This window comes from Aeromonas sp. XH (assembly GCF_033348475.1).
Lineage (GTDB): Bacteria > Pseudomonadota > Gammaproteobacteria > Enterobacterales > Aeromonadaceae > Aeromonas > Aeromonas sanarellii.
In genome coordinates this window covers 3,294,839-3,350,232 of the sequence record NZ_CP137630.1, presented here as the reverse complement: position 1 = coordinate 3,350,232, position 55,394 = coordinate 3,294,839, and the positions used below count along the sequence as shown (strand labels likewise).

Sequence of the window (55,394 nt, the reverse complement as noted above, 5' to 3'; positions counted from 1 at the left end):
CGCTGATCTTGTCGCGAATGAGGGCGTCGCGGGTCGCCTTGTCGGGGATGCGCAGCAGCGCCTCCGCCAGGCACATCAGGGCCACCCCTTCCTGGGAGGAGAGGGAGAACTCCTGCAGCAGCCCCTGCACCAGGCCCTGACGGCCGCTGGCGCTCTTCTGGTTGCGCAGCTTCTCGGCGATGCTCATGGCGAGCTTCTGGGTGGCGTCGGCCTTCTCCTTGGGCAGGCGGGCCTGCTCCAGCAACATGGGGACGGCCTCGGTCTCGGGGCGACGATAGGCCCCCGTGATGGCGGCGCGCAGCACGGACTGGGGCAGAATGCTCTCGGCGAACTCGAGGAAGACCTGGATCCCCTGCTCGGTCAGGGCCTCGACCGGCTCGTCCCCTGCGGCGGCGGCCAGTCCGGAGTGTTCGGGCGGGGTCAGGCCGCGATCCAGCTGCTCCAGATAGGTGAAGATGGCCTGCTTGATCAGCCAGTGGGGGGTGCGATCCAGGGTCTGCGCCGCCTGCTTGAGGCGGTCGCGGGTCGCTTCATCGAGTTTGACGCCGAGGGTGGTAGTGGCCATGGGACTTCCTGTGTCTAGAAGGTAACAATATTACCGGATGGTTAAATTTTGCCGATAATGGTGCAACCAGGTGCAACCTTCAAGCAAGAAATTTTAATGTACTGGCTACATTGTTGAATTTATCCATCACGCCCATTTCCGTAAGACTCCCTTCAACATCGCTACTCGCCATTTTTTCACTGCATTATTAATGGCTTGGAGATATATCTTATGAGCGGGGAGGGAGGTGCAACCCACCTTGGGGCGGGTTGCTCTTTTTGCGGGTGAGACCGACTCTGTACCGATGAGGGAGCCGACGCCCTCTGCCCCATATAGAGGGGGACAAGCGGATCTGGGCCTGGCAATGACCGGGCTCTTCTATGCTGATAGCTGGCCAAAGGGGCCAGCTATCGGTGACAAGGAGAAACCCATGGCGCGTGTCAGTACCTATCTCAATTTTGCCCGGGAGACGGAGGCGGCCTTCCTCTTCTATCGCGAGGTGTTCGGCGGCGATTTCGCCGGTCCCATCCACCGCTTCAAGGATGCCCCCGGCTGCCCGGACCAGCCCCCTCTGTCTGAGGAAGACGGGGAGCTGGTGATGCACGTGGCGCTGCCCATCCTCGGCGGCCACGTGCTGATGGGCACCGATGCCCCGGCCAGCATGGGCTTCACCCTGGTGCAGGGCAACAACAGCTACCTCAACCTGGAGCCGGACAGCCGGGCCGAGACCGATCGCCTGTTTGCGGCCCTGGCCGAAGGGGGCAAGGTGGAGATGCCGCTGGCGGAGATGTTCTGGGGGGCCTATTTCGGATCCTTGGTGGACAAGTTCGGCACCCACTGGATGTTCAACTGCGAGAGCAAGAGCTGAATCTCTGCCGGTGAATGGGAAGGGGCGCCGCGGCGCCCCTTCTGCTTATTCGCGCTCCCGCTATCCGTGCTCTCGAATAAGCGCCTTATTTGCCCTTCCCCACCATGTCGGCGGGCACCACCCAGGCGTCGAACTGCTGGGCCGTGAGGTGGCCGGAGGCGATGGCCGCCTCCCGCAGACTCACGCCTTCGTGGTGCGCCCGCTTGGCGATCTCCGCCGCCTTGTCGTAGCCGATGTGGGGGTTGAGGGCCGTCACCAGCATCAGGGAGCGGGTCAGCAGCTCGTCGATGCGCGCCCGGTTCGCCGTGATGCCGAGGGCGCAGTGCTCGTGGAAGCTCTGCATGCCGTCCGCCAGCAGCCGCACGCTCTGCAGGAAGTTGTAAGCGATCATCGGCCTGAACACGTTGAGCTCGAAGTTGCCGCTGGCGCCGCCGAGGTTGATGGCCACGTCGTTGCCCATCACCTGGGCGCACAGCATGGTGAGCGCCTCGCACTGGGTCGGGTTGACCTTGCCGGGCATGATGGAGGAGCCGGGCTCGTTTTCCGGAATGATGAGTTCCCCCAGTCCGCTGCGGGGGCCGCTCGCGAGCCAGCGCACGTCGTTGGCGATCTTCATGAGGGAGGCCGCCAGCGTCTTGAGGGCGCCGTGGGCATGGACCTGGGCATCGCTCGCCGCCAGGGCCTCGAACTTGTTGGGAGCGCTCACCAGCGGCAGACCGGTCTGCTCGGCCAGGGTCCTGGCCACCGCGTCGGCGAAACCTGGGGGGCAGTTGAGGCCGGTACCCACCGCCGTGCCCCCCAGCGCCAGCTCGCACAGATGGGGCAGGGCGGCCCGGATATGGCGCTCCCCCTGACTGAGCTGGGCGACCCAGCCGGAGATCTCCTGCCCCAGGGTGAGGGGCGTGGCGTCCTGCAGGTGGGTGCGGCCTATCTTGACGATGTCGTCGAAGGCGGCGGCCTTGCTCGCCAGGGTCTCTTTCAGGGGGACGAGCGCCGGCAGCAGCCGGCCCGTGATGGCGGTGACGGCGGCCAGGTTCATGGCGCTCGGGAAGACGTCGTTGCTGGACTGGCTCTTGTTCACCTCGTCGTTGGGGTGCACCAGCCGCCCCTCGCCACGGGGGCCGCCGAGCAGCTCGCTGGCCCGGTTCGCCAGCACCTCGTTGAGGTTCATGTTGGTCTGGGTGCCGGAGCCGGTCTGCCACACCATCAGGGGAAACTCGGCGTCGTGCTGGCCGCACAGGATCTCGTCGGCGGCCGCCATGATGGCCTGGGCCTTGCGCGCGGGCAGCAGTCCCAGGGCGTGATTGACCCGGGCGCAGGCGGACTTGATGCGGGCCAGGGCATGAATGATCTCCCTGGGCTGGCGCTCCCCCGAGATGTTGAAGTGGTGCAGGGAGCGCTGGGTCTGGGCGCCCCAGAGCCGATCGACCGGGACGGCGATCTCCCCGAGGCTGTCGTGTTCAATCCTGGTGGTCATGGTGCCTCCCGCCGGCAGGAAAAGGGGCGAGGGAAGATCCCTTGCTCCTCACAGCATGGCAAATCCCGCAGGCGGACGCTCAGGTCGCCGCGGTCGTCATGGCCCCGGCCAGGGGGTGAAACGGTGTCAGCCCGGCCAGGGGGGCGGCCGTGATGAACTCCTGGGTGGTCTCACCGTGCTTGAAGATCTTGAAGCCCTCGCCCCGGGCGCTCCAGTATTCGATGCTCTCGCCGCCGTGCTCGCCGCTTACCTGAAGCAGGCTCCCTTCGCGCAGGGCCACCACGGACTCGCTCGGGTTGATGGCGCAGAACTCGGCGAGCCGCTCGTCCCGGGTCTCCCCCATGTGGCCGCTGATGCCGGCATCCAGGTAGTGGGGGTTGATCTGCACGGGGAACAGGCCCAGCGCCGGCAGCACGGCGGCGCTGCACACCGGCATGTCGTTGGTGGTGCGGATGCTGGGGGTAGCCACGTTGCAGCCGGCGCTCCAGCCCACATAGGGCACGCCCCGCTCGCGCACGGCACGCTGGATGGGCACCACCAGGCCGTATTCGTGCAGCAGCTGGTTCAGGCGCCAGGTGTTGCCGCCGCTGATGAAGATGGCGTCGGCCCGCTGGATGGCATCCACCGGATCGTCGAACTGGTGGATGCTGATGGCCTTCACCCCCAGGCTCTCGCTGAGTTCGAAGGCGCGGGCGTCCCAGTCGCTGCGGATCACCGCGTAGGGGATGAGCAGGATGCGCTTGACCTGTTTGCGGGCGAGCAGGGTTTGTACCCGCTCCCGGGCCCAGCCGAGCAGGCCGGGGTGTTCTGTGGTTTTGCCGTTGCTGAGCAGAAGCAGTTCCATGAAAGCTGTCCTCAAAGGGTGAAAGCGGAGGAGGGAGGATCACTTGGGCCGGTGCGGCCAAGTGGCCGTCGGGGCATGCTAGCACCCCGGGCCGGGCGGTTCTGTGATCCGGGGACCCATTCAACCACAGCGAAGGGGCGGGTCAATGCCAATGGATGAATGCGCAGCGCCAATGAAAGACCCCGCCGAGGCGGGGTCCGAGGAGGGCTGGACGGATCAGGAGGCGGTCGCCTCGGCCACCCGGAACTCGGGCTGCTGGCGCAGCTTCCACAGCTCGCTCCACTTGCGCAGGGCGGAGATCAGGATCAGCGCCCCCAGCACCAGCATGATGAGGGAGATGGCGCCGTTCATCGGGTTGTAGCCCTTGGCGGCCGAGTTGAAGTAGACGTTGCGCATCATCCAGTAACCGGCGTAGTTGACGGTCACGAACAGGTAGGCCAGCGGGATCAGGCAGGTCAGCATGTAGCGGCGCTTGTGGGCCAGTCGCAAGATGATGGTGGCGCCTATGATGAGGCCCACCGAGGCCATCAGCTGGTTCGAGACCCCGAACAGCGCCCACACAGATCCGATATCGCCGGACATCAGCAGATACCCCCACATCACGCAGGCGAGCACGCTGGCCCCGATGGCGCCCGGCATCCAGTCGATGCGCTTGAGGGGCGGGTAGAACTCGCCGAAGAAGTCCTGGATCAGGTAGCGGGAGACCCGGGTGCCGGAGTCGACGGCGGTCAGGATGAAGACCGCTTCAAACATCACCACGAACTGGAAGAAGTAGGAGGCGAGGTTACTGAACCAGGGCACCTTGGTGAAGATGTAGGACATGCCCACCGCCAGGGTGACGGCGCCGCCGGTGCGACCGTTCAGATCCATGCCGATCTCCTGGGAGAGGAAGGGCAGGTCCACCACCTGCATCCCCAGCTTGGCGAAGGCCTCCGGGGTGGCGTTGATGGCGAAGTAGTCCGCCGGGTGCAGGGCGGTGGCGGCGATCAGCGCCATCACGCCCACCACGCACTCGGCCAGCATGGCACCGAAGGCGACCGGCAGGATGTCGTTCCACTTGTCCACCAGTTTCGGGGTGGTGCCCGAGCCGATGAAGGCGTGGAAGCCGGAGATGGCGCCACAGGCGATGGTGATGGAGATGAAGGGCCAGACCGGGCCGCCCAGTACCGGGCCGCCGCCGTGGACGAACTGGGTCATGGCGGGGAACTGGATCTCGGGGTTGATGCAGATGACGCCGATCACCAGGGCGCCGAACACGCCGATCTTCATGAAGCTGGAGATGTAGCCGCGCGGGGTGAGCAGCAGCCAGACCGGCAGGGCGGTGGCGAAGAAGGCATAGATGGGCAGCGCCAGACTGATGGTCTCGGCGCGCAGGGTCAGCCAGGCACCGAAGGCGCTCTCCTGCACGTAGGGGCCGAAGAAGACGCAGGCCAGCACGGCGATGAAGCCCACCCAGGAGGCGGCTTGCAGGTTGCCGGTCAGCTTGTGCCAGATCCCCACCACCATGGAGATGGGGATGGTCATGAAGACCGCAAACACGCCCCAGGCGTTACGCTCCAGCGCGTGCACCACCACCATGGAGAGACCCGCCATGGTGATGGTGATGATGAACAGCATGGCGAGCCCCGTGCACCAGCCGGCGATGGGGCCGAGCTCGGCCTTGGCCACCTCGGAGAGGGACTTGCCCTGATGCTTCATGGAGGCGAACAGCACCACGGTGTCGTGCACCGCGCCGCCGATGACGCAGCCGATCAGCAGCCAGAGGAAGCTCGGCAGGTAGCCGTACTGGGCGGCCAGGACCGGGCCCACCAGGGGGCCGGCGGCGGCGATGGCCGCGAAGTGCTGGCCGAAGTTGACCCACTTGTTGGTTGGCACATAGTTTTTGCCATCTTCCAGTTGGTGGGAGGGGGTGACCAGCTTGTCGTCGGCCATCAGCACCTTGCGCACAAAGAACACGCCGTAGAGGCGATAGGCGATGGCGAGGATGCAGAGGGCCGCAATGACGAAGGTGATTGCGTGTTGCATGACGGAGTTTCCTTTTCCTGCGGCCAATCTGGCCGGGCTCAGGCTGCACTCTACGCAGGCGGCAGGGAAAGGGGAGCGCAGAAAGGGTCAGTGGCAGAGGGCTGCCCGCGAGCGGCAGAAAAGCGGCCCCGAGCGGTTTGAGGGATGAGCCGGCGGGCGCGGGAAGCGGGTGAGCGGTAACGGGCAGGGGACGGGGCGAGTGGCCCGCCCCTCAGGGGATCTCCAGCAGCTCCTTGAGGGGCTTGAGGTAGCGCCGGCTCACCGGCACCTTGTGACCGCCCTGGGTCACCACCTCCGCCAGGCCGCCGTCCAGCAGCAGGATTTCACGGATCTGGCCGGGGTTGAGCAGGTATTGGCGGTGACAGCGCACGAAGCCGGTCTTCTCCTCCAGGGTGCGCAGGGTCAGCTCTGTGGTGCCCTGCTGCTGGGCGCTCACCACCTTGTTGCCGGTGAGATCGCTGTGGACGAACTCCACCTCGCCAAGGGGCAATAACAGAATGCGGTTGTGGCCGCTGCAGGGGATGCTGCGCAGGGGCTGGGCGATGCGGGTCGGATCCGGCCGCGGCTGGCCCGCCAGCTCACCCTTTGGCGAAAGCAGCCGCTGGATGCGCTCCAGCGCCTTGTTCATCCGCTCTGCCGTGACCGGCTTGAGCAGGTAGTCGAGGGCATTCTCCTCGAACGCGCGCAGGGCAAAGTCGTCGTAGGCGGTGATGAAGACGATGTGGGGGCGGACATCGGGGTCCAGCATGCTCACCAGCTCCAGCCCGCTGATGCGCGGCATCTGGATGTCGAGAAACAGCAGGTCGGGTTTCAGGCGATGGATGGCGGGCAGCGCCTCCATGGCGTGGGCACACTCCCCCAACAGGCGGATGTTGCCCGCCTGCTCCAGCAGCAGCCTCAGCTCCTCGCGGGCGAGGGGTTCATCGTCGACGATCAGGGCGGTCAGCATGGGCTCTCCTGCAGGGGAAGGGTGATCCTCACCCGGGTGGATTGATGGGGCTCGCAGTGAATGGTGACCCCGTACTCGGCGCCGTAACGGGCCTTGATGCGCCGGTCCACTATGTTCATGCCAAGGCCGCTCTCCTCCCGGTTGGCCTGATAGAGGCCGGCGTTGTCACAGACCTCCAGCTCCAGTTGCTCGCCCTCCTGCCGCGCCGTCAGGGTCAGTTTGCCGGGCTCGAACATCTGGGAAATGCCGTGCTTGATGGCGTTCTCGACGATGGGCTGCAGGGAGAAGGTGGGCAGCCGGCTCTCCAGCAGCGGTTCGGGGATCTGGATCTGCACGCTCAGGTGCTCGGCGAAGCGGGCCTGCTCGATGTGCAGGTAGGCGTTCACGTGCTCCAGCTCGTCGGCCAGGGTCACCTCGTCCCCTTGCCGCTTGAGGTTCTTGCGAAAGAAGGTAGAGAGGTGGTGCACCAGGGTGCGGGCATCCTCGGGGTCGCGCCGGATCACCGCCGCCAGGGTGTTGAGGGCGTTGAACAGGAAGTGCGGGTTGATCTGCGCCTGCAACAGCTTGATCTCCGACTGGGCCAGCAGCCGCTTCTGCTCGTTGTACTTGCTGGCCAGGATCTGGCCGGAGAGCAACCGGGCAATCCCTTCCCCCAGGGTGCGGTTGATGGAGGAGAAGAACTTGCGCTTGGGCTCGTAGAGCTTGATGGTGCCCACCACCGACCCCTCTTCCCCCCGCAGCGGAATGACCAGGGAGGAGCCGAGCCGGCACTGGGGATGCAGGTTGCAGCTGTAGGGAATGAGGTTGCCGTCGGCATAGACCACCTCGTTGTGCTGGATCGCCTTGAAGGTGTGGGCCGAGTTGATGGCGGTGCCCGGCAGGTGGTGATCCTCGCCGATGCCGATAAAGGCGAGCAGCTTCTCCCGATCCGTGATGGCCACCGCGCCCACCCCGGTCTCCTCGTAGAGGATGCGCGCCATCTGCTGGCACGCCTGCTGGGTGAAGCCCTTGTCCAGCACCCGCATCGCCCGTTCGGCGATCTTGAGGGCGCGGGCGGAGAAGGCGACCGAGTACTTCTCCAGCATGGCGCGGTGATCGAGGATCATCCGCATGAACATGGCGGCCCCCAGGGTATTGGCCACCAGCATGGGGGCGATGATGTTCTCGATGAGGTGGATGGCGTCGTCATACGGACGGGCCACCAGCAAGATGATCCCCATCTGCATCAGCTCGGCGATGAGGGCTACCGAGCCCACCACCCAGGGGCTGAACAGCAGATCGAGCCGGTGGCGGGCGACGAAGTGGCGGTGCACCAGGCCGCCGAGCAGCCCCTCGGCGATGGTGGAGAAGGTGCAGGCCAGGGCGGTGAAACCCCCCAGCGAGTAGCGATGGATGCCGCCGGTGAGCCCCACCAGGAGGCCCACCACAGGGCCGCCGACGATGCCGCCGAGCACGGCGCCGATGGCGCGGGTGTTGGCGATGGAGTCCTCGACCCTGAGGCCAAAGTAGGTGCCCATGACGCAGAAGCCGGAGAAGATGAGGTAGCAGAGGATCTTGTGGGGCCAGCTCAGGGTCACCTGAGTGAGCGGCATGAAGAGCGGCGTCTTGGAGAGCAGCCAGGCGATCACCAGATAGACGCAGAGCTGCTGGAAGAGAGATATCACGAGCGCGAATTGTTCGAAAGCCACGGCACACTATCTCGAAAGGGATGCTCATCCAATGGACGCGGAGTATTAGCAAACCCCGATTTGCGCCGCAAGCCGCGGGCGCCGGAATAGCGCGCCAGCGCACAGATTTGCCGGCACCCTGAGCCAAAGGCATCCCTTCGCCCTGTCTGCCGGTCAATCGAGCGCGACGTCGACCCATACCAGGCGGTGATCCGAGCTGACTCCCTTGGCGATGCCGAGCTTGGCGTCATACACCAGGTGGTGGCCAGGCTCGAAGCTGGCCGGCCAGAACACGCCGGAGGCGACCGCGTTCAGGTTGGCGGAGGGCAGCACGTGGTCGAGCTGCAGGCCGCTGCTGCTGGTGATGCGCTCTGGGGTGGGGCGGTTGTTGTTGCGCTTGCACTGATCCGGCTGGCTGGCGAGGCACTCGGGGCCGCCCTGGCTGACCGGGATCAGGGCGCCCTTGGTGACGGCCTGATTGACCAGCACATGGTTGTGCAGATCCTGAATGGCGGTGAGATCCCCATCGCCAATCTGGGGATCGGCATTGAGATCCCCGGCGATGACGAACTTGGCGCCCGCGGGCAGGCCACCGGCCTTGCCGGCGTCATCCACCATGTAGCTTGCCCCTTCCACATAGTCCTGCCAGAAGGCGACCTCGGCGCGGTTGCGCCTGACGTTGTGGCGCGCCGCGTTGCCGAAGATGGGCGGGGTCGGGTGGGAGATGAGGAAGTGGATCACCTCCTCCCTGTCTCCCGGCCTGATGCGCACCGGCACGTCGGCGTGGTTCTTGGATGAGAGCGGGAAGGCCTGCCAGGCGGCGTCGTCATACCAGGTATCGCCACACTGGCGGCCAGCCGGGATCGGCGCCCTGGCATTGTTGCAGTCGTCGATGACGGGGTTCTTCTCGCCCGGCATATCCTTCCACTTGAATTTCTGGAAGGTGCGGATCTGCCTGGTATCGATGGGATACCGGGACATGACGGCGAAGGCGTACTGGCCGTGGTAGTTGCCAAAGCCCCAGGCGTCGTCCGGCCCGTTGTTGCGCTTTCCGTCCAGGTTGAGGTCATGGCCGCTCATCAGGCCGGTGTTGGTGGCGAAGTTCTGCAGCACCGGGTAGCCGATGGCCTTCACCTCGTCGTGCTGGGCGTGGGCCAGGTAGTTCGCGTTGAAGGCTTTGAGGTCCGTGGTGTCGCTGCCCTTGCCATCATTGTCGAATTCGCTCAGCAGCAACACGTCCGGCCGGGTGCGCTGGATGATTTCGGCGACGTTGCGGATCTGCTGCACGTCGAGGGCCCTGGTCTTCTCGGCGCCGCTCAGGGTGCCGTCGGCGAGGCGGGCCAGCAGGGCATCCTGCTCGGTGCGGCTCAGGGCCAGTTCACCGGCGAGCATGCCGGGGGCGGTGCGATCGAAGGCGAGGTTGAAGGTGGCAAAGCGGATCATGGCTGGTCTCGGCGTCATGGTGGCCGGGACAGCCTGCCATCTTTGGCAGAAAAATGGCAGCACCCTGCCGGATTTCCAGGGGAATGTGCCCCTGTTTCTCTCTTGAGGGTCAAGCGCTCCGCTCAGGCCCAGCGGGAGAGGGGGGAGGGCATGGCGTAGGCGTAGCCTTGCTGATAGTCGCAGTCGAGCCGGTTCGCCACCTGGATATGGGCCTGGGTCTCCACCCCCTCGCACACCACGGCCATGCCGAGCCGCTGCAGGTACTTCACCAGTCCGGTCAGCATGTTGAGGGCGTGGGTGCTGAGCGCAGCCTGAAGCAGCAGGGAGCGATCCAGTTTCACTATCTCGTAGGGGAGCATCATCAGACGCTGGAAGTTGCACGCCTGGGAGCCGAAGTCGTCGCAGGCGATGTGGGCGCCATGGGCCCGCAACACCTCGATCATCTCCCTGTGCTGGCGCTTGATCCTGACGTGCTCCAGCACCTCGAACCAGATGGCTATCCCCAGCTTGCGGGCCTGGAGCAGCACCAGCAACAGCAGGTTGCGGTAGGTGGGGCTGGAGAGCGCCGGATTGAGGTTGATGGAGAGCGCATAGGGGCCTTTTTGCGCGAGCACGGGCAGATCGCGCAGTATGGCCCTCAGCATGACGATATCCAGGTGCAGGGTGTCGTCCTCGCCGAGCGCGGCGAAGTCGATGCCCAGATAGCGCTGCTGCCCGACATCCCAGCGCCTAGCCAGCGCCTCATACCCCTTGACCTGACGATCCCGGCCTATGATGGGCTGATAAAAGGGGACGGCGATATCCGCCATGTTGGCCATGGCACTCACGGGATACTCTTCTTTGAACGCAAACATGGCTCTCACCTGACCGGAACATGGCTGCGCATCATACAGGGAAGACCTAAACGGGAGCTGTAGGAAGAGTCTGATAATCAGGCTGCCACCAGAACAGGGCGGGGGCGGGCCGCAAGCGAGGTGGAGAGCGCTCTGCTCAGATCAAGGCATTCGTCTGCTGGCGGCTTTCGGCCTTCTGGAGTGGCGTACCGTGCATGGCCTGGGCCAGCCACTCCCAATCCAGTGGCGGTGTACCCGCCTTGAAGCGCTGGTAGGCCTGGCCCTGATGGATGGTCAGGAACAGGGTCGTCGACAGGCCGAGGCGGTTGAGATAGCGCACCATGACGTCACCCTGATAGTTGTGCAGGCGTTGCTGCAGTTGGGGCAGGCTCAAGCCCTGCTCCTGGCCGGTTTCATCCCAGATTGCAAACATGCGAGGTGGCTCCTGACGGTGAGGAGTCCACTGTTTCGAAAAATGCGGAGCGGGACAATTGTCAGATCTGACAGCTCCATATGGAGTCTGTCCTGAAAGGCGAAAACCCGGCGCAAGGCCGGGCTTTCTGAAGGATGGTGGAGGGAGAAGGATTCGAACCTTCGAAGGCAGAGCCGTCAGATTTACAGTCTGATCCCTTTGGCCGCTCGGGAACCCCTCCACAGGGGCATTGCAGATTGTGCTCAGGAAGATGGTGGAGGGAGAAGGATTCGAACCTTCGAAGGCAGAGCCGTCAGATTTACAGTCTGATCCCTTTGGCCGCTCGGGAACCCCTCCACGGGGTATTTTCCTGATTTTTTACTTACTTGGCGCACTTGAATGGTGGAGGGAGAAGGATTCGAACCTTCGAAGGCAGAGCCGTCAGATTTACAGTCTGATCCCTTTGGCCGCTCGGGAACCCCTCCCCAAGTGCGAGGCCGCATACTACCAGATCCGGCAAGGTTGTGAACCCCTTGGCCGCATTCTGACGACAAAAAAGTGCCGAGCGGTCATTTTTTGATACGTTTCGCTCAAAATTCACGCTTTTCAATGACTTTTATGCCGGGTCAGGGGGCGCAGTCCGGCATGGGGCGGGCTTGGCACGGGCATAAACACGGGCATAAAAAGAGGAGCCGCACCGGGCTCCCCCTTCATAGACCACTTTGGCAGGGCATCAGGCGTCCGGGTTGCGGGCCCGCTGGCAGCCTTGCACCGCATGGGCGATGAGTTCCAGGGCGCTCTGCTGGCTGGGGGGCAGCTCCTCGTCGCATTGGCCGAGCGGGGTGATGCGAGGGCCCCATTTGATGAGGGCGGCGCCCCAGGTCAGACCGGCTCCGAAGGCGGCGGTCAGCAGATAGCTGTCCGGCTTGACCCGGCCCTGCTCCAGCGCCTCGCACAGGGCGATGGGCACGGTGGCGGCGGAGGTGTTGCCGTACTGCTCGATGTTGACCATCACCTTCTCCATGGGGGCGTTCATCCGCTTGGCCAGGGTCTCGATGATGCGCACGTTGGCCTGGTGCGGGACTATGAGATCGATCTGCTCGGGGGCTATGCCAGCCTGGGTCAGCACGGCGCCGGTGGCCTCGCCCATGCCGCGCACGGCGCGCTTGAAGATCTCCTGCCCCTCGAAGTTGAAGGTGAAGAGGCCGTCGATGTCGGCGAAACGCACCCGATCCGTCCCGAAGTTCGGCACGTGCAGTATCTCGCGTGCCTCGCTGTCACAGCCGAGCTTGCTGGCAATCAGGCCGCTCTTCTGCTCGTTCGCCTCTATCACCACGGCGCCGGCGCCATCGCCGAACAGCACGGCGGTGTCGCGCTTGGCCCAGTCCAGCAACTGGGTCAGCCGTTCGGCGCCGATCACCAGCACTCGCTGCATCATGCCGGTCTGCACCAGGGAGGTGGCGACGGAGAGGGCATAGACGAAACCGGTGCAGGCGGCATTGAGGTCGAACACCGCCGCCTTGTGGGCGCCGAGGGCCTGCTGCACGGCGGAGGCGCCATTGGGTACGAGCGTGCCCGGGGTGGCGGTCGCGAGTATGATGCCATCGAGGGCGTCCGCCTCGAGGCCCGCGCAGGCCAGGGCGCGGCGGGCGGCCAGGGTGGCGAGCGCCGTGGTGCTGACGTGGGAGACCCGACGGGCCTTGATGCCGGTGCGCGGGTAGATCCACTCGTCCGAGGTATCCATGATGGTGCTGAGGTCATCATTGGTCAGCGCTGCGGGGGGCAGGCATTTTCCCCAACCGGTGATATTGGCGTATTTCATCTTGTCGTCGCTTGTCGTGATGGCCGCCCGGGGGCGGAAAATTGCGCAATTATGCCGCACGGGGCCGCCACTGTCATCCTGCGGCCTGACCAGTGTAAGGGGAGTGGCGGGAGCAAGACCGTGATTTTGCTTAAATTTCCGCTTCTCCTTGTCTTAATATGAACTCCCGATCCGGCCCGCCCCACCCGAGGTGATCCCAGTGCACAAAGCGAATCTCAACCTCCTGCCCACCCTCAAGGTGCTGCTGGAGACCCGCAACATCAGCCGGGCGGCGGAGCTGCTGCACCTGAGCCAGCCCTCCATCAGCAAGCAGCTGACCCAGCTGCGCAGCGAGTTTGGCGACGAGCTGCTGGTGCGGGAGGGGCAGCGCTGGCTGCTGACCCCGAGGGCCGAGGCGCTGGCGGTCCAGCTTGCCGATTCCCTCGGTGCCCTGGAGCGGCTCTACGCGGCGCCGGAGTTTGTCCCCGAGCGCTGCGAGCGGGTGTTCCGGCTCGCTTCCTCCGACTACGTGGCCCAGCACATCCTGCCCGACATCTGCGCGGCCCTGGCGAAGGCCGCCCCCCGGGCGGCGCTGGAGTACAGCCTGTGGGACAAGCGCCTGCTGCCGCAGCTCTGGCAATCCGAGCTGGATCTGGTCTCCACCATCACGGATCTGGTGCCGGACCAGATCCGCGGCCTGCATCAGGGGGAGGACAGGCTGGTGATGCTGATGGGGCGTCAGCACCCGCTCGCGGGCACGGCGCCCAGCCTGGAGGAGTACCTCGCCTGGCCCCACCTGCAGGTGAGCGGCGGCGGCGACAAGGACAGCCCGGTGGAGCAGGTGCTGGCTCCCCTGGGGCGATCCCGTCGCTGGTTTGCCCGGGTGCCCTTCTTCCAGGCCGCGGTGGAGGTGCTGCTGCGCACCGACTGCCTGATGACCACCCCGGCCCACATCGCCTGGCAGCTCTCCCGGGAGCACGCCCTGAGTTTCTGCGATCTCCCCTTCGCCACCCGGGTCCAGCAGTATCATCTGCTGTGGCACCAGCGCCATCACCTGGATCCGGCCCACCGCTGGTTTCGCGAGCTGGCCTATCCCTTCCTGCGGGATCACCTGCAGTTCACCCTGGGGGAGAGCCACAAGCAACTGGCCCCGGGGCCGGGCAAGCGCAGCTAGTGACAGCGGTTTGTGCCACTCTATAGCCAACGGCTATGGACTCTATTCATAACTTTCACTTCTGGCATAGCCGGGCGCCCCCTACCCTGAGCACATCAACCGACACTGGATTCGAAGAGAGGAGAGGGTATGGAACTGACGAGTTGGCTGGCGCTGGCCGCCATTTGCGTGATGGGGGCCATCAGCCCGGGGCCCAGCCTGGCGCTGATCATCCGCAACACGGTGCAGGGAGGGCAAGGCCACGGGGTGGCGACGGCGCTCGGCCACGGCCTGGGGGTGGGGATCTACGCCTTGATCACGGCGCTCGGCCTCTCCCTGCTGATCACCCAGACTCCGCTGCTGTTCGACCTCATCCGTTACGGTGGTGCGGCCTTCCTCGCCTGGCTCGGGGTCAAGGCGCTGCTGGCCAGGCCCGCTGGCGGCGAGTCCGGTAGCGAGGAGGGACATCCGCCACGTGGCCGTCAGGGGGCGTTCGAGGGCTTTATGGTGGCCTTCTTGAACCCCCAGCTCGCCATCTTCTTCATCGCCCTGTTCAGCCAGTTCGTGCACGCCGACACCGGCTGGCGCGAGGGGGGCATCATGATGCTGACCGCAGGGGGCATAGACGCGCTCTGGTATGTGCTGGTGGCCCTGGTGCTGTCTCGCGGGCCCGTACTCGCCTGGCTCAAGGCCAAGTCATTCGTGATCGACAAGGTCAGCGGCCTGGTGCTGCTGGGATTGGCGCTCAAGGTGGTGATCTAGATCCGCGTCGGGTGCCAGCGTAGTCGGCACTCTCTCAGGGCCGGGGGGATAAGGGGGCAGCCAGATGACCTTGTACCGGGTCAATCCTGCATTCTGCGGTGATCTTAAGCGGGATCAAGGCGGGGGGCGCCTGGTCTCGCTAGAGTGACGGGCATTTCTCGTCCGCCTTCAGACCAGACCCATGCAGGATCACACCCAGACTCAGCGCCTTGTACAGAATCGCCTCGAACTGCTGGCCCCGGCCAGGAACCTCGCCTATGGCATCGAGGCCATCAACCACGGCGCCGATGCCGTCTACATAGGGGGCCCCGCCTTCGGTGCCCGCAGTGCGGCGGGCAACAGCATCGAGGATATCGAAGCGCTGGCGCGCCACGCCCACCGCTTCGGCGCCCAGGTGTTCGTCGCCTTCAACACCCTGCTGCACGGCCACGAGCTGGAGCAGGCCCGGCGCCTGACCCATCAGATCTACGAGGCGGGGGCCGATGCGCTGATCGTGCAGGACATGGGGCTGCTGGCGCTCGATCTGCCCCCCATAGCGCTGCACGCCAGCACCCAGACCGACAACCGCACGCCGGAAAAGGTGAAGTTCTTGCAGGACGTGGGCTTCTCCCAGGTGGTGCTGGCGCGCGAACTCTCGCTCGAGCAGATCCGTGCCATCAGCGCCCAGACCCAGGTGCAGCTGGAGTTCTTTATCCACGGCGCGCTCTGCGTCTCCTACAGCGGCCAGTGCAACATCAGTCACGCCCGCACCGGCCGCAGCGCGAACCGCGGCGAGTGCGCCCAGCTCTGCCGGCTGCCCTGCTCCCTGCAGACCCCGGGCGGGGAGGTGCTGGTGGAAAACAGCCACCTGCTCTCCTTGAAAGACATGGATCAGACCGACAACCTGGAGGCGCTGATCGCCGCGGGCATCCGCTCCTTCAAGATCGAGGGGCGCCTCAAGGGGCTCGACTACGTCAAGAACGTCACCGCCTGGTATCGCCAGAAGCTGGATGCCATTCTGGAGAGCCGCTCCGATCTGGTGGCCGCTTCCGCCGGTCGCTGTAGCTATGGTTTCACGCCGGATCCGAAGAAGAGCTTCAACCGGGGCAGCACCGACTACTTCCTCCGTGGCCGAAAGCCGGGGATCGACTCGCCGCGCAGCCCGAAATACGTGGGTGAACCGCTGGGCCGCGTCAGCAGGGTGACCCGAGACGGCATCGAGATAGACGGGCAGCCCGTCACCCTCAACAACGGCGATGGCCTCGGCTTCTTCAAGCCGGGGGGCGAGCTGGTGGGGATGCGCCTGAACAAGGTGGACGGCAAGCAATTGCTGCTGTCAGAGCCCGTACCCGGGCTCAAGGTCGGTGCCGAAATTTACCGCAACCACGATCAGGCCTTCAGCAAGCAGCTCGAAAAGGGGAGCGCGGATCGCCGCATCCGGGTCGATATGCGGCTATCGGAGTGCGACGAGGGACTGCGGCTCGAACTTGTGGACGAGCAGGGCATTGGCGCCGCCGTCACGCTCCCCTGCGACAAGCAGCCGGCCGACAACCCGGCACGGGCGCTGCAACAGGCGAGGGATCAGCTTGGCAAACTCGGCAACACCCTGTTTGTGGCTCGCCAGATTGAGCTGGCATTCACCACTCCCCTGTTTATTGCCGCCTCACAACTCAACGGCCTGCGCCGGGACGCCATCGCCGCCCTGGAGGCGGCGCGTCTTGCCGCCTACCGGCGACCCGAGCGACGCATCCCCCTGCGTGACGTCCCCTATCCCCAACACCGCCTCTCCTACCTTGGCAACGTGCTGAACAAGGCCGCCGAGCAGTTCTTCCGCGAACACGGGGTGGAACGCATCGCCCCCGCCTATGAGGCGAACCAGGAACAGGGGGAGGTGGTGCTGATGACAACGAAACACTGCATCCGCTACAGCCAGAATCTCTGCCCCAAGGAAGTGCCAGGCCTGAAGCCAGAGCCGCTGGAGCTCAAGATGGGCAAGGAGAGTTTCCGCCTGCGCTTTGACTGCCGCCGCTGCGAGATGCAGGTGATGGGGAGCCTCAAGCGCTGACAGCTGCCCGTGTGGGGATAGGGCGGCAGCGGATTAGATGGCAGTATGGGGCGGCGCTGCCCAAGGGGCTTGTCTCTCTAAGCAGCCCCATACCGTCAGCTGACAAAGGAACCGTCATGAAGATCGATGCATTGCCGTTTTGCACGACCCGCTGGGCCGATATAACGCCGACCGAGCACAAGGGGGAACGCGGCGTCGCCCGCTGGTACAGCCAGCAGTTCGGGGATCTGCGGGTGCGGATGGTGGAGTACTCACCCGGGTATCTGGCGGATCACTGGTGCCGCAAGGGCCATGTGCTGCTCTGCCTCGAGGGGGAGCTGCACACCGAGCTGCAGGATGGCCGCGTCTTCACCCTGACGCCGGGTATGAGCTATCAGGTGGCCGATGACGCCGAGCCCCATCGCTCCTACACCGAACCGGGCGCCCGCCTCTTTATCGTCGACTGAGCCGCCCCCTTTCCCGCTTCCCCTTTTGCTTCAGGATCTTGCCCATGCTTGAACTCAGACCCAACTGTGAGTGCTGTGACCGGGATCTGCCCGCCGACACGGCGACGGCCTATATCTGCTCCTTCGAGTGCACCTTCTGCGCCGAGTGCAACGATCAGTATCTGCACCTGACCTGCCCCAACTGCGGCGGCGAGCTGGTCAGGCGCCCGCGTCGCCCGGCGGCCAAGCTGGTGAACCATCCCGCCTCCCTCCAGCGCATCTTCAATCCGGACCTCAAGGCGACCCTGGGCAAGGGGCGCTAGGGCCGCCGTCCCCATGGAGGAATACCTGCCGGCAAGGGGCGCCACTATCCTGCCCGTGTCTCCAGCCATCAGGGGAAGCGGTACGGCAGTGGAACCATGACGGGGTGGACAAGACCGGGCTGCTGGGGGGCTGTGCCGGTGGGCGAGCGCCCACCGGAAGGTTCGCGCGCAACCCTGGCGGGTTGCCGACGACACACTATGGCTTGGCGAACTGATCGGCGCTCAGCACCTCGATGCCAACGAAGGGCTGATCCCCCTCGACCCAGGCATCGTGCCCCGGCGGTATGGTGTAGGACTCGCCGGCGTTGATGGTCTTGAGGGTGCCATCTGCCAGGCGCACCGTGAGCGACCCCGAGACGGCGTAACCCAGGTGCGAGAGCTGGCATTGCTCCGTCTTGACGACAGGTTTTATGCAGTCAGACCAGCGCCAGCCGGGGGCGAAGTTGAACCGCCCTATGGTGTAGCCATCGAGTTTGACGACCTCGACCCGGGTCTTGTCGGGGGTGCGCACCTCGTCGGGGGCGCCGTGGGATCGCACCTGAAATTGAGTGACGGTGACTGGAGTTAACATGTTGCCTCCTCATTTCAAACGGATCGCAGCCCAGGGCCGCGACCGGATCGCCAGGAACACGCCGTGATCTCTCTGGTCAACACGTTGGCAAGGCACAGCGTCATCCCGGTAGGTGAAGTATTCGCCCAAACGGGCGCAGGCGCAGGGGAGGGAGGACCGTCACGGGCAAGTATTCGAGCCAGGGGCGGCGTCCCGGTTTTTTCCAGGTTGACGCCGTCGGTATAAACGCTGTTTTTTCAATCCCTTGTCTTGATAGTGCCAGGCGACGTGCCCCTGACAGTGCAGACCGGATGGATTGGGTGCCTGGGACCGAATGGCCCCTGGCCGGGGAGAGGATGCGGCGGATCAGCGCGGGATCCCCTCGAGGTGCAGCAGCGCCTGCTTGATGGGCAGGCCTCCCGCATAGCCGGTGAGGCTGCCGCTTTGGCCGATCACGCGATGGCAGGGGATGATGATGGAGAGCGGATTGCGGCCGTTCGCGGCCCCCACGGCGCGGCTCGCACTCGGCTTGCCGATGGCGCGGGCGATGTCGCCATAGCTGCGGGTCTCCCCGTAGGGGATGTCGCACAGCGCCTGCCACACCGCTTGCTGAAACGCCGTGCCCCGCGCCGCGAGCGGCAGCGTGAAGCGCTGCAGCCGGCCCGCGAAGTAGGCGTCAAACTCGGCGAGGCAGGGGGCGAGCGCCTCGCCGTCCTGCCGCCAGCCGCTCATGTCGGGCAAGGGGCGCAGCCCTGCCACAAAGTCCACGTGCACCAGGCCGCGATCGTCGATGGCGATCAGCAGCCGACCGCACAGGGTCTCCAGAAAGTCGTAACGGATCATGATGTCGTCTCCTCGTCCTGTTCAGGTCCGGGCTGCGTGAGCAGCGCCGGTTGTTCACTCATGGCGTGCCACAGCCAGCTCGCGGCATAGGCGCGCCACGGCTGCCAGGGGGCGCTGCGCACTGTCATCTGTTTAACCGGCAGCTTGTCACCGCCCCCGAGCGCCTTTTGCAGCACGAGATCCGAGGCGGGGAAGGCATCCGTGTCCAGCCCGCAGCGCAGCCGCCAGTAGGCGACCGTCCAGGGGCCTATGCCCGGCAGCGCGAGCAGTTGCTCGTCGCTCGCGCTGCCCAGGATGAGCGCGCCGCTCGCGAGCGCCGAGGCCAGCCCCTGCAGTGTGCGGATGCGGCTGCCCGGCATGCCGATGCCGTCGAGATCCAGCTCGCACAGCTGCGCCGGGGTGGGCAGCTGTGCTACCCCAAACTGCGCCAGGGTACGCGCCACCAGGCGCCCCATGATGGTGATGGCGCCCTTGACCGACACCTGCTGGCCGACGATGGCGCGCAGCATCACCTCGTATTCATCCCAGCCGCCCGGCAGCCGTACCCCTGGCCAGCGTGCCTGTATCCGCGCCAGCAGCGGATCTTGCCCGAGCAGCTCGCCGATGCGGCCCATGTCCGCGTCGAGATCCCACATGCGGCGCACGCGGTACAGGATGTCCGGCAGCGCGCCCGGCGGCAGATCCTGCACCGTCAGCCTGAGCTTCTCCCCCTCGACGGGTTCGATGCGGATGAGCCCCTCCTGATCGCCGACCCGGTGACGCCGCTCGTAACCGTGCTCATCCACCCGCTCCAGCCCCGGAATGGCGCGCAGCCGGTAGAACGCGAGCATGGCCCGGGCGTCGAACGGCGGGCGATACAAGAGATGCAGTTGCAGGCTCGATTGCGGCGCCGCCTCGCCAGTCCCCCCTTCCTGCTTGCGCAGGGCGCTCGGTGCGAGGCCATACGCCTGGTGCCAGGCGTCGTTGAAGCGACGAATGCTCGCAAAGCCAGATGCGAACGCCACGTCCGTGATCGGCAGCCTAGTCTCCGTCAGCAGCCGCTTCGCGAGCAGCAGGCGGCGCGTCTGCTCCACCTGTTTCGGCGACGCACCGAGGTGCTGCTCGAACTGGCGCCGCAGCGTGCGCTCCGTGAGCCCGGCCTGCGCCGCGAGCGTGCCCAGGCTGTGATCCGCGAGCTCGCCGCGCTCGATGCGTGCCAGCACCTGGGCGACGAGTGGCGGCAGATCCCCGCTCTGCGCCGGCGCGAGCTCGGGGCGACAGCGCAGACAGGGTCGCAACCCGTGCTGCTCCGCCGCCGCCGCGAAGCGAAAATACTGCACGTTGTGCTCGTGCGGTGCGCGCGCCGGGCACACGGGGCGGCAATAGATGCCGGTGGACAGCACCCCGGTGAAGAAGCGGCCGTCGAACCGCGCGTCTCGCGCGAGCCGCGCGGCGTGGCATTGCTCCCGGGTGAGGCCCGGGATGATCTCGTCCCTTTGGGATGAATGCGGGGGCACTGTGGTCATGACATGACTCGGATTGCTGTGGGCATGTCCCAGAGACTAAGCGGGTGCGAGGGGGGTGACTAGCCAGAAACGGACAGGGATAGCAAAAATAGTCGGGCAGGGGGAAAGCGGGCGCGAGATGAGTCGCGCCCGGGAGCGGTTATTTCAGGTAGCGCTGTTCGAGGTGCTTGCGCAGCCACTGCGGATTGAGCGCCTCGCCGGTCGCGCGGCGAATCAGCTCGTCCGTGCCGTGCAGGCTGCCCTGGGACCAGATGTGGCGGCCGAGCCAGTCGAAGATCTCCGGCAGGCGGCCGGACTCTACGAGCGTGCCCATGTCGCCGAGTTCACGCTCCAGCGCGAAGCGCAGCTGCGCCGCGTACATGGCGCCGAGCGTGTAGCTCGGGAAGTAGCCAAACGAGCCGTCCGTCCAGTGGATGTCCTGCATGCAGCCGTCCCGGTAGTTGCCGTTCGTGGACAGGCCGAGCCACTGCTGCATCTTCGCATCCCACAGCTCGGGGATGTCCGCGACCTCGATGCGCCCTTCCATCAAGTCCCGCTCCAGCTCGTAGCGCAGGATGACGTGCGCCGGGTACGTCACCTCGTCCGCATCGACGCGGATGAAGCCGGGCTCGACCCTGTTGTACAGCTTATCGAGGTTCGCCGGCGCGAGCGCGGCCTGCTCGCCGAAGTGCGCGCGGATGCGCGGCGCTATCAGCGAAAGGAACGCGGGGTGATGGCCGAGCTGCATCTCGCAGAACAGGCTCTGGCTCTCGTGAATGCCCATGGAACGCGCCTCGGCCACCGGCTGGCCGAGCAGTGTGCGCGGCAGGCCCTGCTCGTAGCGCGCGTGGCCCGTCTCGTGCACTATGCCCATCAGGCTGGAGACGAATTCGTCCTCGTTGTAGCGCGTGGTGATGCGCACGTCCGTCGGCACGCCGCCGCAGAACGGGTGGCTGCTCACGTCGAGCCGGCCGTGCGCGAAATCAAAGCCGAGCAGCCCCATCACCTCCTGGCCGAGCGCCTGCTGCGTCGCGACCGGGAACGGGCCTTGTGGCGTCAGGATCACGTCGCGCTTCTGCCGCTCGCTCACGGTCTGGATGAGGCCGGGCAGCCAGCTCGTGAGATCGCCGAAGATCTGGTCCAGCCTCGCGCTCGTCATGCCGGGTTCGTACAGCGCCAGCATGGCGTCATAGGGGCGCACCCCGAGCGCCTCGGCGCGCAGGCGTGCCACCTCCCGCGACAGGCGCACCACCTCTTTCAGGTTCGGGGCGAAGCCTGCCCAGTCGTTCTCCTTGCGCTGGCGGCGCCAGGCGTGCTCGCACTTGCTGCCGGTCAGGGAGAGCGCCTCCACCAGATCGCTTGGCAGCAGGCTCGCATCCTGCCAGTGGCGCTTGATCTCCGCGAGGTTCGCACGCTGGGTCGCATCCAGTGGTTCTTCTTCGGCCGCCGCTATCCAGTCGCCGAGTTCCGGGGCGGTGCGCTTGCCGTGGATCAGCACGCCGAGCTCCGCCATCGCCTCGGCGCGGGCCTCGTTGCCCCCCTCCGGCATCATGGCGGCTTGATCCCAGCCGCAGATGGCGGACAGGTGGGAGAGGCGGTGCAGTTGTTGCTGATGTTGTTCGAGTTTCTGATATGACATGGGATTGTCCTTGTTATCGTCCCTGATGGTATGCACCCCGTACCTGGCATGATCGGGGCCGTCCGATGCTAGCACTGTGCCGCGGGCGGGGGCCACCCTCAGGCAGTCAGCCTAGGCGCTTCTGGTGCCGTTCGCGGTTTTCCGCCTTCTTGCGCTCGCTCTTGCGCAGCAATACGTAGAGCGCGCCGCTGCCGCCGTGGCGGCGCTCGGCGCTGTGCATGGCCATCACGGCAGGCAGCTGTGGCAACCAGGCGCTGACATGGCTCTTGAGCAGGGCGCGCGGCGTGCTGCGCTCCCCCTTGCCGTGCAGGATCAGCAGGCAGCGGATGTCCCGCACTTCGCACTCCGCAATGAACTGCACCAGGGCGGTTCGCGCCTCGTTGAGCGTCTTGTGGTGCAGGTCGAGGGAGCCCTGCAACTCGTACTTGCCGAGGCGCAGCTTCTTGTAGACCCCCTCCTGCACGCCGTCACGCTTGAAGCCGATGATGGCATGGGGGTCCAGCATCTCGACAGCCTCAGTGCCGAGGTGATCCAGGGTGAGTTGCTCGGCGGTGGCGGCCTCCCGGCGCGCGAGCTGCGCCTCGGTCGGCTGGCCGTTGCCCGCAACGGGGGCGATGTGGTCGCTGCGCAGCGGCCGCACGTCGGCCACTTCCTGCAGGAACAGTGAGAGTTCGTCGTCATGAGACACGGCAGGCTCCCCGCATGAGAATGAGGGAGCCATTATAGCGGGCCTGGCCTGTGCTTAGAATGGCGGGGCGGGCGAGTGGGGGCCTTGCCCGGCGGGACGCCGTCTGCATCCCCCTTGATGGCAGGCCCCTGGGGGTTATTGTCCTTCTTTCGGCGGCTCGGCGTGCATCACCTTGTAGATGAAATAGACCGCATAGGCGCTGATGAGCAGGAAGGTGCCGATAATCACCAGCATGGACATCAGCCCCACGCTGTTGCCGAACATCAGGTTCATCCAGAATTCCATCTCGTTCACTCCTGTCATTGCGCGATGACAGGCATGATAAATACCCCTTTGGGAGGGTGGAGATGATCTCGATCAACTCCCTCCCTGGTTATTTAATCGGCATCGGATTCTGTGAGCAGGCTCCCATCCGGCACCCTCGTCGGGGGCAGGGGGGCCGAAAAGGCACTATTTGGCTCTCTCTGGCGCGGGGTCGGTGAGCGGCGTGATGCGCCAGCCCTGCTGCTCCAGCAGGGCGAGCAGCCCGTGCTCGCCGTAAAGATGCAGGGCCCCTACCACGATAAAGCTCTCGTTTGGCAGGCTCGGCCACTTCTTGACCCAGTTGCGGTTGCGCTCCGCCAGCAGGGTCTGCTCCAGCCAGGCCTGCAGCTTGGGTGGTGCCATCTCTTCTTTGAGCAGGTTGATCAGGGTGGCCTGATCCCCGTTCTGCCAGGCCGCCATGACCTCGGCGAACCCCTTCTCGAGCTCAGGCAGCTCGTCCAGGGTGCTCTCCAGCATCAGGGTCTGGTTGTCGCCGACGCTCGCGAGATAGCCGAGCTGCTCCAGCAGGGTCTCCAGCCCGATGATGGGCTTGCCGCCGTCGTTCGCCCGCTTGGCGAAGTGCTGATCCACCCCGAACTCGCCGCGAAAGCCGGTACGCTCCAGGGCCGCCTGGGTCAGGGTGATGGCCGCAAACCAGGGGCGCAGCGGGGCCAGCATGCTCTCGTTCAGACCGTTCTGGCCGGCGGCGATCAGGGTGCGACGGTAGAGGTCGATGGGCAGGTGATCCTTGAGGGTCTTGCCGTCCACGAGCCGGGTGATGGCGCCCATCTCCTGCCACTGCGCCTGGCTGATGTGGGTCATGTCCACCTCCATCACCAGGGCGCGGCTCTGCTGCCAGGCGCGCTCGACGGGGTCCGGCAGGGGGTAGAGAGAGGGTTTGCCCGCGTGGATGGACCCCAGCAGCCAGTGCTGCTCGCTGCCCTTGTTGATGCGGTAGAAGGCCGGATCGGCCATGGCATGGAGCGGCAGCAGCAGGCAGAGCAGGAAGGAGAGCAGCGTGGGATGGAATCTCATGAGGCACCTTATGTGAGCGGGATGAGTGCTCTATGATAAGTCCTCATTTGTCACAGCCAAGAGGTTTCCCATGCCCCACCTTCGTTTTCGGGCAGTTTCTGTCGACACCCTGCAGCGGATAAGCGGGCCCCTGATGGCGGATCTCTGCGCCCTGACCGGCGGCAAGCCGGAGTTCGTCACCCTGGAGTGCGTGCCGAGCCAGTGGGTACGAGATGGCCAGCCCGAGGCCGGTTTCCCCTTCGTGGAACTGGTCTGGTTCGAGCGCCCGCAAGAGATGCAGGATGCCGCCGCCGCCCTCATCACCCGACACCTGAAAGCGGTGCTGGGGGAGCAGACCTATGTGGTGGTGCAGGTGCTGCCCATAGTGAAATCCCACTACTACAGCAATGGCCAGCACTACTGAAAAATGCCGCCCCGTGGCCTCAGGCAGCGGGGCGGCATTTGTCTGGCGTCAGGCGGATTTGATCAGCAGCCGGTCCAGCCAGCGGCTTGGCAGCAGACGACGCAGCACGGCAAACAATTTGGTCGGGAAGGTGACGGGGTAGCGGTGCTTCGGACGCTTGCTCCTGAGCGCGTGCAGCAGCGGGGGTACGCAGGCCTCGCTCGGCAGGGTGTAGCCCCGGGCCCCCCCTTCGCGCTCCAGCCTCGCCAGCGTCTGGGCATAGGCGGCCTGATGGCGGCTCGCACTCGGGTCTATGTGGCGCAGGAAGGCGTCGCGGGCATTGGCGCGAAACCGGGTGTCGATGGGGCCGGGTTCAATCAGGCTGACGTGCACGCCGCTGCCCGTGAGCTCGAGGCGAAGGGTGTCGGTATAGCCTTCCAGCGCGAACTTGCTGGCGTTGTAGGCGCCGCGATACTTCATGGCCACCAGGCCAAGCACGGAGCTGTTCTGCACGATGCGCCCCTCGCCCGCAGTCAGCATGGGGGGCAGGATCTGGCGAATGAGGTGGTGCCAGCCGAACAGGTTGGTCTCGAACTGCTCGCGCAGCGCCTCGGTGGGCAGATCCTCCAGGGCGCCGGGCTGGCCGTAGGCGCCGTTGTTGAACAGGCCATAGAGGCGGCCCCCGGCCAGGGCCAGCGCCTCTGCCGCCCCCCGCTCTATGCTGGCGGTATCCGCCAGATCCAGCTGCACCGCCAAGAGACCCTGTTGCTGCAACAGGGCCACGTCCCCGGCCTTGCGGGCGGAGGCGATGACGGTGAAGCCGTGGGCGCCGAGCTTTCTTGCGGCGGCGAGGCCGATGCCGCTGGAGCAGCCTGTGATCAGAACGAAGCGGGACATGGTCGCATCCTTGTGGTGACGGGGCGGGCAAAAGTGCCAGCGGCTTTGCATGTTAACCCGCTGATCAGAAAAAAGAAAACCGGGCCAATCGGCCCGGTTTGCTGAAGTTCAACCCCCTGCTTACAGGATGGTGAACGGCATGATGATGTGGAACTTGACGTCATGCTCGGAGCTGAACATGTTCGGGTAGTACCAGCTGCCCTTGTCGTCCTGTTCGTTGTTGTAGTCGGTGTAGTGCAGCTTGAACAGGGTGCCCTTCAGCTTGCCATCCTGCACCGTGTACATGACGTCGAAGTTCGCCGCCCACTCTTTGCCGCCTTCCAGGGAGCTGTCGCCGTTGTTGGCATCCCAGCCGTAGGCACCGGAGATACCGGCGGCCCAGCCAGGGGCGCCCACCAGATCGTCCAGGGAACGGGTCACGCCGAAGAACACGGCCTTCTCGTCGTTGTGGTTCCAGTCAGAGCGGGAATCCCACCAGATCTCGTTCGCGCCCTGGGAGTTGCCGTAGCCGCGGGTCAGACGGGGCAGGTAGTTGCCCTGGTCACCCTCGGCCTTGGTCCACAGCCCTTCCAGACGGAAGCCATACTGGGCGTAGTTCCAGGAGGCGGTCAGCGCTTGCTGCCAGGCCAGGCCGTCGTAATCGTTGTTGTCGGTCTCGGAGCCGTAGAACTGGTAGCTGGTGTTCAGGCCACCCAGTACGTCGAACTTGTGGGCCAGCTTGAAGTGGTAGCTGTCCATGTAGCCTTCGGACTGACCGAAAGCACCCGTGATGGCGGTGCCGTTCTCGAAGGTGTAGCGCGCGGCCAGACCGTGGATGTAGTCGATCTTGTTCTCGTCGCTGAAGGGATCGCTGGCATAGGGGCTGCTCTTGGAGAAGCCGGCGGTGTTCTTGAACCAGGGCGCCTTGTATTCGTCGGCGATGGCGTAGGTCAGGTAGAGGCCGCCGAAGGTGCCTTCGATCTGGCCGCCGCGGTAGGTACCGGGTTGATAGGACCAGTTGACCCCCAGGATGCCGGGTACGTAGAGCTGGGTATAACCCCCCTTGGCGGTGACATGCTCACCGAACTTGAATTTCAGGGCGGCGTTGGAGAGGCTGAAGCCGTTCTCGGGGACGCCGTCACCACCTGAACCCCACTGGTCGCCCCAGAAGGAGAATTCGTTCTCTTCGTTGACGCCGTTGCTCTCGTCGACGGCCAGGTCATAGGCGCCGAAGCCGCCCAGGTCGATACCCACCACGTCCCAGGCATAGCCGGAGTTGAAGTTCAGGGCCGCCTGGGTGGTGGCATGGCTCAGGTTGGAGTGGTATTTGCCATCTTGGCCGGGGCCGGCCTGCTTGCGGTCACGCTCGCGCTGGAAGTAGAAGAGACCGCCGGTGACTTTGGCATCCTCGGTGAACGCCTCGTAGGACTTGCCGTACTCGGGGCTCATCATGTCCTGGGCTGCGAGCGCCATTCCCGGGGCGACCAGCGCCGCGACCACGGCGGCACTCAAGGCGGCGCGCTTGAAGATCACTTTTTCCATTTGTTATTGCTCCTGATTTTATGGACTTAGCTTTTTTATCCGGCAGTCGGACGCAGGCCCGCCGCTCGGTATTGGCATTGCAATCAAGGCCCCGCAGGGCAAAAAAACGTCTGTCTGTGCTGTGGCCCTTTCCCGGATGCCTTGGCGCATCTGTGATGGGCGGTCTGTATCGTGACAGTCTTTATTTTGTGTGTGCCGACCCTTGGCGATCGGACAACTCAAGAGTACGTTCGCGGTGCGAAATATCAACATGAAGTTCCCGCCAAGTTTCAAAAATATGACCGAGTGCAAATAATCATGATTCTTGATGTGGGCACTCCAAGCCCACGTACATCGGCAATGATAACGCTTTCATGTGGTGTTCACCGTTATCCTGTGCGGATCTTGTCGGGAAGGCAGAACTTTCTTTGTTAACTTTGCGGCAACATATAATTTTGTGTCACAAAAAAAGATTCGGCCTGCTCCGGATGCGCATCGCCGACGCAGGCAGGGGAGCCTTGTCTGCAACCCGGGTGCCGGCATGGGGGGAAGAGTCGCGAAGGATTGTTCCGGCCTCGCCGGCCTGTGGGCCCGGACTGGAGATCCCGGGGGCGAGTATGGGAGGAAACGCAGGCCCGGCACGGTGCCGGGCCCGGGATCAGGCCTGGCTCAGGATCCGGGGGATCTGCTGGGCCTGGTGGTGGATGTGCTCGGACACCTGCACCGAGAGGCGGCTACCCTGGCGGGCGTGCTGGCTGATGCGGCCGATGAGGGCGGCGAAGCTGGCGAGCCTGTGCTCCTGGCTGCGGGCGTTGTCGGCCCCCTGCAGCGCGATGACGGCGGTGCTGCGCGCCATCTCCCGCACCGTCTGGGTGGTCTGGCGCAGCTGTTCGGCCTGCTGGCGCTGATCGGCGGCCTCCGCGGTGATGCGGGACAGCACGGTGGCGAGCTGATCCCCCGCCTGGGTGAGGCTGGCCAGGATCTCGGTGATCTGGCCGAGGGAGCGCTGGGTGTCGGCGGAGAGGTGGCGCACCTCGTCGGCCACCACCGCAAAGCCGCGTCCCTGCTCCCCGGCGCGGGCCGCTTCGATGGCGGCGTTGAGCGCCAGCAGGTTGGTCTGCTGGGAGATGTGGCCGATGACGTCGACGATGGCGGTCACGTCCTCCACCGAGCGGGTCAGCTGGGCCAGGGCCGCGCTGCTCTCGTCGATGGCGAGCCCGGTCTGGGCGGTGGCCGTCAGCATGCCACCCACCAGCTGCTCGCTCTGGGTCATGGAGTGTTCGTTGTGCTGGGCGTGCTGGGCGATTTCGGCGGCGACCTGGTGCACCTCGCTGGCGAGCTGGTTGAGCTCCTGCATCATGGTGTCGCTCTCGTCCACCGCCTGCTCCGTGGTGCGGGTACTGTGATGGATCTCCTGCACCTGGGCCACCATCTCCTGCAGGCTGGAGGAGACGCTGGAGAGCTGCCCCGCCTTCTGCTGCTGATCCTGTTGCAGCCGCTCAATGAGGCGGTTGTAGCTCGCGACTATGTCCGCCAGCTCGTTGCGCTCGTGCCCCTGGGCCAGCAGTTGTGCCTGACCCGTGGCATCGAGCTGCAGGAAGGCGGCCCGCAGCCGCAGCAGGGGCCTGACCAGCCAGCGGCGTTGCACCAGGGCGAACAGCAGGGCGATCACCACCAGGCAGAGCGCCAGCACGCCGAGCACGGTGGCCAGTTCCCGGTTCACCGTCTGGCGGGCGGCAGCGAGCCGCTCTCCCAGCTGTTCCCCGGCCTGCAGTAGCTGGCTGATGTCCTGCTGCACCATCTGACGCGCGGCCTGCTGCTGTTGCAGCGCCTTGCGGCTGTTCTCCAGCTCCTGGGGATAGCGTTTGAGCAGCGAGATCAGCTCGGCTTTGGGCTGCTCCCCGAGCTCCTTGCGCTGCGGCTCCCCCAGGGTGAACTCGTCGGCCGGGGACTCCTCGAAGAGATCCAGGCTCGGCAAGGCCGCCAGGGAGTCCGCCTGCCTTTGCAGGGCGGCGAGCTCGAACTGCAGCCCTTCGAGGCGCTTGGCGCTCGCCTGCTCCATGTAGTTCTGGCGCTGGTGGGCGAGGGCGGGGAGGGCGGCCAGTATGTCGACGGCCCCCTGACGATACTGCTCGGCGAGCGCCGGATCCCGCCCGGCGGCGGCCCCCTGCTGGCCATAGCGCAGCAGGGCGCGGGCCTGGGTGGTCAACTCGTTCTCGGCATTTTGCAGCAACCACTGGCTGTTGCCGGAGAGCTTGCCCGCCGCCAGGTAGTCGCCGTCGATACGTGCCCCCATCTGTTCGAGCCGGGCCCGCAGCGGGCCGGTCAGGGTGTCGTCCTGGCTGGATAGCAGCGCCAGCGCCTGCTGGCGTACGCCCTGGGCCTGGGCCAGCAGCAGGGGATCCCCGCTGCCGAGGTAGTCGCGAAGCGCCCCTTGCAGGGAGCCGCTCAGCTGCCGCTGCAGTTGCTCCTGCTGGCGCTGGGCCTGCTCGGCCCGGTTGAACTGCTGCCAGCCCTGATAGAGGGCGGCGGCCTGAACACCGGCCACCAGCAACAAGACGAGGGAGGAGAGGGAGGCAAAATGGGCAATTTTCACTTTTCAGTCCTGCTTGAACCACGCAATGGGCGTGAGCTTAAGCAGGCCTGATGGCGTTTTTATGACAGAGGCTCTGCAACTGGCTGAGTCTTCGGTGTTTTCACCAGCAGGCCCAGCAGGGCGCCGCCCATGATAAGGGCCCCCGCCAGCAGATGGCGCGGGGTGAGCGCCTCGCCGTTGAGCCAGACCAGCAGCAGGGTGCTCAGCAAGGGGGTGAGGTAGGCGAGTGCGCCGATGCGGCGCGGATCCCCGTCCCGGAGCGCCAGATACCAGGTGACGAAGGCCGCCCCCATGGGGCCGAGGGCGAGCCCGGCGATGAGCAGCCAGTCACCCTGGGGGATCCGGGCGAATGGCAAGGGGCCTTCCAGCATCCATGCCAGCAGCAGGGCCAGGAGCCCTGCGGGCAGGCAGGCGGCGGCCGTGATCACGGCGGGAGCGGGAGGCAGGCGGCGGGAGAGCACGGAATAGGCGCCCCAGACGATGGCGGCGCCGAGCGCCAGCAGGTAGCCGGGCAAGTGGGCCTGTTGCAGTTGCAGGTGACCATCGACCATCACCAGCACCGACCCCGCGAGACCAAGGGCCCCGGCCAGCAGGTGGTGCAGGCTCAAGGGGTGGCCCGGCAGCAGCAAGGGGGTGAACAGGATGATGCACAGCGGCCACAGGTAGTTGATGAGGTTCGCCTCCAGCACGGGGGCGTGGCGAAAGCTTGTGAACAGCAGCAGGTGATAGAGCAGCAGGGCCGTGATGGTCACCAGCCAGGTGAGGGGGCTGGCGCGCCACTGGCGCCAGAATGGCAGGGTGCCCGCCCCGCAGAACAGCAGCACCAGCCCGACCAGCACCAGCGGCGAGACGCTGGTGATCCGGGAGGTGAGCGCGGCGAGGGAGGCCCACAACAAGATGGTGAGCAGGGCAAAACCGGTGGACTTGTCCCACCAGGAAGACGCAGGCATCCAACACTCCTTTGCAAGATGAATGAACGAAAAAGAGGGCCAGTCTAGCAGACTGGCCCTCGTCACACAGCGTTGCCGTGACGGTGCGGGTCAGGACTCCCGACTCGGGACGACCCCTGCCGCCGGGGCCAGGGACTGCCCCTTGACGTACCAGACGATGAGCGCCAGCACCAGCAGCGGCAGCACGGGGTCGAACCAGGTGCCGCCGGAGCCGAACATCAGGTTCAGCAGGGCGACGCCGGTGCCGCCGATGGCCCAGGCGATGGTGGTCGGGATGGACCAGACGATCATCTGCTGCTTGACGTCGGAGATCCCCATCATGCGGTTGACCACCCAGAACAGGCTGTCGTTGAAGTAACCGAAGAAGAGCGACCCCATGGTGGCGGCCTGGGCGGCCAGCAGCATGTTGACTCCGGGGATCTGCGCCAGGATGGGGGCGGAGATGGAGGCCGCCGTCACCATGGCCACGGTGCCGGACCCCTGGATGAGGCGCACCAGGGTCGCTACTATGAAGGGGATCAGGATGGGGGAGATGGGCAGCTGGGCGATCTGCTCGGCCAGTTGCTGACCCGCACCGCTGTCGCGCAGCACGGCCCCCAGCGCCCCGCCGGCACCGGTCACCAGCAGTATGATGCCGGCGGATTGCAGCCCCTCTTCCAGGCGGGCTGCGGTGGCGTGCCTGTCCATGTGCGGGACCAGGGTATAGACCGCCAGCAGCACGCTGATGGCGAGCGCTATGATGGGGGTGCCGATGAAGTTGATGCCCTGCACCAGGGGGTTCGCCATCAGGCCGTCCATGCCCTCCAGGGTGGCCAGGGTGGTGAAGATGGCCTTGACGAAGATGAGCACTATGGGCACCAGGATCGGCAGCAGCGACAGGGTCAGGCTCGGCAGGGTCTTGCCCTCCTTCTCCTTGAGGTACTGCTCATAGGTGGCTTGCAGCTCGTCCGGGGTCTGGGCGGCCTGGGCACCGAACTCGGGGTACTTCTTGTCGAGCCACTGGGCGTAGAAGACGATGCCGAGCACGCAGGGGATGGCCAGGGCCATGCCGGTCAGCAGCATGGCGCCGATGTCCACGCCAAACAGGCCGGCAACCCCCAGCGGGCCCGGGGTCGGCGGTACGGTATGGTGGGTGACCACCAGGCCGCCCGCGAGCGCCACCCCCAGGGTGAGCAGGGAGCGCTTGCCGCTTTTCGCCAGCGCCTTGGCCACCGGATAGAGGATGACGAAGGCGGAGTCCACGAAGATGGGGATGCTGACGATGTAGCCCGTGATGGCCAGGGCCCACTCCTCGCGGCGCTTGCCGAGCCACTTGATGAAGCTGTAGGCGATCTGTTCGGCGGCGCCCGACACCTCAAGCAGGCGACCCATCATGACCCCGAGGCCAATGACGATGCCGATGCTGCCGAGGGTGGAGCCAAAGCCCTGGGTGATCACGGTGAGGGTCTTGTCGATGCTCATGCCGCCGGTGATCCCGGCGATGCAGGCCGCCGCCAGCATGGCGATCAGGGCATGCACCCGGGTACGGATGACCAGGAACACCAGCACGAAGACCGCGATGATGAGACCGATGATGGGGGTTGGGATGTCGCTCATGATGCCTCCTGCATGTCATGGGTGATGAAACTGTCGATGATGTCGGCAAACGTCCTGTCTGCCGCGAAGCCGAGGGCGCTGGCCCGCTGGTTGTCGATGCGTCCCGGCCAGCTCGCCACGATGCGCTCGATGGCCGGATCGGCGGCAAACTGCACCCGATCCCGGGCCGCCTGGCCACCGGCCCGGGCGAGGGCCTCCAGCATTTCGCCGACGGTCACGCTGATGCCGGGCAGGTTGATGCTGCGGGCGTCACCGGTGGCGGGAAGTCTGGCCGCCAGCAGGAAGTTCGCGACCACGGTGGCGGGGCTGGAGAGCCAGAGGCGCAGATCCGGGCTCACCGGGCAGATGGCGCTCTCCCCTTGCAGCGGCTCGCGGATGATGCTGCTGACAAAGGAGGAGGCGGCGCGGTTCGGCTTGCCCGGCCGCACGCAGATGGTGGGCAGGCGCAATACCAGACCGTCGACGAAGCCCTTGCGGCTGTAGTCGTTGACCAGCAGTTCCCCCATGGCCTTCTGGGCGCCGTAGGAGGAGGTGGGGGTCAGGGCGGTACCGTCGTTTACCAGCTCCGGCAGCAGGCCGCCATAGACGGCGAGCGAGCTGGTGAAGACGAAGCGGATGCCGGGCCGGGCATGGCGGCACGCCTCCAGCAGGGTGCGGGTGGTGTCCAGGTTGACCTGCCAGCCCAGATCGAAGTCCTGCTCCGCGTGGCTGCTGACGATGGCGGCCAGGTGGTAGACCACGGCGGTCCGCTCGCTGATGAGGGACTCGGCGACACCGGGTTCGGTGAGGTCGGCCCGCAGACAGCGAACCCTGGGGTCCGGCAGGGGGGATTGCGGCTGCTGGATGTCCACCAGCAGCAGCTCGGTGAAGGGGTGGGGGCCTTGCAGCAGGGCCCGGGCCAGTTTCTGGCCCAGGAAGCCACCGCCGCCGGTGATGATGATCTGCATCTTGTTATCCTCAGACTCGTTCATGTTCAGGGTCGTTATTGTTGTGTCAGCCAGCCCAGCCCTTCCCGGGTGCCGGCTCTGGGGTTGTACTCGCAGCCTATCCAGTCGTGGTAGCCCGCCTGCGCCAGCACCTTGAACAGGTGGGGGTAGGCGATCTCCCCCTCGTCCGGCTCGTGGCGATCCGGCACCGAGGCGATCTGGACGTGGCCGATGGCCGGGCCCAGCTTGCCGATGAGACGGGTGAGATCCCCGTCCATGATCTGGGCGTGATAGAGGTCGAGCTGCACTCCCACGTTGGGTCTGTCTATCTCCTGCACCAGGGCCAGGGCGTCGAGCTGGTGGGCCAGGAAGTAGCCGGGCACATCCCGATCGTTGAGTGGCTCGAGCAGTACCTTGATGCCGTCTTCGGCCAGGAAGTCGGCGGCGAAGCGGATGTTGTCGATCAGGGTCTGGCGGTGGGCCGAGAGGCTGTGTGCCGGGTCCACGATGCCGCTCATGGCGTGCACCTTGGTGCAGCCGAGCGCCAGGGCATAGTCACGCACGTTTGGCAGGTGGCCGCGAAACTCCGCTTCCCGCCCCGGGATGGCGGCCATGCCGCGCTCCCCCGCGCCCCAGTTGCCCGGCGGCATGTTGAACAGGGCCTGGGAGAGTCCCTGCTCGCGCAAGCGGCGGCCCAGCTCTGCGGCCGGCCACTCGTAGGGGAAGAGGAACTCCACCGCCTCGAAGCCTGCGTCGCGGGCGGCGGCGAAGCGCTCCAGGAAAGGCAGCTCGGTAAACAGCATGGTGAGATTGGCGGCAAACTTGCTCATGGTTTCATCCTCCTCAATTCATCAATTTCGGGTTCGCTCAGGTAGCGGATGGAGTGGCCATGAAGCATCAGTGCCAGGCGCGCCGTCTCCTCCAGCTCTTCCATGTTGTTGACCGCATCCACCAGATCCTTGCCCGTCACCACGGGGCCGTGGTTGGCAAGCAGGAAGGCGTTGCCTTCGGGGGCGCGGCGCCCCAGCTCCTCGGCGATGCGGGCATCCCCCGGTTTGTAGTAGGGGATGAGCGGCAACTGGCCGACCCGCATCACGTAGTAAGGGGTGAAGGGGCGGATGACGTTGGCCGGATCCAGCCCCTCCAGACAGGAGAGGGCGGTCAGGTGGGTGCAGTGCAGGTGCACCACGGCCCGGCAGTCCGGATTGTTGTGGTAGATGGCGAGGTGGAAGGCCACCTCCTTGGAGGGGCGATCTCCCCCCAGGTGTTCCCCCTGCAGGTTGACGTGAGAGAGCCTGTCGGCGCTGAGCCGTCCCAGGCAGGAGCCGGTCGGGGTGGCGATCAGGGTGCCGTCCGGCAGCAGGGCGGAGAGGTTGCCGGCGCCCCCGGTGGCATAACCGCGCTGGAAGAGGGAAGCCCCCAGCATCACCATGGTGTCGCGCAGTGCCTGTTCAGTCATGGAAGTACTCCTGAGCCTTGTCGAAGAAGTCGTCGCGCCCGAAATTGCCGGATTTGAGGGCCAGCGACAGGGGGGCGTCGATGGCCCGCACCCAGGGCACACCGGGGGCGATCTGCGGTCCTATGTGGAACGCCTTGACGCCGAGGGCCTGGGTGACCCGGCTCGAGGTCTCGCCACCGGCGATGATGAAGCGGTCCACGCCGGCGCCTTGCAGCAGTTGGGCGAGGCGGGCAAAGCAGTGTTCCACCGCGTCGCTGGCCGCCTGCTGGCCGTGGGTTTCCTGAATGCGGGCCAGCTCCACCGGGCTGGTGGTGGCGTAGACCAGCGGCGCCGGGGTCCGGGGCTGGTCCAGTACCCAGTGCGCCAGCTCGGCCGGGTAGTCGGCATCCTCGAGGCAGCGCACCACATCCAGCGCCAGGGCAGGGGCGTGCTGGCGATAGCGGGCCACCTGACGGTTGGTCATCTCGGAGCAGGAGCCCGACAGCACCGCGGCGCGGGTGCCTCTGGGCCAGCCCGCTTCGCGGGCACCCTGCAGATCGCCGCTGCCAAGCTGACGGGCCAGGCCGATGGCGAGACCGGAGCCGCCGGTCACCAGGGGTATGTCGAGGGCGGCGGTGGCGATGTCCAGCAGGTGCTGCTCGGTCAGGGTGTCGACCACGGCGTAGCGCACACCAGCTTGCGTTAGCTGCTCAAAGGCGTCGGCAATGGCGCCGGGACCTTGTGCGATGGTATTGAACGGTACCAGACCGGCGCGGCCCTGGGCTTGCCCCTCCATCAGCCGCAGCAGGTTGCTGTCGGTCATGGGGGTGATGGGGTGGTGGCGCATGCCGGACTCGGCCAGCGGCTGGTTCCCCACGAAGAGGTTGCCCTGATAGACGGTGCGACCATTCACCGGCAGGGCCGGACAGATCAGGGTGAACTTGCTCTCCAGCGCCGCCAGCAGGGCGTCGGTGACGGGGCCGATGTTGCCCGCTGCCGTGCTGTCGAAGGTGGAGCAGTACTTCTGGTAGATGCGCGGGCAGCCGCGGGCCTTGAGCCAGTCGAGGGCCGCCAGGGAGTCGCGCACCGCTTCGCCCGCGGGGCAGGAACGGCTCTTGAGGCTGATCACCACGGCATCGACCGGGGGCAGATCCCCATCATGCTCCGGCACGCCGGCGAGTTGCAGGGTGGAGAGGCCGTTCTCCACCAGGAAACCGGCGATGTCGGTGGCGCCGGTGAAGTCGTCTGCGATGACACCGAGTTTCATAGCAGTTCCTCCTGACCCGGCAGCTGGATGCCGGAGAAGATCTTGATGACGGCGCTGTCATCTTCCTGGCCGTGCCCTGCGTTGCTGGCGCCGAGGAACATGTTCAGCGCCGTGCTCGCGAGCGGCAGCGGGAAGCGCAGCGCCTTGGCGGTGTCCGCTACCAGGGTGAGATCCTTGACGAAGATGTCCACTGCGGAGCGGGCCTGGTAGTCACCGGCCAGCACCCGGGGCATGCGGTTTTCAAACATCCAGGAGTTGCCGGCGGCATGGGTCACCACGTCATACATGAGATCCAGGGATACGCCTGCCCGGCTGGCCAACGCCATGGCCTCGGCGGCCACCGCGATGTGCACCCCGGCCAGCAGCTGGTGGATGATCTTGACCGTGCTGCCCTGGCCCGGCTCGCTGCCGACCCGGTAGACCTTGCCGGCCACCGCATCCAGCACCGGGGCCAGCTTGTCGAAGGCGGCGTCTGAGCCTGCGGCCATCACCGTCATCTCGCCGGCATCGGCCTTGATGGCACCACCGGAAACCGGCGCATCCAGCATCGGCAATCCCATCAGCGCCAGCTCGGCGGCCAGGGCGCTCGCCTCCTCGGCGGCTATGGTGGAAGAGACCATGATGGCGGTGCCCGGTTTGAGGTGGTGGGCCAGCCCCTCGTTGCCGAGCAGGATGCGGCGCACCTGGGTGGCGTTGACCACCAGCAGCAGCACCGCATCGAGCGTCTCCGCCAGGGGGCGGGCATCGGCCATGACGGCGGTGGCACCGGCCTGTTGCAGCTGGTTGCGCGCCTCTTCATTGAGATCGATGCCGTAGGTGGTGAGCCCGGCCCGCAGGCAGGAGCGGGCGGCGCCCATGCCCATGGCGCCCAGGCCGATGACCGCAACATGATAGGGAGTGCTCATCTCGTGATTCCTCGATTACGACTGATGAGCCGATAGTAGAGGCTTGCGGCGATGAAATATCAGGCAGTCGTCACAAAAAATAACTTATTTTGTGTTAATTTTTGTTATTCATGAGGGTTGAGATTCTTTTGAATCAATAAATGGCGCTATTTGTGTGAATAAATGTGATTTGTGAGCCCGTTTCAGGTTATTTATCATTTTTTCCCAGGTCGCTGGGGTAGAATGGCGCCTTCCCTTCCCCGAGGTGCGAGGCAAGATGATTCCCGTAGAGCGACAGCAACGTATCCTGCAACTGCTGGCAGAGCGCGGCGTGGTCAGCATAGTGGAGCTGACCGACTGGCTGCAGGTCTCCCACATGACCATCAGGCGCGACATCCAGAAGCTGGAGGAGCAGGGGCGGGTACTCTCCGTCTCCGGCGGGGTCAGCCTCTCCCAGCGGATCAAGAGCGAGCCCTCCCACGCCGCCAAGCGCAGCCTGATGCAGGGGGCCAAGCTGGCCATTGCGCGGCTCGCCGCTGCCCAGGTGAGCGAGGGGAGCACCGTCTATCTGGATGCCGGTACCACCTCCCTGGAGTTGGCCCGGGAGTTGGCGCTGCGGGAAGACCTGATGATAGTGACCAACGACTTCATGGTGTGCGCCTACCTCATCGAGCACGGCCGCTGCCGCCTCTATCACACCGGGGGCCAGGTCATTCGCGAGAACCAGTCCTGCGCCGGGGAGGCCACCGCCCACTTCCTGCGCAACCTCCATCTGGACGTTGCCTTCCTGTCAGCCTCCTCCTGGGACAGTCAGGGGATCTCCACCCCGAGCGAACAGAAGGTGCCGGTGAAGCGGGCCGTGGTGGAGTCGGCGGCGACCCGCATCCTCATCTGCGACTCGTCCAAATATGGCAAGGTGGGGACCTTCAACGTGGTGAGCTGGGATGCGATCGATCAGGTGATCACCGACGAGCAACTGCCCCAGAGCGCCCGCGAGGCGCTGGCCCAGCACGGGGTCAGGGTGACCATGGCACCGCTGGCCAGTCTGGCGGTCAGCGGCGAGTGAGGGGGCATCGTCCCTGAGACTGGTCAGGGACGGGCCCTGGGTCAGCGGCTGCCTGCCGCCGGCTCCTCCGCCAGGTTGGCTGAGCCCTGGATCACCTCCCCCGCCTTCTCGATGTCCCGCCCCATCCCGTGAATGGTGTTGCAACCCAGCAACCAGAGGCTGGCGCAGAGCACCAGCAGCATGCGATTCGCGTTCATCCTTCCTCCTTGCATCCTATGGGGTCAGCTTGAGCAGGCGCCCCTGACCCGAGTCCGTCAGCAGATAGAGCGCGCCGTCGGGGCTCTCCTTGACGGTACGGATCCGCTCCCCCAGATCGGTCAGCAACCGCTCCTGTGACACTATGGTGTCCCCGTCCAGGCGCAGGCGCAACAGGGCCTGGCCTCGCAGGGCGCCGACCAGCAGATCTCCCCGCCACTCCTTGAACAGGGCGCCCTGATAGAACGCCATGCCCGAGGGGGCGATGGAGGGCACCCAGATCCAGCGCGGCGCCGTCAGGCCCGGCGCGCTCTGGCCCACGCCAATCTTGCCGCCACCGTACTCCTCGCCGAAGGTCACTCTGGGCCAGCCGTAGTTGTGGCCTGGCAGGATGAGGTTGACCTCGTCGCCACCCTGGGGGCCGTGCTCGTGGGCCCAGAATTGCCGGCTGCCGGGGCGCAGCGCCGCCCCCTGCATGTTGCGATGGCCCAGGCTCCAGATCTCCGGCAGGGCCCCCGGCGTCGTCACGAAGGGGTTGTCGGCGGGCACCCGGCCATCCTTGTGCAGGCGTACCGTCTTGCCGAGATGGTTGTCGAGCGTCTGGGCCCGCCCCCGCTCGGTGTAACGGTCGCCGAGGGTGATAAAGAGATAGCCATCCTCCGTCAGCACCAGACGGGAGCCGAAGTGGGCGCCGCCGGCCACCTTGGGCTGCTGGCGAAACAGCAGTTGCCAGTCGACCAACGCATCTTTTTGCAGCCGGGCCCGGGCCACGGCGGTGCCGGCGCCGCCGTCCCCCGGCTCGCTGTAGCTGAGATACACCCAGCCCTCGCCGTCCAGGGCGAGATCGAGCAGCCCCCCCTGACCCGCGGCGGCGAGGGGGGGCAGGCCCGAGATAAGGTGGCGCTCGCCACCGGCGTCGATGCGCAGCAGGCGGCCCGGCCGCTCGCTGACGAGGTAGCCGCCATCGGGGAGAAACGCGAGCCCCCAGGGATGGCGCAGCTCCCCCGCCACTTGGGTCAGGGTCAGCGCCCGCACCGGGAGCGCCAGGCAGACAAGCAGCAGGGCAAGCAGTCGCAACATGGGGGATATCCTCTCTCTGGCCAGGCCTGAACGTCGCTGAAGTATAGGGGAAGGGAGCGGGAAAACGTGAGACACAACAAGCTATTGCATCACTTCGCCGCCTACACTTCACACTGTCATCAAGGCGAATAGTGCGCCAGCCCGGGCCCGGGATAATGGAGGATTCAGATGTCATCACTTGCGTCGGCGCCTGGGCGCCTCCTGTCCGATCTGCTGGCCGGCGTCACCGCGGCGGCCGTGGTGCTGCCCAAGGCCATGGCCTATGCCACGGTGGCGGGGCTGCCGGTGGCGATCGGTCTCTACACCGCGTTCGTGCCCATGGTGATCTACGCCCTGCTGGGCTCCTCCCGGGTGCTCAGCGTCAGCTCCACCAGCACCCTGGCTATCCTGACAGCCACCCAGCTCGGACTGGTGGTACCGGACGGCGACCCCGGCCGGCTGCTCACGGTGACGGCTACCCTGACCCTGATGGTGGGGGCCATGCTGATGCTGGCGGCCGCGCTGCGGCTCGGCTTCATCGCCAACTTCATCTCCCTGCCGGTGCTGGTGGGGTTCAAGAGCGGCATAGGGCTGGTGATCATCCTCGACCAGCTGCCCAAGCTGTTCGGGGTGCACCTCCAGAAGGAGAACTTCTTCCTGGATCTCTACCACCTCGGCCAGGCGCTGCCCCAGACCTCCTGGCTGACCCTGGGAGTCGCCCTCGCCACCCTGGTGGTGCTGGTGTTCATGGAGTGGCGCTTTCCCCACTCCCCCGCCCCCCTGCTGGGGGTGGGGGTCGGTATCGCGCTGGTGTGGGGCCTCGGCCTGAACGAGGCGGGCGTCGCCATCGTCGGGACCATCCCCACCGGCCTGCCCGGCCTGACGATGCCGGATCCGACCCTGGTGTTGCAGCTGCTGCCGGGGGCGGCGGGCATAGCGCTGATGAGCTTCACCGAGACCATAGCCGCAGGCCGGGCCTTCGTGGGGAAGGAGGAGCCCGAGATCAATGCAAACCGGGAACTGGTGGCCACCGGGCTGGCCAACCTGGGGGGCGCCTTCTGCGGCAGCATGCCGGCGGGGGGCGGCACCTCCCAGACGGCGGTAGTGCGCTCCGTCGGGGGCCTGAGCCAGCGGGCCTCCGCGGTCACCGCCGCGATGGCGCTGGCCACCATGATCTTCCTCGCCCCGCTGCTCTCCTGGCTGCCGAGCGCCACCCTGGCGATGGTGGTCATCGTCTACTCGGTGGGGCTCATCCAGCCGGGGGAGTTTCGCAAGATAGGGCAGATCCGCATGATGGAGTTTCGCTGGGCCGTCATCGCCTGCCTGGGGGTGCTGCTGTTCGGCACCCTGGAGGGCATAGTGGTCGCCATCCTCGCCTCCCTGCTGGGGCTGGCGAGCCAGACGGCGCACCCCAGGGTCTATGTGATCGGCCGCAAGCCCGGGGAGGATGTGCTGCGCCCGCTCAGCGAGCAGCATCCCGATGACGAGACTATCCCGGGCCTGCTGATCCTGCGCCCGGAGGGGCGCCTCTTCTTCATCAACGCGCAACACGTGGCGGCCCAGGTCCGGCAGCTGACCGAGACGCACAGGCCCGAGGTGGTGGTGCTCGACATGAGCCGGGTGCAGGACGTGGAATACTCGGCCCTGATGATGCTGATGGAGGGGGAGCGGCAGGTGCGTGACAAGGGGGTCACGCTCTGGCTGGCCGGGCTCAACCCTGGGGTGCTCGAGAACGTGCGCCGCAGCGGGCTGGCCAGCCAGCTGGGGGAGGGTCGCATGCTGTTCAATGCCCGGGCGGCCATCCGCCAGTATCGGCAGGGCAGGGGTGAGCCCGGGCTCACCCCGCTTGCCTAGAAACGCTCCGGAATGATGCGCAGGGGGTGTTCCGAGGGGGTGACCTTGCCTATCTTGCGCCTGGGCAGCTTGACCGGCTCGGCCGGCAGCGCCTCGTAGGGGATGTGCGACAGCAGGTGGGAGATGATGTTGAGGCGCACCCGCTTCTTGTCCTCGGAGCGGGCCACGAACCAGGGGGCCCAGGCGGTGTCGGTGGCGATGAACATGGCATCCCGCGCCCGGGTGTAGTCATCCCAGCGGTTGAAGGACTTGATGTCCATGGGGGAGAGCTTCCAGATCTTGCGACCGTCGTCGATGCGATCCCGCAGCCGCCGCTCCTGCTCCTCTGGGGTCACCTCCAGCCAGTACTTCAGCAGTATGATGCCCGAATCGACCATGGCCTTCTCCACCATGGGGGTGCCTGCCAGGAATTTGTCGCTCGCCTCCTCGCTGCAAAAGCCCATGATGCGTTCCACGCCGGCCCTGTTGTACCAGCTGCGATCGAAGATGACGATCTCGCCCGCCGCCGGCAGGTGGGGGATATAGCGCTGGAAGTAGAGCTGGCTCTTCTCCCGCTCCGTGGGGGCGGGCAGAGCGACGACGCGAAAGACCCGGGGGCTGACCCGCTCGGTGATCGCCTTGATGGTGCCCCCCTTGCCGGCCCCGTCGCGCCCCTCGAACACGATGCAGACCTTGAGCCCCTTGTGCACCACCCACTGCTGCAGCTTCACCAGCTCCACGTGCAGGCGGCGCAGCTCCTTCTCGTACTCCTTGTTGCCGAGGGGCTTCTGCTCCTCGACCACGACCGGCTGTTCAGCCCTGGATTTTTTTTTGCTGCCCATGATGTCCTTCTTGTGTCTCAAACGGATGGAGAGTGGCCGTCATCCCGGACGGCGCCCTTCAAGCGTAGATGACGGCGCCGGCTCGCCGTTGGCGGCGAGGGCAGAGGGTGATCGGGATCATGGGTGGGCAGGTGGACGGCGAGCCCTTGCCCCGGTTGTCGCCATCCCCACGGGGCTGGGGCCGCACTGCGCACAGCGCTGGCGGGGGATGATGAAGGGGCCAAGAACGACCAAGGGGTTGGCATCTTGCGATGCCAACCCCTTGTTTTGTATGGCGTTCCCGACTGGAGTCGAACCAGTGGCCTGTCCCTTAGGAGGGGACCGCTCTATCCTGCTGAGCTACGGGAACCTTGTGGCGAGCATTATACAAGAAGCATTGTGCTTTTAAACCCTTGATTCCTATTCCAATACGGCCAAATCACCGATTTGGACATTGAATGGCGAATATTTGTTCTGACTGCTGATGACGGCACCGTCCTCGAACACCTGCACCACCTCGAACAGGCCGTCGGCGGGATTGCGCATCACCCTGGACTTGCCGTAGGGGTCGACGAAGTCGGCGCTGTGCTGGACGCGGAACTGATCCCCGAGCTTGACGCCGTTGCGACGGCCCAGATTGATGTGGGGACCGCGCTCGTGCTGGGCCACGATCCGGGCGGTGACGGGGGCGCAGGCAAGCTCGGCGACGATGTCCTGGGCCGCCTCCTTCAACTGGTAGCCCACCTCCTGGCCATAACTCGACTGCCAGAACCGGCCGCCGCTGCTGCCGACCTGTTCCCGCTTGGAGAAGGTCCAGTTGGCGCGCCCCTGGTACTCCTTGCGACCGAGCAGGGTGCCGTTGATGCCGTCAAACAGGTAGAGCTGCATACGGAAATTGCGCACGGGATCCTCATACCAGCTGGTCAGGGCGTTGCCCTGAGGCTCGAGGGAGAGATCGTCGATGCTGCCGAGCACCAGGTACTGGCTGTCGGTGCGCAGGCTCAGGGCCTTGATCTCCTCGAGGGCGCTGCGATCCCCCTGCTGCAGGTGGAGCGGATCGATGCGCAGGTTCTCATCGAGCCACTGGCGGGCGACCACCCCCTGGGGGGCTGCCGCCAAGGTCTCGAACAGGCGGCGGGAGAGATCGGCGGGCATGTCGTCCAGGGCGCCGGTGCTCGCCTGATCCGGGTAGCGCATGCGCAGGCGTACCAGCGTCAAATCCTTGGCGTAGTGCTGGGTCTGGCAGATCTGGCGCTCGGCCTGGATGTCGGCTACCAGCGTGATGTACATGCGGCCGTTGCGCACCTCTTCGCGCTTGAGACGGTACTGACGGATGTCGCCGCCGGAACGGATCTGGATCTGCTCCGAGCGCAGGCTGCCATTTTCCAGGCGCTGGATGCTGGAGACGGACGCCCCGCTGGCCAGCAGGGCCTGGCGCAGCGCATCCCGGGTTGCCTGCTCGCGGGCATAGACCTCGTCACCCCCCAGGATGGCGGCACTGCCCTGGGCCTCGATGAGCTCGGCCCGGGCCGACAGGCTGGCCAGCAGCAGGGTTAACAGCAGCGAAACTTTCATGACGGACACCTTGAATGGGTGACCCCGTGGCCGCCGGCAAGGCGGGCCAGGGGCCTGGACACTGACCCGATCCACACCGGGCAGCCAAATAAAAGCAAGATCCATGCCTTGTCCCCGGGGCCGGGGATCCTCGTTGCGCCGGCTGGTACCGTCCGGCGCGGCCGGCCCCTGTGCGGATCGTCGGGGGATCCTGGGTGCATTCCCGGCTCAAGTGTTGGCGTTTGCGACCGATAACAGGTCAGGTGCAGATGCAGGAAAAGTATCCATGAAGAGAGTTATCACGGTGCTGGCGGTGGCGCTGGCATTGGCCGGTTGCGGGTCGACCGACCCCATCAACCGGGATCAGGGGGATCCTCGCCAGGCGGCGAAGGGGATGGAGCTGAACTGGCTGGTGGCCCGCATGACGGATCAGCTGATGGAGCGCAAGTCCCTCACCACCCTGAGCGAGCCCATCGCGGTCGCGTCCTTCGTCGATCTCGACACCCTGAAGGACACCAACTGGATGGGGCAGCAGATCGAGGAGAGCTTCATCTACGAGTTGAACCGGCGCGGCGAGGTGGTGGTGGACTTCAAGACCACGGGCAGCATCCAGGTGACCCCGCAGGGGGACTTCGTGATGAGCCGCAACTACAAGGATCTCTCGTCCCGTCTGCCCATCTCCCGCATCCTGACCGGCACCTTCAGCCGCAACCAGCAGGGGATCCTGGTCAACGCCCGCATCATCGATCTGCGGACCAAGATGGTGGAGACCACGGCCCAGAGCCTGATCCCGAAACAGTATCTGTCCGGCGCCAGCAACTCCTTTGGCCGGGCCTCCATCAACCGCGGTTACCTGATGCGGGGCGGCCAGAGCCCGTCCGGCCATCTGGTCAACCTGACCCCCTGAGGAGTAAACGGCGATGAAAATCTTGTTGGGTTGCCTGATGGCCATGTTGCTGACGGCGTGCAGCGGAAAATCTGGTGTGGTGAACTGCGAGACGGGGAAACTGCGATGAAAATCTTGTTGGGTTGCCTGATGGCAATGTTGCTGACGGCGTGCAGCGGCAACCGGGTGGTGAACTACGACGTGGGCGAGAAGCCCGATGATTTCCCGGTGCTCAAGGCGGTGGGCTATGCGGTGATCGACATCCAGCCCGGCCCCTCCCAGTCCGAGAAGATGTTGCAGGCGATCCGGGCCTCCAAGATGGATGCCTACCGGGAGCTGGCCGAGCAGCTCAACGGCCAGCAGGTGCGCGGCCAGAGCAGCTACAAGGACCTGACCCAGACCTCCAACTCCCTGGACGTGTCGGTGGCCGGCATGGTGCGCGGTGCCCGCGTGGTGGCGACCTACCCCCGCGGCAACACCTATGCCACCGAACTGGAGCTCGATACCCGCAACCTCTACCACCTGAACCAGCTGATGGCGGGCCAGTTCTGAGGCGCCTGACAGTCAGGTGGGCACAAGCGGCGCCAGGCACAGAAGGCGAACCCCAGGGTTCGCCTTCTGCTTATCTTGCTTGTCTCGGGGCGGTAGCCCCAGGGCTCACTGGTTGCCCATCAGCACCGGCGGCACGGCGGTCGGCTTGACGTCTTCGCTCGGGTAGCAGCCCAGCACCTTGATGTAGCGGGTGATCTTGGTCAGCTCCAGCAGGGCGGCCTGCATCTCGGGATTTTGCAGGTTGGCGGAGACATCCAGATAGAACATCTCTTCCCAGGGGTTGCCCTGCACCGGGCGTGATTCGAGCTTGGTCATGTTGATCTCGTGGCTGCGCAGCACCAGCAGCGCCTCCACCAGGGAGCCCGGCTTCTGGGAGGTGGACATGATGAGGGTGGTCTTGGCCGGGATCTGGGGCGCCACGTCGATGGGCTTGCGCGCCACAACTATGAAGCGGCTGTAGTTCTCCTTCTGGTTCGCGAGCTGCTCGGCCAGCACGTCCAGGCCATAGAGCTCGCCGCCGGCGGCGCTGCCGATGGCCGCCGCCTCCGGGCTCGCCAGCTCCTTCACCTTCATCATGGCGCTGGAGGAGGAGTCGCAGATCTCGTGGCGCGCCCCTTCCAGCTTGCTCAGATAGTGGGAGCACTGCTGGAACACCTGGGGGTGGGCGTAGAAGGTCTTGATGCGAGAGAGCTCGGTGGGCACGGCGGTGAGGATGCAGTGCTCTATGGGGTAGGTGAGCTCACCGACGATGGAGAGGGTGGTGTGCTGCATCACGTCATACACCTCGTTGATGGAGCCCGAGCTGGTGTTCTCGATGGGCAGCACCCCGAAGGCGGCGCGGCCCGACTCCACGGTGTCCAGCACCTCGCGGAAGTTCTGGCAGTTCACCTCGATCACCTGATCCTTGTAGCGGGCCAGGTATTTGCGGGCCGCCAGGCTGGAGTAAGAGCCGCGCGGGCCCAGGTAGGCGACGCTGGTCATGGGCTCCTGCTGCTGGGGGTTCAGCAGGCTCTGCAGGTAGGCCTGCTGGGAGAGCACGGAGTCCTCGATGATGGTGTGATAGATGCGGGTGATGTACTGGGCGTCCAGCCCGAGCGCGCGCCCCTTCTGGATCAGGGCGACCAGCAGATCCTGCTCGCGCTGGTGGTCACGGATGGGACGGGGGTTGGCCTGCTTGGCGCGGGCAACCTCGATGCTGAGGGTCTTGCGCTTGGCCAGCAGGGCGAGCAGCTCCTGATCCAACTGGGTGATGTCGTGTCTGATCTCGTCGAGCGTAGCCATGGTGGTTCCCTATCCAAATCTTCTGTGGTGGTTGGTGCAAAAAAAAGCCTCCGCTGGGGAGGCTCGATTCGTCTTTGGTTTCTGTTTACGCGAATGGTTCACGTGACGACGGGCCTTCCCTCATGTGGGCCGGGTAAACGAGAAAACAAAGAAGAATGCTGTGTGCATGGGCGTGTCCTGAATGTAACGCCATAACCATTAAGGGATTTGGCGGTGCGATGCAAGTAAAACTTGCCCGGGGGCGTTGAACGGGGCAGGGTAGTGGCTCGGGCTGCCAGGGGGAGTGAGCGCCGTTTTGGCCCGATCTGTGACAACGAAAAAGAGGAGGCGAGGCGATGGCGATTATCTTCGATCTGGGTCGGGTGGTGGTGAGCTGGGATCCGGTCGGCATAGTGAGTGCGGTGCGAGGACCCCAGGGGGCGGCGGAGCTGGCGGAGCGGCTGTTCAACCACCCGGACTGGCTGGAGGTGGACAGGGGCACCCTCTCCCTTCACACCATGGCCCGCCAGGCGCAGGCGCGCACCGGCCTGAGCGCGGCGGACAACCTCGCCATCCTGCAGGCGGTTCCCGCCTCCCTGCTGCCGGATCCCGCCATGGTGGCCCTCATCGAGGAGCTTCATGGCGCCGGCCACGCCCTCTACGCCCTCTCCAACATGGGCCACGCCAGCATCGACTGGCTGGAGCGGCAGGATTTCTGGCGCTTCTTCAGCGGCAAGGTGGTGTCGGCCCGGGTGCGGATGATGAAGCCGGAGCCCGACATCTACCGCTACCTGCTGGTGTCGTTTGACTTGCAGGCCGAGGAGTGCCTCTTTATCGACGACAGCCCGGCCAACGTGGCGGCGGCCGAGGCGCTCGGCCTGCGGGGGCTGGTCTTCACCGATGCGCCCCGGTGCCGCCAGCACCTGGTGGAGCAGGGCCTGCTGCCCGCCTGAGGGGGTGGAGAACCCAGGATGGGTGGCGAAGAAAGCGAGTCAAGCGTTGCCATAGAGCAAATAACGTTCAGATTTAACCATGTCATTTAAGGGTATATTCAGCTTGGTACGCGCAAAATGGTATCCAATTCATCATCCGGAGTTGTTGTTATGGATGCCAATGTAGTCGCGCTGAATCGGGGATACGATCAGACCTTCCAAGCCAGGGAACAGAGGCTCATCAATACCCTGGCCGGTTACGGCGAACTGCTTGTCTCCTTCTCCGGTCGACTGGAATCCTGCTACAGCATGGATCTTTGCCGGGCCAGCGGGGTCCGCTTTCGCGCCATCACCCTGGACAACCCCACCCTCAGCCGTCAGTCGGTGGCCAGGGCCAGGCGCTATTGCCGGCACTACGGCATCCCCCACCAGGTGCTCAAGACGGACGAGATGATCTTCAGCGTGCACCTCGGCCACCTCGACGAGGTGACGGATCCGGTGCGCTATCTGTGCCGGCAGCTCGAGCATGACGACGGTCCGCCGCTGCTGATGTCGGCCTCCGTCGAGGAGATGCGGGAGTATCTGCGCCGGTTTCACAGCCTGCCAGCCAACACCCTCTGGCTGTTTGCCGAGCAGGGCATGACCCAGCGGGACTTTCGCTACGGTTTCCACAAGCGGCAGCTGGATCTCTGGGGCAAGGGAGGGGAGGCCTGCCTGAGCCGGCGCTTCTCCGACATCGAGTCTCTGGATCGGCGGAATCTGCGCATGGTCGACATGGCCGAGCAGATGCTGTTCGACATGGGGCTGGATGGTGCCCAGGTCTTCTTCCATACCCTGGCGGACAGGGTCACCACCCTGGCGAGGATCCAGGTTCCCCAGCGCATGCGGGCCCTGGTGTTCGACATGCAGCCGAGCATCCAGAAGGCGCTCAAGAGCGCCCAGTTCGATCTGGTGACCCTGGATATGGCCGCGGGGGAGGATCCCCAGTCCCTGGTCATCTGATCCCGCGCCGGGGTCGCAACGTGAGTCGGGTCATAGGCAAGGGGGGCCCGACTCTTTATACTGCTGCTTCTCCGTCCCTTACCGAGTCTTTGCCCATGAAGCCCCTCTCCCGACTGCTGGTTGCCCTCTGCCTCTTCCCTCTGCTGGCCGAGGCCGCCCCCCTGCACCAGATCACCCTGCCCGACGGCCGCCAGGTACAGCTCAACGATGACTTCACCTGGGAATACCTGCTGGTCAAGCCCGCCGAGGCGAGCCCCGGCAAGACGGTGACGGCAAGCGTGGCGGCCCCGGTGCTGACCGAGCAGGCCCTGGCCCATCCCGATCTGCTCTCCCAGGCGACCCGGGACGGCATCACGGTGAAGCTGGACCAGGTAACGGGCGAGGATCCCCTGAGCCTGCAGTTTCTGGTGAGCAACACCGGCAGCCGCAACGTGGTGCGGGTGAACGGCAGCCTGACCCTGTTCAGTGCCGAGGGCGTGCAGCTCTCGAGCCAGCCCGTGCGTTTCTGGGTCGGGGAGAACCGCTTGCCCGAGTCCTATCTGCGCAAGGGGGAGGCGAGAGCGTCCCGGGCCATCGAGCTGGCTAGACCGGCCAGTCTGACCGGCAAGCCGCTGGTGCGGGTGCAGATCGACGAGGTGGAGTTCCGCTAGGATGACGGCGGGGGAGCCCTCGCTCCCCCGCAGAGTGTTGCACCGGTAACCGCCAGCAATATCCGCTTACATCTGCCATGGTTTGGCAACAGCTTGCCGCTCGGCGCCTCCCCGTTTGCCCGTCACAATGACTCCATTCCAGTGAGGTCCCCTCACTCAACCCATGGAGTCAACAAAATGCAAAAGATCGCACTGTCTGTTCTGGTTCTGGCCGGTCTCTCTTCCACCTCCGTCCTAGCACAGGATGCCTTCAGCTACGCCAAGGGCTCTGCCACCTGGGCGCACACCAAGTCGGACTACATCGGTGGCAAGGACAGCGACAACCGCGATTTCGGCGGTCTGAGCCTGGATCTCTCCAAGAGCTTTGGCAGCAACGTCTACGGTCGGGTCGGTACCGAATACACCTCCCGCAGCAGCGGCAACGACAGCATGGCCATCTCCAGCCTGGGGGTGGGGGTCTTCACTCCCCTCAGCACCGGCCTGAACCTGTACGGCGAAACCGGTCTGATGGGCTACAGCCTGGAGCGCGAGCTCGCCTCCAACGTGAACGACAGCGGCTGGGACGACATCACCCGCAAGCAGAGTGGCAGCCTGTACGGGGAAGTGGGCCTGCGCTACGACATCGGCGCCGTCGAGCTCTCCACCGGTTACCGCTACGCCAACATGACCGACGACATGCACGACTTCAAGGCGGGGGCGGCCTACAAGCTGACCCAGAACCTGGCCCTCACCGCCGACTACACCTATCGCAACTGGGATCTGCAAAAAGGCTCCATCTCCAGCCTGGGCGTGAAATACAGCTTCTGATCTTCCTGCCTGTAGTGTCTTCCTTTTTACCCATGACCCCGGTCATGGGTTTTTTTGTCTGTGGTTGATCCTGTCGTCGCTCTCCTGTCGTATCAGTCCGCAATAGTTATACAACTTCCATTTTCTTGTATAACTGCTATAACGGATTCAATACTTATACAAGGGGTGTTTCCATGTACAAGATAAAGGTCGGTATCAGCGCCTGTCTGCTCGGACAGGAGGTTCGCTTCGACGGTGGACACAAGCGCTCCAGCTTCTGCGAGCGGGATCTCGGCGCCCATTTCGACTATCACCCCGTCTGCCCGGAGATGGCCATCGGCCTCGGCGCCCCCCGTGCCGCCATCCGGCTGGTGAAGCGCCACGGCGAGATCCGCGCCGAGGCGAGCAACGGCAGCTTCGACGTCACCGACAAGCTCATCGCTTTTAGTGAGCAGAAGGCGCGCCAGCTCGACTTCATCTCCGGTTATATCCTCTGTGCCAAGTCCCCCAGCTGCGGCATGGAGCGGGTGCGCATCTATGGCGCCAACAACGAGGGCAGCGCCAAGGAGGGGGTCGGCCTGTTCGCCAGGGCGCTGATGGAAGCCAACCCCCTGCTGCCGGTGGAGGAGGACGGCCGACTGTGCGACCCCATATTGCGGGAGAACTTCGTGCTGAGGGTCTTCGCCTATCACGACTGGCAGCAGCTCTGCGCCCGGGGGATCACCGCCTCCGCCCTCATCCGCTTCCATTCACGCTACAAGTACCTGGTGCTCTCCCATGCCACCAGCCACTACCGCGCCCTGGGTCGGCTGCTCGGCAACCTCGGCAAGGCCAATCTGCAGGAGGTGGCCGACAGCTACATCCAGGGGCTGATGGCGGCGCTGACGATCCGCGCCAACCGCCGCAGCCACACCAATGTGCTGATGCACCTGCAGGGTTACTTCAAGCGGATGCTGACCCCGGCCCAGAAACAGGAGCTGTGCGAGGCCATCGACAAGTACCGTACCGGTGTCTTCCCGCTGCTGGTGCCGCTCACCCTGATCCGCCACTACCTGCGCGAGCACCCCAACCCCTATCTCTCGGATCAGGTCTATCTCAATCCCCATCCCGATACGTTGAAACTGCGTTACGGGCTCTAAAAACGTGGTGCCATATGGTCGAGCAGCGCTATCCCGACCCTCATCCCGATACGCTGACACTGCGTTACGGGCTCTGAACACCCTGTGCAGGCCCCGGTGGATAGCCGGGGTCTCTCCCGCAACCCTTGATGGATGTCGTTATGTCTGATTTACCCCATGCCCCTTCGCCGGAGGAGGGGATCTACCCCATCCGCGAGGTCTCCCGCCTCACCGGGGTCAACGCCGTCACCCTGCGCGCCTGGCAGCGCCGCTACGGGCTGGTGCAGCCGGCCCGTACCGAGAAGGGGCACCGCCTCTACAGCGAGCAGGACATCCGCCAGATCGGCGAGATCCTGAGCTGGCTGGAGCGGGGAGTGAGCATAGGCCAGGTCAAGGGGCTCCTGAGCGAATCCCAGATCGCGCCGGTGAGCGATCACTGGCAGCAGACCCTGGAGCAGTTTGGTCAGACGCTGCTCGCCTTCAACCAGCGCAGGGCGGAGGCCCTGCTCGGCGAGCTGTTGGCGAGCTATCCGTTCGAGCTGGTGCGCAGCCGGGTGTTGCAACCCCTGGTGGAGCGGCTGCTGGGGCTCTGGCGCGAGCGCCCTGACGGCGAGCTGCTGCACCAGGTGTGGCTCGGCTGGCTGCATACCCGCTTCGCCCGCCACCTCATCGAGCAGGAGAAGGGCATCCCCGTCACCCTGGCAAGCTGGGGGCAGGTGGGGCCCCTGGATCTGGTCTGGGCCGCTTATGAGCTCATCGGTCAGGGTTATGAGGTGCAGCTGCTGGGGGCGGTGGAGCCGCGCCATGCCTCCCTGCTGGAGGGACGCGCCACTCCCCCCTGGCTGATACTGCTGGGAGCCGGGCTCGGCAAGCAGGATCTGGCCGCCGAGTGGCCTGCCGGCACCCGCTTCTTTGGCGAGCTGGGACGCCTCTACGACGAGGAGTGGCGGCAAGCCCGGGACTGGCACGCCACCCTGGCCGAGGTCAGTGCGACGCATCGCACCACCAAGACGAGGGGCAAGGGCGGGAGAAAACAATCATGAGGCTGGTCTGGTTTCGAAACGATCTGCGCCTGGCCGACAACCCGGCCCTGCGGCACGCCTGCGCCGGGGAAGAGCCGGTCGCGGCGCTCTTCATCCTCTCGCCGACCCAGTGGCGGCAGCACAAGTTGGCCCCGGTCCGCCAGCGCTTCATCCTGGCGCAGCTCGATGCGCTGGGCCGCGAGCTGGCGGCCCTCGGCATTCCGCTCCATCTGCTGCGGGTCGAGACCTTTGCCGAGGTGCCGGCGGCGCTGGCTGACTTAAGCCGCGAGCTCGGGGTGAGCGAGCTCTATGCCAACCAGGCCATCGAGATAGACGAGCTGCGCCGCGACCAGGCGGTCACCGCCGCGCTGGCGGAGCAGGGCATGACCAGCCACTGGTTCAACGGCTGCTGTGTGCTGCCGCCTGGGCGGGTGCTGACCGGTTCGGGGGAGATGTTCAAGGTGTTCACTCCCTTCAGCCGCGCCTGGCTCAAGGCCCTCGAGGAGGATGGCTTCGTCATTCACCGGGACCCCGCACCGCGCGGCGAGCCGTTGCCGTGGCTGCCCCTGGCCGAGCGGGAGTGGGTGGACGACGCGCTGGGGGAGCTGACGGCGGACGCCCGCTGGCCGGTGGGGGAGGCCGAGGCGAGCCGCCGGTTGCACGCCTTTCTGGATCAGGCGGTGCTGGACTACGGCGAGACCCGGGACTTTCCGGCGCAGGCCGGCACGTCCGTGCTCTCCCCCTATCTGGCGGCGGGCATCATCAGCCCGCGCCAGTGCGTGGGGGCGCTGCAGCAGCGCCTCGGCTACCGGCCCCAGTCGAAGGCGCAGCCCGGTTTCGTCTGGCTCAACGAGCTCATCTGGCGCGAGTTCTACCGCCACCTGCTGGTGCTGATCCCGACCCTCTCCATGAACCGCCCCTTCAAGCCCGAGACGGCGGCCCTGCCCTGGAGCTGGGATCCGGAGGCCTTCGCCACCTGGTGCGAGGGGCGCACCGGCTACCCCGTGGTCGATGCGGCCATGCGCTGCCTCAACGCCACCGGCTGGATGCACAACCGGCTGCGGATGATAGTGGCGAGCTTCCTCACCAAGGATCTGCACATCCACTGGCGGCTCGGGGAGGACTACTTCATGAGCCGGCTCATCGACGGGGATCTGGCGGCCAACAACGGCGGCTGGCAGTGGGCAGCGGGCACCGGGGCCGATGCGGCACCCTATTTCAGGGTCTTCAACCCCACCACCCAGGGGCAACGATTTGATCCGCAAGGGGAGTTCATTCGTATCTGGGTCACTGAGCTGGCCGATGTGCCTGCCGCCTATGTGCACGAGCCCCACGACTGGTTGCGGCTCAAGGGGCGGCGGGATTACCCGGCGCCCATGGTGGACCATGCCGTTGCCCGGGTGAAAGCCATCGAGATGTTCCGCGAACTGGAGAAATAACATGGATGAGTCGCTGGCCCGCTTTGTCGCCCTCTATCAGCAGCTGAGCAGCGCAGAGCTGCACCGTCTGCCCGAGATCTATGGGAAAGAGGTGATCTTCATCGACCCGGCCCACCGCATCGAGGGGCTGGCGGCGCTTACCGACTATTTTGCCGTCCTCTATCGGCGCCTTGCTTACTGCCGCTTCGACATCACCAGCCAGCTGCTGCAGGGACGCCAGGCCTGGCTCGGCTGGACCATGACCTTCTCCCACCCAAGGCTGCGCGGCGGTGCACCTGTGACGGTGGAGGGGGCCACCCGCCTCGCATTCGACGAGGAAGGCAAGGTGTGCCTGCACCGGGACTACTTCGATCTCGGGGCCATGCTCTACGAGCAGTTGCCGCTGCTGGGCGCCGTGGTGCGCACCCTCAAGGGGAGGCTAGGCGCATGAGCGGCCGGGTGCTGATCACCGGCGCGACCTCCGGCATCGGCCGCCAGCTGGCGCTGGATTACCGGCGCGCTGGCTGGCAGGTGTGGGGCTGTGGTCGCGATGGCGAACGGCTGCAGGCGCTGGGGCTGGATGGTGTCACGCCGCTGCAGTTCGATGCCCGTGATCTGGCCGCAATGAGCGGGGTGGCGGCTACGCTGCCATCCCTCGATCTGCTGATCCTCAACGCCGGCAACTGCGAATACATGGACCTGACAGAGGGCTTTGACGGCGCCCTCTTTGCCCGGGTCATCGAGACCAACCTCATCGCCACGGGTCATGCGCTGGCCGCCTTCTTGCCGCTGCTGGGGCCAGGGGCGCGCCTTGCCATCGTCAGCTCCTCGGTGAGCTGGCTGCCGCTGCCCAGGGCCGAGGCCTATGGCGCCTCCAAGGCGGCCCTCGACTACCTGGCCGATACCCTGCGCCTCGAACTGGCGGGCAAGAGGATAGGGGTGACCCTGATCCGCCCCGGCTTCGTGCAGACGCCGCTCACCGACAAGAATGATTTTCCCATGCCCTGCCTGGTGACGGTGGAGCAGGCTGCCCGCGCCATCATGACGGGGCTCGCCGCCGGTCGCCACCAGATCCACTTCCCCCGCCGCTTCACCTGGCTGCTGCGCCTGCTGGGGGCTCTGCCGACGGGGCTCTGGCTGCGCCTCGGCCGCACACTTGTTTCGAAAGGACGCCCTTCATGAAGAAAAAGATCGCCATCGTCGGCTCAGGTATCTCGGGACTCACCGCCGGTTTCCTGCTCCACAAACTCCATGACATTACCCTGTTCGAGGCGGCGCCGACCCTGGGGGGCCACACCGCCACCGTCGACGTGGAGCTGGGCGGGCGCAGCCATGCCATCGACACAGGCTTCATCGTCTTCAATGACCGCACCTACCCCCACTTCCTGAAGTTGCTTGAGCGGATCGGGGTCGGGCGGCAACCGGCCGAGATGAGCTTCTCGGTCAGAAGCCCCGAGGGGCTGGAGTACAACGGCCACAACCTCGACACCCTGTTTGCCCAGCGCTGCAACCTGCTGAGCCCGCGCTTCTACCGCTTCGTCGCCGAGATCCTGCGCTTCAACCGGGAGGCTCGGGCCTGGCTTGCACAGCACCGGCAGCAGGAGGCGGAGCCCGGACTGACCCTGGGGGCCTTCCTGCAGGCGGGCGGTTTCAGCGACTACTTCGCCCGCCACTACATCCTGCCCATGGGGGCGGCCATCTGGTCATCGACGCTGGCGGACATGCGGGCCTTCCCCCTCGGCTTCTTCCTGCGCTTCTTCGCCAACCATGGCTTGCTGGAGGTGGCCAACCGGCCCCAGTGGTACGTCATTCCCGGCGGCTCGCGGGAATACATAGGGCCGCTCACGGTGGGCTGGCTGCCGCGGATCCGCCTCGCCTGCCCGGTGCTGAGGATCCGCCGGGAGGCGGACGGGGTCCTGCTCCAGAGCAGTTATGGCGAGGAGCGGTTCGACGAGGTGATCCTCGCCTGCCACAGCGATCAGGCGCTGGCCCTGCTGACGGATGCGAGCGAAGGAGAGCGGACCATCCTCGGCGCCATGCCCTACCAGGCCAACGACGTCTGGCTGCACACGGATGCGGGCTGCCTGCCCGTGCGCCGTAAGGCCTGGGCCAGCTGGAACTATCGGCTCGGCGAGGATGACGGGGCGCGCCCCCTGGTGACTTACAACATGAACATACTGCAGGGGCTGAGCTCGCCGCAGCCCTTCTGCGTCAGCCTCAATCCAGAGGGGCGGGTGGATGAGCGCAAGGTGCTGCGCCGCTTCCTCTATCACCACCCCGTATTCAATCAGGGCTCCATCGCCGCCCAGGGCCGACGCGCCGAGATCTGCGGCCGGCAGCATACCCACTTCTGCGGTGCCTACTGGTACAACGGCTTTCACGAGGACGGGGTGCGCAGCGCCCTGGACGTGGCCAGCCGCTTCGGGGCCAGCCTGTGAACGCCGCCATCAGCGCCATCTGGCAGGGCTCGGTGCGCCACCGCCGCTTCGCGCCGAGTCCCCACGCCTTCTCCTACAGCCTCTTCATGCTGGGGCTGGATCTGGACGAACTGCCCGGGCTTGAGCAGGGGCGCTGGTTCGCCGTGGAGCGGGCGGGGTTGCTCGCCTTTCGCCGCGACGACTACCTGAGAGGCAGCGAGGGGCCCCTCAAACAGGCAGTGTGGGACAAGGTGGCCGAACTGGGTGGCGATGCC

General features: G+C 65.6%; 53 protein-coding genes, 4 tRNA genes, 1 pseudogene and 1 other annotated feature (2 of these 59 running past the window's edge). Of the genes and pseudogenes, 22 read left to right on the top strand and 36 right to left on the bottom strand.

The genetic code is table 11. From position 1 onward, the window contains the following. Nucleotides 1-565, bottom strand: the start of a protein-coding gene (gene putA / locus R2B70_RS15390; RefSeq protein WP_318161917.1) for a trifunctional transcriptional regulator/proline dehydrogenase/L-glutamate gamma-semialdehyde dehydrogenase. Its footprint begins 3,383 nt before the window's first position; 565 of the gene's 3,948 nt are visible here — the first part of the coding sequence; it begins with the start codon at nt 563-565; the stop codon falls past the left edge of the window. Nucleotides 566-974: 409 nt separating this feature from the next. Between putA and R2B70_RS15385 the strand changes: the two genes are divergently transcribed. Then, the gene (locus R2B70_RS15385; protein ID WP_113724972.1) at nt 975-1,412 is read left to right on the top strand and encodes a VOC family protein; all 438 of its coding nucleotides are present in this window, start codon (nt 975-977) and stop codon (nt 1,410-1,412) included. 85 nt (nt 1,413-1,497) lie between these two features. Here the strand turns inward: R2B70_RS15385 and fumC are convergent, their stop codons facing one another. From fumC to R2B70_RS15325, 12 genes and pseudogenes are all read right to left on the bottom strand, one after another. Beyond that, complete coding sequence (fumC, locus tag R2B70_RS15380) at nt 1,498-2,889, bottom strand: class II fumarate hydratase (protein WP_318161916.1); 1,392 nt, start codon at nt 2,887-2,889, stop codon at nt 1,498-1,500. Between the two features lie 79 nt (nt 2,890-2,968). Then, nucleotides 2,969-3,733, bottom strand: a complete 765-nt coding sequence (gene pepE, locus R2B70_RS15375) for a dipeptidase PepE (RefSeq protein ID WP_318161915.1) — start codon at nt 3,731-3,733, stop codon at nt 2,969-2,971. Between the two features lie 216 nt (nt 3,734-3,949). Continuing rightward, nucleotides 3,950-5,758, bottom strand: coding sequence for a carbon starvation protein A (locus tag R2B70_RS15370; protein ID WP_318161914.1), 1,809 nt, complete (start codon nt 5,756-5,758; stop codon nt 3,950-3,952). 211 nt (nt 5,759-5,969) lie between these two features. Beyond that, the gene (gene btsR, locus R2B70_RS15365; RefSeq protein ID WP_318161913.1) at nt 5,970-6,707 is read right to left on the bottom strand and encodes a two-component system response regulator BtsR; all 738 of its coding nucleotides are present in this window, start codon (nt 6,705-6,707) and stop codon (nt 5,970-5,972) included. Further along, nucleotides 6,701-8,395, bottom strand: coding sequence for a sensor histidine kinase (locus R2B70_RS15360; RefSeq protein ID WP_318161912.1), 1,695 nt, complete (start codon nt 8,393-8,395; stop codon nt 6,701-6,703). The genes btsR and R2B70_RS15360 overlap by 7 nt, the downstream gene beginning before the upstream one ends. A gap of 153 nt (nt 8,396-8,548) precedes the next feature. Further along, nucleotides 8,549-9,857, bottom strand: a pseudogene (locus tag R2B70_RS15355) (endonuclease/exonuclease/phosphatase family protein). 82 nt (nt 9,858-9,939) lie between these two features. After that, complete coding sequence (locus R2B70_RS15350) at nt 9,940-10,671, bottom strand: EAL domain-containing protein (RefSeq protein ID WP_042074898.1); 732 nt, start codon at nt 10,669-10,671, stop codon at nt 9,940-9,942. A 136-nt stretch (nt 10,672-10,807) separates the two neighbouring features. Next, nucleotides 10,808-11,083, bottom strand: a complete 276-nt coding sequence (locus R2B70_RS15345) for a hypothetical protein (protein ID WP_042074895.1) — start codon at nt 11,081-11,083, stop codon at nt 10,808-10,810. 135 nt (nt 11,084-11,218) lie between these two features. Continuing rightward, nucleotides 11,219-11,303 (bottom strand) — tRNA-Tyr (locus tag R2B70_RS15340). 31 nt (nt 11,304-11,334) lie between these two features. After that, nucleotides 11,335-11,419, bottom strand: a tRNA-Tyr gene (locus R2B70_RS15335). Nucleotides 11,420-11,462: 43 nt separating this feature from the next. Then, a tRNA-Tyr gene (locus R2B70_RS15330) sits at nt 11,463-11,547 on the bottom strand. 248 nt (nt 11,548-11,795) lie between these two features. Continuing rightward, entirely contained in the window at nt 11,796-12,884 is a 1,089-nt protein-coding gene (locus R2B70_RS15325; RefSeq protein WP_318161911.1) for a ketoacyl-ACP synthase III, read from the bottom strand. Between the two features lie 199 nt (nt 12,885-13,083). On the opposite strand from R2B70_RS15325, the gene R2B70_RS15320 reads away from it, so the two are divergent. From R2B70_RS15320 to R2B70_RS15300, 5 genes are all read left to right on the top strand, one after another. After that, entirely contained in the window at nt 13,084-14,037 is a 954-nt protein-coding gene (locus tag R2B70_RS15320) for a LysR family transcriptional regulator (protein WP_202211611.1), read from the top strand. Nucleotides 14,038-14,166: 129 nt separating this feature from the next. Continuing rightward, nucleotides 14,167-14,778: a LysE family translocator gene (locus tag R2B70_RS15315; protein ID WP_216990870.1), complete on the top strand. Its 612-nt coding sequence runs from the start codon at nt 14,167-14,169 to the stop codon at nt 14,776-14,778. A 181-nt stretch (nt 14,779-14,959) separates the two neighbouring features. After that, the gene (locus R2B70_RS15310) at nt 14,960-16,822 is read left to right on the top strand and encodes a U32 family peptidase (RefSeq protein WP_318161910.1); all 1,863 of its coding nucleotides are present in this window, start codon (nt 14,960-14,962) and stop codon (nt 16,820-16,822) included. A gap of 116 nt (nt 16,823-16,938) precedes the next feature. After that, nucleotides 16,939-17,268 carry a DHCW motif cupin fold protein gene (locus tag R2B70_RS15305; protein WP_219142711.1) on the top strand — a complete coding sequence of 110 codons (330 nt, stop codon included), beginning with the start codon at nt 16,939-16,941 and terminating at the stop codon, nt 17,266-17,268. A 44-nt stretch (nt 17,269-17,312) separates the two neighbouring features. After that, the gene (locus tag R2B70_RS15300; protein WP_042074882.1) at nt 17,313-17,570 is read left to right on the top strand and encodes a DUF1272 domain-containing protein; all 258 of its coding nucleotides are present in this window, start codon (nt 17,313-17,315) and stop codon (nt 17,568-17,570) included. 196 nt (nt 17,571-17,766) lie between these two features. On the opposite strand, the gene R2B70_RS15295 is transcribed toward R2B70_RS15300, so the two are convergent. The 7 genes from R2B70_RS15295 to R2B70_RS15265 form a co-directional block, all read right to left on the bottom strand. Next, complete coding sequence (locus R2B70_RS15295) at nt 17,767-18,141, bottom strand: cupin domain-containing protein (protein ID WP_254203712.1); 375 nt, start codon at nt 18,139-18,141, stop codon at nt 17,767-17,769. 345 nt (nt 18,142-18,486) lie between these two features. Further along, nucleotides 18,487-18,963 carry a methylated-DNA--[protein]-cysteine S-methyltransferase gene (locus tag R2B70_RS15290; protein ID WP_318161909.1) on the bottom strand — a complete coding sequence of 159 codons (477 nt, stop codon included), beginning with the start codon at nt 18,961-18,963 and terminating at the stop codon, nt 18,487-18,489. Next, entirely contained in the window at nt 18,960-20,468 is a 1,509-nt protein-coding gene (locus tag R2B70_RS15285; RefSeq protein WP_318161908.1) for a DNA-3-methyladenine glycosylase 2 family protein, read from the bottom strand. Before R2B70_RS15285 ends, R2B70_RS15290 begins: the two co-directional genes overlap by 4 nt. A gap of 139 nt (nt 20,469-20,607) precedes the next feature. After that, a complete protein-coding gene (locus tag R2B70_RS15280; RefSeq protein WP_318161907.1) occupies nt 20,608-22,086 on the bottom strand; it encodes a carboxypeptidase M32 in 1,479 nt (492 codons plus the stop codon). Between the two features lie 106 nt (nt 22,087-22,192). Beyond that, nucleotides 22,193-22,774 carry a DNA endonuclease SmrA gene (smrA, locus tag R2B70_RS15275; RefSeq protein ID WP_216990864.1) on the bottom strand — a complete coding sequence of 194 codons (582 nt, stop codon included), beginning with the start codon at nt 22,772-22,774 and terminating at the stop codon, nt 22,193-22,195. A gap of 135 nt (nt 22,775-22,909) precedes the next feature. Continuing rightward, nucleotides 22,910-23,059 carry a DUF3149 domain-containing protein gene (locus R2B70_RS15270; protein ID WP_081805766.1) on the bottom strand — a complete coding sequence of 50 codons (150 nt, stop codon included), beginning with the start codon at nt 23,057-23,059 and terminating at the stop codon, nt 22,910-22,912. A 165-nt stretch (nt 23,060-23,224) separates the two neighbouring features. Then, nucleotides 23,225-24,112 (bottom strand): TraB/GumN family protein, encoded by an 888-nt coding sequence (locus tag R2B70_RS15265; protein ID WP_318161906.1) that lies wholly within the window; start codon nt 24,110-24,112, stop codon nt 23,225-23,227. Between the two features lie 70 nt (nt 24,113-24,182). On the opposite strand from R2B70_RS15265, the gene R2B70_RS15260 reads away from it, so the two are divergent. Then, the gene (locus R2B70_RS15260; RefSeq protein WP_182976023.1) at nt 24,183-24,515 is read left to right on the top strand and encodes a DUF1904 family protein; all 333 of its coding nucleotides are present in this window, start codon (nt 24,183-24,185) and stop codon (nt 24,513-24,515) included. A 48-nt stretch (nt 24,516-24,563) separates the two neighbouring features. Here the strand turns inward: R2B70_RS15260 and R2B70_RS15255 are convergent, their stop codons facing one another. The 10 genes from R2B70_RS15255 to ltnD form a co-directional block, all read right to left on the bottom strand. Further along, nucleotides 24,564-25,391 carry an SDR family oxidoreductase gene (locus tag R2B70_RS15255; protein WP_318161905.1) on the bottom strand — a complete coding sequence of 276 codons (828 nt, stop codon included), beginning with the start codon at nt 25,389-25,391 and terminating at the stop codon, nt 24,564-24,566. 120 nt (nt 25,392-25,511) lie between these two features. Further along, nucleotides 25,512-26,912, bottom strand: coding sequence for an OprD family outer membrane porin (locus tag R2B70_RS15250; RefSeq protein WP_209793967.1), 1,401 nt, complete (start codon nt 26,910-26,912; stop codon nt 25,512-25,514). Between the two features lie 637 nt (nt 26,913-27,549). Further along, nucleotides 27,550-29,487: a methyl-accepting chemotaxis protein gene (locus R2B70_RS15245; RefSeq protein ID WP_318161904.1), complete on the bottom strand. Its 1,938-nt coding sequence runs from the start codon at nt 29,485-29,487 to the stop codon at nt 27,550-27,552. Between the two features lie 59 nt (nt 29,488-29,546). Then, complete coding sequence (locus R2B70_RS15240; protein WP_198497910.1) at nt 29,547-30,437, bottom strand: DMT family transporter; 891 nt, start codon at nt 30,435-30,437, stop codon at nt 29,547-29,549. A 90-nt stretch (nt 30,438-30,527) separates the two neighbouring features. Next, nucleotides 30,528-32,033, bottom strand: a complete 1,506-nt coding sequence (locus R2B70_RS15235) for a GntP family permease (RefSeq protein WP_198497911.1) — start codon at nt 32,031-32,033, stop codon at nt 30,528-30,530. Then, on the bottom strand, nt 32,030-32,980 hold the full coding sequence (denD, locus tag R2B70_RS15230) for a D-erythronate dehydrogenase (RefSeq protein ID WP_318161903.1): 951 nt from the start codon (nt 32,978-32,980) through the stop codon (nt 32,030-32,032). The genes R2B70_RS15235 and denD overlap by 4 nt, the downstream gene beginning before the upstream one ends. A gap of 35 nt (nt 32,981-33,015) precedes the next feature. After that, on the bottom strand, nt 33,016-33,789 hold the full coding sequence (gene otnI, locus R2B70_RS15225; protein ID WP_318161902.1) for a 2-oxo-tetronate isomerase: 774 nt from the start codon (nt 33,787-33,789) through the stop codon (nt 33,016-33,018). Then, the gene (locus R2B70_RS15220) at nt 33,786-34,418 is read right to left on the bottom strand and encodes an aldolase (protein ID WP_041214644.1); all 633 of its coding nucleotides are present in this window, start codon (nt 34,416-34,418) and stop codon (nt 33,786-33,788) included. Before R2B70_RS15220 ends, otnI begins: the two co-directional genes overlap by 4 nt. Continuing rightward, entirely contained in the window at nt 34,411-35,664 is a 1,254-nt protein-coding gene (gene otnK / locus R2B70_RS15215) for a 3-oxo-tetronate kinase (protein ID WP_318161901.1), read from the bottom strand. The genes R2B70_RS15220 and otnK overlap by 8 nt, the downstream gene beginning before the upstream one ends. Beyond that, a complete protein-coding gene (gene ltnD / locus R2B70_RS15210; protein WP_209793959.1) occupies nt 35,661-36,569 on the bottom strand; it encodes an L-threonate dehydrogenase in 909 nt (302 codons plus the stop codon). The genes otnK and ltnD overlap by 4 nt, the downstream gene beginning before the upstream one ends. Nucleotides 36,570-36,825: 256 nt before the next feature. Between ltnD and R2B70_RS15205 the strand changes: the two genes are divergently transcribed. Beyond that, nucleotides 36,826-37,614 carry a DeoR/GlpR family DNA-binding transcription regulator gene (locus R2B70_RS15205; protein WP_103859122.1) on the top strand — a complete coding sequence of 263 codons (789 nt, stop codon included), beginning with the start codon at nt 36,826-36,828 and terminating at the stop codon, nt 37,612-37,614. 41 nt (nt 37,615-37,655) lie between these two features. Here R2B70_RS15205 and R2B70_RS15200 read toward each other — a convergent pair whose 3' ends face one another. Then, nucleotides 37,656-37,811 (bottom strand): entericidin A/B family lipoprotein, encoded by a 156-nt coding sequence (locus R2B70_RS15200; protein WP_084202561.1) that lies wholly within the window; start codon nt 37,809-37,811, stop codon nt 37,656-37,658. 16 nt (nt 37,812-37,827) lie between these two features. Then, on the bottom strand, nt 37,828-38,889 hold the full coding sequence (locus tag R2B70_RS15195; RefSeq protein WP_318161900.1) for a PQQ-dependent sugar dehydrogenase: 1,062 nt from the start codon (nt 38,887-38,889) through the stop codon (nt 37,828-37,830). Between the two features lie 168 nt (nt 38,890-39,057). On the opposite strand from R2B70_RS15195, the gene R2B70_RS15190 reads away from it, so the two are divergent. Further along, nucleotides 39,058-40,722 (top strand): SulP family inorganic anion transporter, encoded by a 1,665-nt coding sequence (locus tag R2B70_RS15190; RefSeq protein WP_315627522.1) that lies wholly within the window; start codon nt 39,058-39,060, stop codon nt 40,720-40,722. Here R2B70_RS15190 and ppk2 read toward each other — a convergent pair. The 3 genes from ppk2 to R2B70_RS15175 all read right to left on the bottom strand — a co-directional run bounded on the left by ppk2 (nt 40,719) and on the right by R2B70_RS15175 (nt 43,097). Then, nucleotides 40,719-41,543 carry a polyphosphate kinase 2 gene (gene ppk2 / locus R2B70_RS15185; protein WP_318161899.1) on the bottom strand — a complete coding sequence of 275 codons (825 nt, stop codon included), beginning with the start codon at nt 41,541-41,543 and terminating at the stop codon, nt 40,719-40,721. The two genes, R2B70_RS15190 and ppk2, sit on opposite strands and share 4 nt — an antisense overlap. A gap of 272 nt (nt 41,544-41,815) precedes the next feature. Then, a tRNA-Arg gene (locus R2B70_RS15180) sits at nt 41,816-41,892 on the bottom strand. A 50-nt stretch (nt 41,893-41,942) separates the two neighbouring features. Continuing rightward, nucleotides 41,943-43,097 carry a flagellar assembly protein FlgT gene (locus tag R2B70_RS15175; protein ID WP_042074842.1) on the bottom strand — a complete coding sequence of 385 codons (1,155 nt, stop codon included), beginning with the start codon at nt 43,095-43,097 and terminating at the stop codon, nt 41,943-41,945. A 265-nt stretch (nt 43,098-43,362) separates the two neighbouring features. Between R2B70_RS15175 and R2B70_RS15170 the strand changes: the two genes are divergently transcribed. Next, complete coding sequence (locus R2B70_RS15170; RefSeq protein WP_042074841.1) at nt 43,363-43,983, top strand: FlgO family outer membrane protein; 621 nt, start codon at nt 43,363-43,365, stop codon at nt 43,981-43,983. A gap of 105 nt (nt 43,984-44,088) precedes the next feature. Then, nucleotides 44,089-44,514, top strand: a complete 426-nt coding sequence (locus R2B70_RS15165) for an LPP20 family lipoprotein (RefSeq protein WP_010673311.1) — start codon at nt 44,089-44,091, stop codon at nt 44,512-44,514. Nucleotides 44,515-44,619: 105 nt separating this feature from the next. Here the strand turns inward: R2B70_RS15165 and pheA are convergent, their stop codons facing one another. Continuing rightward, nucleotides 44,620-45,795, bottom strand: a complete 1,176-nt coding sequence (gene pheA / locus R2B70_RS15160) for a prephenate dehydratase (RefSeq protein WP_209793958.1) — start codon at nt 45,793-45,795, stop codon at nt 44,620-44,622. Nucleotides 45,796-45,833: 38 nt separating this feature from the next. Next, nucleotides 45,834-45,967 (bottom strand) — a sequence feature (Phe leader region). Nucleotides 45,968-46,130: 163 nt separating this feature from the next. Between pheA and R2B70_RS15155 the strand changes: the two genes are divergently transcribed. From R2B70_RS15155 to R2B70_RS15105, 11 genes are all read left to right on the top strand, one after another. Next, nucleotides 46,131-46,727: an HAD family hydrolase gene (locus tag R2B70_RS15155; protein WP_200164029.1), complete on the top strand. Its 597-nt coding sequence runs from the start codon at nt 46,131-46,133 to the stop codon at nt 46,725-46,727. Between the two features lie 117 nt (nt 46,728-46,844). After that, the gene (locus tag R2B70_RS15150) at nt 46,845-47,708 is read left to right on the top strand and encodes a hypothetical protein (protein ID WP_167335696.1); all 864 of its coding nucleotides are present in this window, start codon (nt 46,845-46,847) and stop codon (nt 47,706-47,708) included. Nucleotides 47,709-47,803: 95 nt separating this feature from the next. Next, entirely contained in the window at nt 47,804-48,358 is a 555-nt protein-coding gene (locus tag R2B70_RS15145; protein ID WP_202211577.1) for a DUF3157 family protein, read from the top strand. Nucleotides 48,359-48,535: 177 nt separating this feature from the next. Continuing rightward, a complete protein-coding gene (locus R2B70_RS15140) occupies nt 48,536-49,165 on the top strand; it encodes an outer membrane beta-barrel protein (RefSeq protein WP_042074829.1) in 630 nt (209 codons plus the stop codon). A 173-nt stretch (nt 49,166-49,338) separates the two neighbouring features. Then, nucleotides 49,339-50,283: a YbgA family protein gene (locus R2B70_RS15135; RefSeq protein WP_200164032.1), complete on the top strand. Its 945-nt coding sequence runs from the start codon at nt 49,339-49,341 to the stop codon at nt 50,281-50,283. 140 nt (nt 50,284-50,423) lie between these two features. Next, on the top strand, nt 50,424-51,305 hold the full coding sequence (locus R2B70_RS15130) for a MerR family transcriptional regulator (RefSeq protein ID WP_318161898.1): 882 nt from the start codon (nt 50,424-50,426) through the stop codon (nt 51,303-51,305). Next, nucleotides 51,302-52,723, top strand: coding sequence for a deoxyribodipyrimidine photo-lyase (gene phrB, locus R2B70_RS15125; protein WP_318161897.1), 1,422 nt, complete (start codon nt 51,302-51,304; stop codon nt 52,721-52,723). The genes R2B70_RS15130 and phrB overlap by 4 nt, the downstream gene beginning before the upstream one ends. 1 nt (nt 52,724) lies before the next feature. Then, complete coding sequence (locus R2B70_RS15120) at nt 52,725-53,153, top strand: nuclear transport factor 2 family protein (RefSeq protein ID WP_318161896.1); 429 nt, start codon at nt 52,725-52,727, stop codon at nt 53,151-53,153. Further along, a complete protein-coding gene (locus tag R2B70_RS15115) occupies nt 53,150-53,884 on the top strand; it encodes an SDR family NAD(P)-dependent oxidoreductase (protein ID WP_318161895.1) in 735 nt (244 codons plus the stop codon). The genes R2B70_RS15120 and R2B70_RS15115 overlap by 4 nt, the downstream gene beginning before the upstream one ends. Continuing rightward, nucleotides 53,881-55,140, top strand: coding sequence for an NAD(P)/FAD-dependent oxidoreductase (locus R2B70_RS15110; RefSeq protein WP_318161894.1), 1,260 nt, complete (start codon nt 53,881-53,883; stop codon nt 55,138-55,140). The genes R2B70_RS15115 and R2B70_RS15110 overlap by 4 nt, the downstream gene beginning before the upstream one ends. Continuing rightward, nucleotides 55,137-55,394, top strand: the 5' end (the start) of a protein-coding gene (locus R2B70_RS15105) for a DUF1365 domain-containing protein (protein WP_318161893.1). Its footprint extends 480 nt past the window's final position; only the first 258 of its 738 coding nucleotides appear in the window; it begins with the start codon at nt 55,137-55,139; the stop codon falls past the right edge of the window. Before R2B70_RS15110 ends, R2B70_RS15105 begins: the two co-directional genes overlap by 4 nt.

Coding starts and splice junctions, on each gene's coding strand:
- R2B70_RS15385 (WP_113724972.1), top strand. CDS start 975: ATGGCGCGTGTCAGTACCTATCTCAATTTTGCCCGGGAGACGGAGGCG.
- fumC (WP_318161916.1), bottom strand. CDS start 2,889: ATGACCACCAGGATTGAACACGACAGCCTCGGGGAGATCGCCGTCCCG.
- pepE (WP_318161915.1), bottom strand. CDS start 3,733: ATGGAACTGCTTCTGCTCAGCAACGGCAAAACCACAGAACACCCCGGC.
- R2B70_RS15370 (WP_318161914.1), bottom strand. CDS start 5,758: ATGCAACACGCAATCACCTTCGTCATTGCGGCCCTCTGCATCCTCGCC.
- btsR (WP_318161913.1), bottom strand. CDS start 6,707: ATGCTGACCGCCCTGATCGTCGACGATGAACCCCTCGCCCGCGAGGAG.
- R2B70_RS15350 (WP_042074898.1), bottom strand. CDS start 10,671: ATGTTTGCGTTCAAAGAAGAGTATCCCGTGAGTGCCATGGCCAACATG.
- R2B70_RS15345 (WP_042074895.1), bottom strand. CDS start 11,083: ATGTTTGCAATCTGGGATGAAACCGGCCAGGAGCAGGGCTTGAGCCTG.
- R2B70_RS15325 (WP_318161911.1), bottom strand. CDS start 12,884: ATGAAATACGCCAATATCACCGGTTGGGGAAAATGCCTGCCCCCCGCA.
- R2B70_RS15315 (WP_216990870.1), top strand. CDS start 14,167: ATGGAACTGACGAGTTGGCTGGCGCTGGCCGCCATTTGCGTGATGGGG.
- R2B70_RS15310 (WP_318161910.1), top strand. CDS start 14,960: ATGCAGGATCACACCCAGACTCAGCGCCTTGTACAGAATCGCCTCGAA.
- R2B70_RS15305 (WP_219142711.1), top strand. CDS start 16,939: ATGAAGATCGATGCATTGCCGTTTTGCACGACCCGCTGGGCCGATATA.
- R2B70_RS15300 (WP_042074882.1), top strand. CDS start 17,313: ATGCTTGAACTCAGACCCAACTGTGAGTGCTGTGACCGGGATCTGCCC.
- R2B70_RS15295 (WP_254203712.1), bottom strand. CDS start 18,141: ATGTTAACTCCAGTCACCGTCACTCAATTTCAGGTGCGATCCCACGGC.
- R2B70_RS15290 (WP_318161909.1), bottom strand. CDS start 18,963: ATGATCCGTTACGACTTTCTGGAGACCCTGTGCGGTCGGCTGCTGATC.
- R2B70_RS15285 (WP_318161908.1), bottom strand. CDS start 20,468: ATGACCACAGTGCCCCCGCATTCATCCCAAAGGGACGAGATCATCCCG.
- R2B70_RS15280 (WP_318161907.1), bottom strand. CDS start 22,086: ATGTCATATCAGAAACTCGAACAACATCAGCAACAACTGCACCGCCTC.
- R2B70_RS15270 (WP_081805766.1), bottom strand. CDS start 23,059: ATGGAATTCTGGATGAACCTGATGTTCGGCAACAGCGTGGGGCTGATG.
- R2B70_RS15265 (WP_318161906.1), bottom strand. CDS start 24,112: ATGAGATTCCATCCCACGCTGCTCTCCTTCCTGCTCTGCCTGCTGCTG.
- R2B70_RS15260 (WP_182976023.1), top strand. CDS start 24,183: ATGCCCCACCTTCGTTTTCGGGCAGTTTCTGTCGACACCCTGCAGCGG.
- R2B70_RS15255 (WP_318161905.1), bottom strand. CDS start 25,391: ATGTCCCGCTTCGTTCTGATCACAGGCTGCTCCAGCGGCATCGGCCTC.
- R2B70_RS15250 (WP_209793967.1), bottom strand. CDS start 26,912: ATGGAAAAAGTGATCTTCAAGCGCGCCGCCTTGAGTGCCGCCGTGGTC.
- R2B70_RS15240 (WP_198497910.1), bottom strand. CDS start 30,437: ATGCCTGCGTCTTCCTGGTGGGACAAGTCCACCGGTTTTGCCCTGCTC.
- R2B70_RS15235 (WP_198497911.1), bottom strand. CDS start 32,033: ATGAGCGACATCCCAACCCCCATCATCGGTCTCATCATCGCGGTCTTC.
- denD (WP_318161903.1), bottom strand. CDS start 32,980: ATGCAGATCATCATCACCGGCGGCGGTGGCTTCCTGGGCCAGAAACTG.
- otnI (WP_318161902.1), bottom strand. CDS start 33,789: ATGAGCAAGTTTGCCGCCAATCTCACCATGCTGTTTACCGAGCTGCCT.
- R2B70_RS15220 (WP_041214644.1), bottom strand. CDS start 34,418: ATGACTGAACAGGCACTGCGCGACACCATGGTGATGCTGGGGGCTTCC.
- otnK (WP_318161901.1), bottom strand. CDS start 35,664: ATGAAACTCGGTGTCATCGCAGACGACTTCACCGGCGCCACCGACATC.
- ltnD (WP_209793959.1), bottom strand. CDS start 36,569: ATGAGCACTCCCTATCATGTTGCGGTCATCGGCCTGGGCGCCATGGGC.
- R2B70_RS15205 (WP_103859122.1), top strand. CDS start 36,826: ATGATTCCCGTAGAGCGACAGCAACGTATCCTGCAACTGCTGGCAGAG.
- R2B70_RS15200 (WP_084202561.1), bottom strand. CDS start 37,811: ATGAACGCGAATCGCATGCTGCTGGTGCTCTGCGCCAGCCTCTGGTTG.
- R2B70_RS15195 (WP_318161900.1), bottom strand. CDS start 38,889: ATGTTGCGACTGCTTGCCCTGCTGCTTGTCTGCCTGGCGCTCCCGGTG.
- R2B70_RS15190 (WP_315627522.1), top strand. CDS start 39,058: ATGTCATCACTTGCGTCGGCGCCTGGGCGCCTCCTGTCCGATCTGCTG.
- ppk2 (WP_318161899.1), bottom strand. CDS start 41,543: ATGGGCAGCAAAAAAAAATCCAGGGCTGAACAGCCGGTCGTGGTCGAG.
- R2B70_RS15175 (WP_042074842.1), bottom strand. CDS start 43,097: ATGAAAGTTTCGCTGCTGTTAACCCTGCTGCTGGCCAGCCTGTCGGCC.
- R2B70_RS15170 (WP_042074841.1), top strand. CDS start 43,363: ATGAAGAGAGTTATCACGGTGCTGGCGGTGGCGCTGGCATTGGCCGGT.
- R2B70_RS15165 (WP_010673311.1), top strand. CDS start 44,089: ATGAAAATCTTGTTGGGTTGCCTGATGGCAATGTTGCTGACGGCGTGC.
- pheA (WP_209793958.1), bottom strand. CDS start 45,795: ATGGCTACGCTCGACGAGATCAGACACGACATCACCCAGTTGGATCAG.
- R2B70_RS15155 (WP_200164029.1), top strand. CDS start 46,131: ATGGCGATTATCTTCGATCTGGGTCGGGTGGTGGTGAGCTGGGATCCG.
- R2B70_RS15150 (WP_167335696.1), top strand. CDS start 46,845: ATGGTATCCAATTCATCATCCGGAGTTGTTGTTATGGATGCCAATGTA.
- R2B70_RS15145 (WP_202211577.1), top strand. CDS start 47,804: ATGAAGCCCCTCTCCCGACTGCTGGTTGCCCTCTGCCTCTTCCCTCTG.
- R2B70_RS15140 (WP_042074829.1), top strand. CDS start 48,536: ATGCAAAAGATCGCACTGTCTGTTCTGGTTCTGGCCGGTCTCTCTTCC.
- R2B70_RS15135 (WP_200164032.1), top strand. CDS start 49,339: ATGTACAAGATAAAGGTCGGTATCAGCGCCTGTCTGCTCGGACAGGAG.
- R2B70_RS15130 (WP_318161898.1), top strand. CDS start 50,424: ATGTCTGATTTACCCCATGCCCCTTCGCCGGAGGAGGGGATCTACCCC.
- phrB (WP_318161897.1), top strand. CDS start 51,302: ATGAGGCTGGTCTGGTTTCGAAACGATCTGCGCCTGGCCGACAACCCG.
- R2B70_RS15120 (WP_318161896.1), top strand. CDS start 52,725: ATGGATGAGTCGCTGGCCCGCTTTGTCGCCCTCTATCAGCAGCTGAGC.
- R2B70_RS15115 (WP_318161895.1), top strand. CDS start 53,150: ATGAGCGGCCGGGTGCTGATCACCGGCGCGACCTCCGGCATCGGCCGC.
- R2B70_RS15110 (WP_318161894.1), top strand. CDS start 53,881: ATGAAGAAAAAGATCGCCATCGTCGGCTCAGGTATCTCGGGACTCACC.